Below are 54,359 nucleotides of genomic sequence, written 5' to 3'. Positions count from 1 at the left end.
CTCGATCGCGTACTCGGCGCTCTCGACGAGCGCTCGCAGCTCTTCGCGATACTTCCGGGCCCGAAACGAGACGTTCCCTTGTTCGAGTTCGAGGATCTCGCCCAGGTTGTTGATCGCCCGGTAGATCGTCGCGGGATGTTTCCCCAGCTGGTCGGCGAGGTCGTCGACGGTCGCACCGCCGTCGGTCGCGATCGTCTCGGTGACGTCGCGAGCGGTCTCACCCATGTCCCGCAACGTCGTCATCAACAGGTGGTCCGTCTTCGCCTCGAGGCGCGGCGTCGGATCGTCGTACAGTTCGACCGGCTCCTCTCGGGCCACCGCATCGAAGTGATCGTCCGCGACGTACACACCGTTCCCATCCGGGGCCAGCGGAATGTCTTCCCAGTGCAGCGCGTTCAGCAGCGTCTCGTCGATCTCCTCGGTCACCTCGTGCCGATCGGCCCACGCCCACGCCTGACCGCCGTTCATCTTCTTGTTGACCAGCACCTCCACCTTCGGATGGTACGACGGGTGGTCCTTCGAGACCGCGTCGGGATCCTTCAGCTGGTAGATCTCGAACTTCCGCCCGTAGGTGTGGCCCGGCAGCAGTTCGGTCACCGACGACGGCTCGAGGAAGAGCCGGTTCTGGTGGTTCATCACCTCCGTGTTGTCGATGTGCAACTCGGCCTTGACTCCCTCCAGGTCGGACAGATACAGCGCCACTTTCTGGAGAACTCCCGCCGACGAGAGCTTTCGAGCCCATTCACGCCGGATACGGACGTACCGCTCGTACGCCCACATCGTACTGGACGGGTGCGGGTCGGTCCGAAAGTACTCCGGGTGAACGCGTTCCTCCGCCTCCTCGAAGATTGCGGCGAAGAACTCCGGCAGCAACTCGAGGCCGCGATCGGCTTCGATGTTGCTCGTGTGGTACTCGACGTCGACGCCTTCCGTTTCGCCGACCTGATTCTCCCACGGGAGCTGAAGCCGATCGCCAGTTTCCCAGTGGCGCATGTTCGGAAACCGCGGGGAGATATTGAACGAGGCCTTCTTTTCGTTCCGCCCACGGCCCACGATGTCCCACTCGTACAGCCGTTCGGCGTTGATCCCGTCGGACAGTCGCGGCGCGAAACCGGACTTGCTGTATCTCACTTCGATCCACCACGGCTCGCCGTCGACTTCGGTACTCAGTTCGAGATGTCCCTCGAACGGCGGCCCCAGCATCACCGACGAGAGTGCATCGTACGGGCCGCGGTCCCAATCGGGCCACTTCCAGCGGCCCTCGATCTCGTGCGGTGTCGTCTCGACTTGGACCACCGCTACTCACCCCGCTCACTCTCGAGGAGACCGGTCAACACCGCCACCGGGTTCCACCACGTTGCGCTCCCGCACGGGTGACAGACGTGCTTGAACGACGTGCAGTCCGACGCCTCGAGGTCGATCGCGTCGACGTTGTTCTCCTGGCCGATCTCAGTAGGATCGGCCCGTTTAACCCGGACTCGCCCACAGCCCACGCAAATCGCATCGACGGGGATGCCGACGTGACCCGCTCCCGCGCTCACGAGTTCCGCCTCGAGGTCGCGATCGTCGATGTCGGCGCGATCGGGACGGGGGTGATCGATGTCGGAACTCACGGTCGACCACCGCCTTTGCGGTCAGTTTCCGCGAGAAGAGATCCTTCCCTATAGAAGCTCTCTTGACAGAGATATACACGGGATTTCTGGTGGGGGTTGATGGCACTGGATGGAGGGATATTTTTTGAGGGGACTACTTTGGGCGACCACAATCGAATCGTGGCCATCTGCGAACGCTGTGAAGCAGTATACGCAGCGAGAGAAGACCAGGATGGACGGATCCGCCCGATAGGTACTAAATCCTGTTCCTGTGGATCCCAGACGTTTCGGCCACTCCATTGAATGGTACCGTATCCGACCAGTACAGGCACCCCCTTTCTTCGCGAACTATACTGAGGGGACCGGTGAGCAGTTCCGTCGATGGAACGATCGCCGATCGTCACAGACGATCACCCACGGTTATCGAAGGATCGACACCAGCCGGATCGATCACGTGCGACCACGCGAGTTTCGCGACTTCCTCTTCCGATCGCTCACCGCCGACGTCGTACCACCGACCGGCCAGGAGTTCGTCGACGATCGTCGCGGGCACGATCGCACGGGCGATCTGCGGGAGTCCCGGCCGCGGCAGGTAGACCACGAGCAGGTACATCCCCGCGGCCTCGAGCAACTGCTCGTGTGCCGCCCGCTTGACGTAGAACCGACCGTGAGTCGATCGATCGCCGTTGCCGGTTTCGATCTGACAGCCCTTGATCTCGATCGGGACGTCCGGTTCGACCAGAACGATCCCGAAGAACGGGAGCGATCGACGCGGCTCCAGGAGCGTCGACGTCCGCGCGTCGTGCCAGGTGGCCGTCCGGTCACCGACGTACTCGAGCTCGGCGACCTCCTGGACGACCTCGGCCTCGAGGAAGTCCCCGCTGGCCTTCGGACTCTCGAGCTCCGACGTCCGCGAACTCATAGCGGACCCTCCCGCGCATCGCGGACGTCGCGCGTACAGTCAGCACACAGTCGGCGGAACGCGTCGACGCGATCGCCGCAGCGTTCGCACTCGTCGGATTCGACGAGACGGCTCATCGGGAATCACCGCCGTCGCGATCGGTGTCCGACCCGAACAGCTCGCAATCCGTGAGTCCGATCGCCGCAACACCGTGTTCGATGCTACAATTAGTGATTGTCGCGGCGAATTCCCGGCCGGAAATCGACACCGTGACGCGTTTGCACTGCCAGATGTTCGTGAACTCGAATCCCTCACGGACCGCAGTCGCGACGTCGATGGAGACGATCACGTCGCCGTCGATCCGATCGATCTGAACGACCGGGACTCGAGCACCGTCGATCGTTACTGAACGATCGTCGCGGCTCATCGCGAATCACCGCCTTCGCGATCGATAGTTACGTACGACAGCCGAGACCGCTCAAACCGCAGTACCGCGATCCTTACCTTCGTCGGAGTCCTCTCGACTACTCCGATGGAAGTTCCCTGCCCGGAGTGTCTGTTTTCTCCTTGCGATGAGAGTTGTCGAGAGGTGATCGAAGAGGGATTACAGCGAACGTTCGAGTGTAGCGACTGCGGCCACGTCTGGAAGGTCGTCTTCTGAACACCCGTTTTCTCGAGGCAACTCCCATTGATCACGCCGCCTCACCTCGGCTTTCGATCGCACGACGAACCTGCTCGTCGGTCGCTTGATGGGCCGGATGGGCTATGGGCGTCCGAGTTTCGACGTCGTACAGCCGACTCGCCGGCACGAACGACCCGTCACGCATCGGCCTCACCTCCGTGACGACCGGGACTCGTCTCCGGGTCCGGGACCGCGACGTCGACGCCAGCGGCGGAGCCGCGGCTCAGTCGCGCGTAGGTATCACACTCGCCACAGCGGTGAGCACGATCGCGATCGTCACCGAAGACGCGCCGGAACCGATCGGTAACGTGGGCTCCGCAGTGGAGGCACGTCGACGGATCGGCCGGGGGCCACGGCGCGATCGTCACGCCGACCACCCCCTATTCAGAATGTATCGAGGACCCGAGAGAAGTCGCTTCTCGGTTTTTATTTCAGATGGGGTCGGAGGGATTTGAACCCCCGATCGACTGATATCTCCGGTGCGCCTCGGAACTCCAGAGGGTCATCACACGAGCACTGATCAGGTGCCCGATCAGTATATCAGTCTGGAGTGTCGTCCCGGGCGCGGTGCCTCTGGAGTCAGTCGCCATGCCTGGCTTGGCCACGACCCCTCGGATTTCTCTTGGGGGATCCGCCCTAAAGTGGTTTCGATTCGGGTTACAGCCACGGGGCCCGACCCTCGGTGTCGGTCGAGTCGTCGCCGGGGTACGTGCTGTCGTCCGCGTCGTCGGCGTCCGCGGCCGCACTGTCGTCGCCCGATCGCTCGTCCGCGTCCCGATCGGTGCCCCCCGAGCCGCCATCCGGCAGTGGGCCGGTCCCGACCGCGGGTGCGGTCCCCATCGTCTGGATCGGCATCCCGGTGGCGTCGGCCGTCGAGGAGCCATCGGCGACGATGCTGGCCGCGCCCGTGTCGTCCTCGCCACTCCGATCGAGCTGGATGTCGATCGCGAAGACGGCCGCGACGAGCAGGGCGGCAAGCGGGGCCTGTCCGAAGGCCATGCCGAGCAGTGACAGCGGGAGCAGGCCCAGCGCCACCGCGCTCCCGAAGCGGAACCGATCGATGTCCATGTACTCCCGCAGGTACGGGCCGGCCAGTGCGATCGTCAGCGCGAAGATGACGCCGACGACCGCGGCGAGCGTCGCGTTGGCGACGAGGGCCGGGTCGTCCATGACGACGACCTGCGCACCGTTCGGATCGAGACTGGCGACCAGCCCCAGTGCGATGATCACGCCGGGGTTCGGGAGGTACTCGCCGATCGTGGCGCTGGCGGTCTTGGCCGCGATCGCGGCGATCACGAGCGCGGCGAACCGCTCGAAGATGACGATGTCGAGGACGCTCTCGATCGCCGGTGCGAGGGCGGCCTGGACGGCCGCGAGCAGTATCAGCGGGATGCCGACGAGCAGGACGACCGCCGCCTGCTCGCGGGGCGTTCCGGTCATCTCGGCGAGGATGACGGCGACGGTGGCGCTCCCGCCGAATATCAACAGCCCGACCTGGATCGCGCCCAGGGGGTCGTCGACGGCACCGGCGAGGATCAGCGCCGGGAAGACGCCGTCGATCAGCGGCAGCATCATCACCAGCGCCAGCAGTCTGGCGTTTCCACCGACTATCCGCTCGAGACGGAGTGCGACCGGGTGTTGAGACGTACTCATCGCTCAGGGTCGATGGCCGTGACCCGAGGCCAGTGGGTAATAGGGTGGACAGTCCCGGACTGACTCGGTACCGGAGAGCCAGTTCGTCGCCCAGTTGTGGCCTCGCGCTGTGAGTTTGAGTGTAAATTTCCCGAAATTGATGCCGGTGACAGAGTCGACACTCGTCAGGCCATCGAACCGGGAATCACTGCAACTCACAGCGTGCATACCCGAACGGAGGACCGGATTGTCAATAAACGTTGTGTGGGACGCCGTTGCATAACTCGTCGATGTTCCGCCAATGGGGCGCAAATCCAGACGAAAGTGAACGAATCTGGCGTTGCGGTAGACGGACGCCAACCCGACGGGCGATCGAGTGAGGGCGACGGTCCGACGGGCAGCGGACCTGGCCGGTCTCCGTCGATCGGGGGACGTCGCGTCGAGCGGACGAACTACGCCCCGTCCGTGGCCGGGGCGGCGAGTTCCCATCGAATGCACCGTCGGCGGCCCCGTCCGCCGTGCGGCGGCGATGCTATCTCGCAACGCTTTTTGCCGACGGGTCCGGACGGTTGACATGGCGAACGACGTTCCTGAGCACGAGCCCTATTCCTCGAAACTCCAGGTGCCGGAAGCACTGACGTTCGACGACGTCCTTCTTCGGCCAAAGGAGAGCCGTGTCGAACCGGACGACGCCGACCTCACCTCGCACGTCTCGAAAGGCGTCGAGGTCTCGGTCCCGATCCTCTCGGCCGCGATGGACACCGTCACCGAGAGCCAGATGGCGATCGCGATGGCCCGCCACGGCGGCCTCGGCGTCCTCCATCGCAACATGAACGTCGACGAGATGGTCGAGGAGATCGGGCGCGTCAAGAGCGCCGACGAACTCATCATCCCGCTCGACTCGGTCGTCACCGCCGACCCCGAGATGACCGTTCGCGAGGTCGACGAACTGATGGCCCGCGAGGGCGTCGGCGGCGCGCCGGTCGTCAACACGCGCGGCGAAGTGCTCGGCATCATCTCGAGCACCGACATCCGGCCACACCTCGAAGTCAACGAGGACGACCCCGTCACGGAAGCGATGACCGACGAGGTCATCACGGCCCCCGAGGAGATCGATCCGCGCGACGCGTTCGACCTGATGTACGAGCACAAGATCGAGCGCGTCCCGGTCGTCGACGACGAGAACCTCCTCGTGGGACTCGTCACGATGCAGGGCATCCTCCAGCGCCGCGAGTACCAGCAGGCCGTTCGCGACGAGGAGGGCCGCCTCCGCTGTGGCGTCGCCGTCAGCCCGTTCGAACACGATCGGGCGACCGCCGCCGACGAGGCCGGTGCGGACGTGCTGTTCATCGACACCGCACACGCCCACAACATGAACGTCATCGACGGCGCTCGCGACATCAAGGACAGCGTCGAGGCCGACGTCGTCGTGGGTAACGTCGGCACCCGCGAGGCGGCAGAAGATCTGGTCGACTTCGCCGACGGCATCAAGGTCGGGATCGGCCCCGGTTCGATCTGTACGACCCGCATCGTCTCCGGCGCGGGGATGCCCCAGATCACGGCCGTCGCGCAGGTCGCCGACGTCGCGAGCGAACACGACATCCCGGTGATCGCCGACGGCGGCATCCGCTACTCCGGCGACGCGATCAAGGCGATCGCCGCCGGCGCGGACGCGGTCATGCTCGGTTCGTACTTCGCCGGCACCGACGAGGCCCCCGGCCGCGTCGTCACGATGAACGGCAAGAAGTACAAGCAGTACCGCGGTATGGGGAGCGTCGGTGCGATGAAATCGGGCGACGGCGATCGGTACCTCAAGGACGAACCCGAGGAGGAAGACGAGTACGTCCCCGAGGGCGTCGAGGCCGCCACCCCGTACAAGGGGACGCTCAAGTCCGAACTACACCAGCTCGCCGGCGGCATGCAGTCCGGCATGGGCTACGTCGGCGCGCCGACGATCCCCGAGTTCAAGGAGCGATCGGAGTTCGTCCGCGTCTCCTCGGCGGGCCAGGCCGAGAGCCACGCCCACGACGTCGTCATCACGGACGAGGCACCGAACTACTCGCCCGACGGCGAGTGATCCGACGGCGCGATCGGCCGTCGATCAGCCCATCGTGAACGAGTTCCCGCACTCGTTGCACGTCAGTCGGAACGACCCCTCGTCGGTGAGCGCGAGGCTGTGTCCGAGTTCGTCCTCACAGTCCTGGCAGTAGACCAGCGACTCGAGGTCCTCCCAGTCGTGCTGGGCACCGGGTGCGCCGAACGCGAAGCCGACGACCCGCTCGTCGCCGTCGTTGTACCCCTTCTGGAAGTCGCCCGGCGCGAAGCGAACGACCTCACCCGCGTCGACGCTGACCGCGCCGTTCTCGGTGTCGAACGTCGCCGTCCCCTCCTGGACGTAGAAGACCTCTTCCTGGTCGTGGTGGGTGTGCATTCCGCCCGAGAAGGACTCGCCGGGTTCGAGTTCGAAGTAGTTCATCGCGAAGTCCGTGAAGCCGAGCGCCTTCGAGATCGGGCGACGGACCGAGTGGACCTTCATCGGATTCGGTTCGATCTCCACGTCGTCGATCGCGACTTTCTCCATACGCGATCATTCGCATATCGTGGTAAAAACCCACGTGATACGGAACCTCAAACTCGGGCAAACGGACGAGAAGTTGTATCGATCGGGCGAGAAAGACAACGCCTACGTGCGTTCGGGCCCGAGTCCCGCGCGTGAATCGCCGTACGGTACTCCAGTCCGCCGGCGTCGGTGCGCTGGCGGGACTGGCAGGCTGTCTCGACGGGATCCAGAGCCAGTTCCAGGGTCGCGTTCAGGGGCGCATTCCGATCGAGATCACCAACGAGAGCGATCGGCCACAGAACATCCGACTCGAAGCCTACGAGACGGGCACGGATCGGCAGACCTACGACGAGAACTACTCCGTTCGATCGGGCGAACTCGTCCATCCGCCACACCTCGACGAACTCGAACAGCGGTTCCGCGTGATCCGGTTCGAGGGCGAGGAGTCGAGTTCCGTCGCCACCGCCCGGATCTCCCCCGACGCACAACTCGTGTTTATCACCGTCTACGCCGACGACGTCGAACTCGAAGTCGTCTACGACGAGGACGAAGCCGAGAACGTGTCGACGGAGGACGACGAGAACGCGACAGCAGGAGCGGGCGACGAGAACGCGTCGTAAGTCCGATCGATCCGGCACCCGGTCGAGCCTCAGGGGTAGGGGTGGAACGGCCGATCGAGTCGCGGTTCGAACCCGAGGTCGTCCGGGACCGACTGGGCCCGCTCGCCGAAGAACGGCTCATCGGTGAACAGCGGCTGTGCGCCCGGCACGACGACCCGGACCGCCTCGAAGCCGAGCGTTTCGACGTCGCGCGTGGTGAGCCGCGCCGCGTACGGCGTCAGCCCGTTCTCGGTCGTCCGCGAGACGAGCGTCTCGAGCGCGTCACGCCCCGTCGGCACCGGGTCGGGGCCGACGCTCGCCGCGGGAACCGTGCGATCGGTCTCGACGAACGCTTGCGCCGGGTCGGGGAAGGCGGCGTACTCGCCGATCGCACCGGAGGCGTCCCCCGCGTCGTCGGGTCCGAGGCTCCTGAGTTCCATCCAGTTCTGTAGCGCTTCCGCGAGCGCCGACGTCGCGGCCGCGGTCGCGTCGAGCCCCGCCGCGGAGCCGACCGCGAACGCGGGCCAGGCGTCCGACGCGCCGGGGTCGTCCACCTCGTCGGTCCGGTGGACGGCGACTGCCACGACGGGGACGTCGACGTCCTGCGTGACCAGCAGCGGCGTCACGGACAGCCCCTCGCTCGCGGCTCGTCGCTCGAGCGCGGCGAAGCGCTCGTCCTCGACGGTGAGTTCGAACGGCTCGAAGGTCGAGTACCACGCGAGCATCGTCGCGTCCCGCTCGATGACCTCCGTCAGTCCCGACAGGATGGCGTCGACCGTCGAGGAGCCGAGACCGAGGCCGGTCGTGATCGCCGGCACCAGTCGATCGCCGGGCTGTGGGAACTGGACCGCCGCTGCGGGCAGGTGTACCCGCTCGCCGGTCTCGAGGGCTTCGCCCTCGACCCACCGGTGCTCGTCGCTCGACCCGTACTCCGGCGCGTCGTCCGGCCGGGCGAGCGCGGTGGGAGGGACCGCGTTCTCCAGGTCGGCCTCGCTCGCGTGCACGAAGTCGTCGTCGCGGTAGACGCCGGCACAGTACCGTTCCAGGGCCTCGCCGACGGCTTTCATCAGCGCGGCGTTCCAGTCCTCGTCGACGCCGGCCGCCTGGCTCGCCGCGCTCGCGTCGCTGAAGCCGCTCGTCTCGGCCGTCGTCGCGAGGTAGTACGGCGCGGGGAACGATTCGACCTCGCCGATCGAGGTGACGACGCCGACCCGATCGTCGATTGCGGCCTCGGCGTGCTCGACGGCGGTCTCGAGGGTCAGCGAATCCGCATCGTCGAGGTCGAGCGATCGCACCCGCTCGCCGGGCCCGCAGTCACAGCCCGGAACCGGGAGGAAGCGGCGACGCTCGTGGGGAAGTTCGATCGTGTGGCCGACGATCGATCGGCCCTCACCGGCGAAGACGCGGACGCACTCCCGGCCCGCGACGGCCCCGGCGAGTCGCGCCGTGCTCCGATCGGCCGTCGGAGTTTCGGCGGGTTCGTCGACGGTCGAGGCGATGCGCGCCGAGAGACACTCGAAACAGCCAGTCGCGGGAGCGAACCCGGAGACTGCGGCGTCGACGGCGTCGATCGGGATCCCCCCGACGCCGCCGATTTCGACGGCGATCCAGGGCGTCGAGCCCGATCGGGCGGCCGCGTTCGCGCGATCGAAGGTCGTCGCGCCGGCGACGTCGCTGACGATCGCGAACCGGGCGTCTGCGAGATCGGTCGGGCTGGCGTCTCGAACGGTGACGTCGACGTCTTCGAGGGCGGCGACGACCTCCTCGCGCACCGGGTCGTCACCGACGACGTGGACTTCCATACACTCAGGATTACGGGCGGAGGGCAAAAGGCCCCCGCTCGTGCGGGCGGGTCGCCGACGTCGGAACCGCTGATTGGAGACCGGATCGGATCGAACCCCGTTCGTACGGATTGCTGTACGTCAGCTCCGGCACAACCGCAGGCCAGGGTCGCGGTCGTGCCGGTACATCGGTACAGCAGTCCGTATCAGTCGTCGGTGCTGACCTCGACGTCCTCACCGAACTGGGGCGTCGCCTCGTCGCCCGTCACGTCCACGTTTCGCCAGGTTCCCCTGCGGTACCAGCCGTACGCGAGGACGGCACCGATAACGTTCGAGGCGGCGAAAGCGATCCAGATCCCGCGGTAGTCGATCGTCTGCGAGAGCACCGCGGCGACGGGGAGTCGGACGACGGCATAGGTCACGAGGACGATCGCCGCGGCGGTCAGCGTCTTCCCGGTCCCGCGGAAACTGCCGTTGTACGAGCGCATGACGCCGATGAAGCCGAACGACGGCGCGACGTACCGGAGGAAACTCACGCCGATGTCGACGACTTCCGGGTCGGTGGTGAACACGGCGACGATCGGTCGCGCGCCGAGCCACGCGACGACGCCGAGCGCGCCGAGGACGACGAACATGACGCGGGACGCGAAGTCGGCGGCGGCCTGGGCCCGATCCGGTTTCCCGGCCCCGACGTTCTGCCCGGTCATCGTCTCGACGCCGCGAGCGATCGCGATCGCGGGCAGGAAGATGACCGAGAACACGCGCGTCCCGATCCCGTATGCGGCCACGACGGTCGTCGGGAACAGGCCGACGATGACCAGCAACAGGTTGATCGACAGCGCCCGGCCCATCCCCTCGACCGAGGCCGGGACGCCGATCCCGACGAGTTTCCGGGCGTACGAGAGATCCGGGCGCATCTGTCGGAGTCGGATCCGGACGCCCCTGGTCCCCCGGAGCATGATCGCGAGGCCGACCGCGAGCGCGAGCGCCCGCGAGAAGACCGTCGCGACCGCCGCTCCCTGGATTCCGAGTTCGGGGAACGGTCCCCAGCCGAAGATCAGGAACGGGTCGAGCACGACGTTGAGCAGGACCGAGCCGAACATCACGAGCATCGGGGTGATCGTGTCCCCGTAGCCGCGCATGAGCGCGATGAAGACGAAGAAGCCGAACATGAACGCGAGGCCGAGCGAAATGACCTGCATGTAGGCCGTGGCGAGGGGCAACACCTCCGGCGAGGCACCGAACACCGAGAGCAGGTCCTCGACGAACACGTAGCCCACGATCCCCATGACGAACGCCAGCAGCAACGACAGCGCTACCGTCTGGGAGGCGGCGTACTCCGCCTCGGCCTCCTCGTCCGCGCCGACGTGCTGGGCGACGAGGACGCTCCCCGCGACCGACAGTCCCATCCCGACCGAGATGAGCAGGAACACCATCGGGAACGCGAAACTGATGGCCGCGAGCGCGTTCGTGCTGTACTGACCGAGCCAGAACGTGTCGATGAGGTTGTAGGCCGTCTGCAACAGGTTCGTCACGACGATCGGCAGGGAAAGGTAGAATAGCGGCCACGCGATGCTCCCCGAGGTCAGATCGAACTCATCGCGGCTCTTGAAGAGGCCGGAGAGCCGATCCGCGAGGCTCATTCGTCCGCTCCCCGCTGCCCGTCGTCGCCACCCTCACCGACCGCCGCGTCCGATCGCAACACCGCGTCGATGTACTCGTGGACGGACGCCTTCGTCCGATCGAGCGGGCGATCGACCGCCGCCGCCCGGGTCTGCCCGCCGTGAAAGACGGTGACGAGAAACTCCGCCGTCTCGTCGGGGTCGACGCTCGACCGGAACTGGCCGGCCTCGATCCCCGCCGCGACGAGATCCGCGATCCGGTCGTGCAACGCGCGATCGAACTCCTGGAGTCGCTCGCGGTAGGCCTCGTTGTACGGCGACTGGGCCTTGATCTCGAGCACCGCCGTTCGAAACTCCGCGGCGGCTTCCTCGTCCGTCGGCGTCAGCAGTTCGTCGAAGAGCGCGTGGAGTCGATCGGCCGGCGTCTCGCCGGGAACGGACTCGGTTCGCTCCTCGAACCGATCGAGCAGATACGCCAGAAACGACTCGAGAAGGTCCGCCTTGCCGTCGAAGTGGTAGTGAAGCGTCCCCTTGCTCTTGTCCGATTCCGCCGCGATATCCTGCATCGTCAGGTCCGCATAGCCGTGTTTGCAGAGCGCGCGATACGTCGCATCCATGAGATCGTCGATCGTCTCGTCCGACATCGGGTAGGTACGACACGAACTTACTGACTGGTCAGTCAAATGCGTTCCGGACCGCGTGTCGATCGATCCGGAACTCGAACGGACGGCAGGAAGTTGCGATCGCCGAACGAACGCGATCTGATCGTGACCGGCGACCCGATCCCGGCGGGCGTCAGTCCTCGTCTCGAAGGCGCTCGAGGACTTCCTCGGCGTTCTCGACCGCCTGTTCTTTCTTGGCGGGGTAGGCCTCGACTTTCGCGCGGAAGGTGATCCCGTCGCCGAGTCGGACCGTCCCCTCGAACGCGGCCTGCTTGTCCAGTCGCAAGAAGAGTTCCGTGTTCTCGGTCACCCGATCGTCGAGTTCGTCGATCAACCGCTCGAACTCCTCGAGGTCGGCCAGTCGCGAGAGAACGTGGCGCACGTCGTCGGCGTTCTCGACCCGCGCCGAAAGGACGAGGATCCGATCGCCGTAGTGGCCCTCGCTCTCGGCCCGTTCGATCTCGAAGGGCTCGTCGTCCTCGTCGCTGTCGGGCAGGAAGGTTCGAAGCGCCTCCTCGACGCGCTTCTCGTCCTCCGTGGCGTAGCAGAACGTGCGTAAATCGACGTAGTGAAGCGGGATCTGTGGCATCAGTGTCCTCCGATCGCGGGTCGAGTATCTGGCCGGTGGCCAGCGACTCCGTTACTCTTCGTCGGCGTCCTCGTCCTCGGCCGCCTCGAGGGCGTCCTCGGGGACGCCGGCCTCCTGGCCGTCCTCGAAGCTGATCGTGTAGGTGACGTCGCCGAACATCGATTCCATCGTCTGGGTGATCGTCCCCGTCTCGCCGTCGAACTCGCTGTGCTCGTCGTGCAGGACGACGCGATCGTCTTCCTCGAAACTCATAGCCGATCCTTCCCCGGCATCGCGTAAAAAGGGACTGATTCGCGGTAACGCGACGGGACCGGATCGGGCGACTTTCGCGGGATCCGTCTTGCCCCGCCGACGCACCGCCACCGCGTCAACCCATCGTCACCGACCGCCGCGCGAACCGCCGCCCGGCCGATCGCGCCACCACTCGTACCCGACGCCGACGACGCTCGCGATCCCGTAGGTCCCGACGAGAAACGGGACCCAGTAGATCCAGAACTCGAACCGCGGCGCGAGGGCGTTGCCGATCGCCGTCCCGATCCCGTAGAGCAGGTAGCCCGGGAGCGCGAGCGGCGAGAACAATCGCGCGTCGATCCAGCCCAGCGCGAAGGGGACGACCAGGAGGGCGTAGGTACCGATCGTCGCGGGGCTGGTCGCGATCCGTCGCACCGCGTCCGGCGTCGCCCTCATTCGCTCACCTCCGCGTCGAGCAGGTCGTGCATCGCGAGGACGTGGGCCGTCGCCAGTCGCGTCATCTCGACTCTCGTCGATCGATCGAGCAGGAACTCGGTGGTCTCGAAGAGGTACGTGCTGGCGCCGAGGTCGCGGGCAGCCTTCTGGAAGAGCAACGATCCCGAGCGGGAACTCTCGCGGGCCGTAAACCGGTGGAACGGCAGGTACCACGGGACGGCGACCTCGTCGAGCGCGTCGGCGAGCGCCTCACCGCGGGCCTCCGGCGAGTGAAAGACCGCCTGGCCGACGAACTCCCGGTGGAGCCCGTAGATCCCGAGCGATCGGTGGAGGTCGAGAACCACGTCGGGGTCGTAGCGCTCGACGGCGTCCCAGACACCGCGTGCGAGTTCGCTCGTCGGTTCGCCGTCGGGCGGGAAGTGACGGTTCAGGTCGCCGTCGGGGCCCTCCCGTTCGTCGTTTTCGACGGCGATTCGGTTGGTCTCGGGGACGACGACGAGCCGTCCCGCATCGGGCTGCCACTCGGTGACCTCGCGGGCGGTCTCGATACCGCTTCGCTCGTCGCCGTGGACTCCCCCGAAGATCATCGCCGTCGGGCCGTCACTCGGCGCGTCGATCGCGAACAAGGGCGTCTCGTGGTCCGTCCCCTGAAGGATCGATTCCTCGGTTCTGCTAGCCGCACCCGCCTCACCGGGTTCCCGGGCCGCCGACAGCAGTCGATCGTCGGGAGACGATCGACTCGCAATGCCAGCGGTGACCGTCCCCGCGAGGACGCCGCCGCTCGCAAGGATCGTCCGACGTTTCATCGAATCGGGCAACGACGTGCACCCTAAAGCGACTTCCCATCGACGAAGTCAGTGTCTGCTGACTGGAACGTTTCGGATGGCGTCGGCCGATCGAGCGGTCGCGACGGAGCAACCGGTTCAGGTCCGGTGTCCCCACCGCTCGCCGGCCTCGTCGTAGCGGGCGTCGACGATCCGATCGAACTGGTCGTCGGACAGCGAGACGTCGATCGCGCCGACGTTCTCCTCGAGTTGCTCGACCGTGCGAGCGCCGACGATCGGCACGCAGGTGAACTCCGGTTGCTCGATCAGCCAGCGCAGGGCGACCTGTGCCGGCGTGGCGTCGAGTTCGTCAGCGATCGTACGAATCTCGTCCAGGACGTGCCAGCCGCGCTCGGAGAGGTAGAAGTCCTCGAACCGATCGGAGAGCGAACCGCGCGCGCCTTCGGGGCCTTCGAATCGCGTCGGGTCGTCCTCGTCGACGCGCTCGTACTTGCCGGTCAGGAAGCCGCCCGCGAGCGGCGAGTACGGACAGACCGCGAGGTCCTGGTCTGCACAGACGTCGAGATAGTCCGTGATGTCGTCCCGGTAGCCCGCGTGGAACAATGGTTGCGTGACCGCGAAGCGCTCGTCGTCCTCGACGTCGCTCGTGAAGAGGGCCTTCGTGAGTTGCCAGGCGGCCATCGTGCTCGCGCCGAGGTAGTGAACCGTTCCCTCTCGGACGAGGTCGGTCAGCGTCGAGAGGGTCTCCTCGATCGGCGTGTTCTCGTCCCAGCGGTGGATGTAGTAGAGGTCGAGATAGTCCGTGTCGAGTCGGTCGAGCGTGCCCTCGATCTGGGCGCGGATGTGCTTCCGTCCGAGTCCCGAATCGTTCGGCCCGGGTTCGCCCCGGCCGTCGAACGGGAAGTAGACCTTCGACGCGATGACGAAATCTTCCCGATCGTGGTCCGCGAGCCAGTCGCCGACGAACTCCTCGCTGGTGCCGTGGGGCGTCCCGTAGACGTTCGCCGTGTCGATGAAGTTGATGCCGCGATCCCACGCCGCGTCGAGCAGGGCGTGGGCCCGTTCCTGATCGGTCTCGACGACGCCGCCCGTCTCGCGACCGAACCGCCACGTGCCGAAACACAGTCGCGAAACCGTCGTTCCGGTCGCCCCGAGGCGCGTGTATTCCATAGGTGAGCCACCCCTGGCAACACCTAAACTCTGGCGTACTCAGCGATCCAGGCGGGATGGAACCCCTGTGTGGTCGAAAAGCCGATCACCGGGGACTGAACCGGTTGGTCCGGTGGTCGTCACCGCTGGACCGATCATCACCGCCACCGCCGTCGGAGCGATCGTGGTCCGTGTCGAGATCCTCGGCGTCGTCGTAGATATCGATGTGGTGGACGGCGGCCGGCGAGAGGAGTCGCTGCCCCTCGAGTTCGAGCCAGCCGTTCGGATGGACGACGATCGGTCCCTCGTAGAGCGGGTCGTCCGCGTCCGTGTCGTCGTAGATGACGACGTCCCGATACGCCTGCGTGAAGGGCTTCAGCTCGTCGGAGACGATCGATCGGTTCGAGAACGGTGGCGGGAACATCGGTACTGTACGGTGATACGATCTCGAAAACGAAGTCGATTGCGCTCGACAGCGGCGAGAGTTCGATCGGTTCTGTACTCCTTCGGGGAGCGGTGGACGGCCCGTTCGTTAGACGCCGAGTTCGTCGAGGAGCGTTTCCGCGGCGGCGCGCGAGGACCCGGGCCCGCGACCCGTGACGAGGTCGCCGTCGACGGTGACGCTCGTGTCCTGGTCGAGTTCGGCGTCCCAGTTCGCGCCTGCGGTTTTCACCTCGTCTTCGACCCAGTAGGGCAGTTTGCGCCCGTCGGGCATACAGTCGTTCTCGTCGACGATCCCCTCCTCCCACTCGTTGGGGAAGCCGGTGACGTCCCGATCGCGGACGAGGAACGCGGCGTCGCTGTCGCGGGTGAACGCGAGGATGCCGACCGCGTGACAGACGACCATCGCTTTCCCGTCGCCCTCGATCGTGTCCCGGAGGATCTCGCGGGCGTGGCTGTCCTGGTTGACGTCCCACTCGGTCCCGTGGCCGCCGGGGAAGACAACGGCGTCGTAGGCCTCGGCGTCCGCCCGGGCGGTCGGGATCGGATCGTTCAGTCGGTCGTCGGTCTCGTGGACCTCCCGGACGCGTTCGGCGGTCTCCTCGCCGACCTCGTCGGGGTCGATCGATCGCTCGTCGATCTGCGGCGGGCCACCCGAGGGCGTTGCGACCGTGATCTCGACTCCCGCGTTCGAGAGCGTCTCGAGCGGTTCGACGCACTCCTCGCCCCAGTAGCCCTCTTCGCTGACGATAAACAGTGCTGACGTCATAGCAGTCCGTACGCCCGGGAGCGGTAAAACGTCCAGCCCTCCCCTCGGTTCTGCCGCAACTCGAACGGGGACCCGGTTCCGCCCGACTCCGATCGGGACCTGTTCGGCGAACTGACCGTCACCGCCGTCGCAGATGGTCTTTTTCGCAGTCGGCGACCTACAGAGCCAGGTGAACACATGGCAGACAGACCGAACCCGTTCGAGGGAATCGAAGCGTTGCTCGACAGATTGAACCAGCAGTTCGAGACCGCCACCCGGACGTGGGAATCGGGGCTCGAGGACCGATCGCAACTCGAGTTCTCGACCGACGCCGGGACGAGTCTCGACCTCGCGGACGAGGGGGACGAGTTCGTGGTCGTCGTCGACGTCCCCGGCTACGAGACCGACGACGTCGATCTTCGTCTCTCCGGCGATCGGCTCTCGATCACCGGCGAGCGCGAAGAGGCGGTCGAAGAAGGTGACGAGCAGTTCATCCGACACGAACGGAAGCAACAGTCGTTCAGCCGACGGCTTCGGCTCCCGGAGCTGGTCGTGGCCGACGACGTGGAGGCGAGTCTCAACAACGGCGTCCTGACGGTTCGACTCCCGAAACGGGAGCCTGAATCCGAGTCACAGTCGATCGACATCGAGTAGTCGGCCGATCGACGTCGCGTGGGTCACTCGTCGAGTCCGAGAGCGTCGAAGAACCGGCGAGTCATCGGTTCGTCGACCTCCTCCAGGGCCTCCTCGGGTGTATCCGCGTCGACGACGCTGTCGAACCGATCGAGTTCGATGCGGCCGCCGGCCATGTCGTGGTGGCCGCCGACGGAGCCGAGTTCGTCGAACCCGGTCTGTAGCGCGGTCCCAATGTGAATTCTCGGGTCGATCGAGCGCGCACTGAGTCGAACCGCATCGCCGACGACGCCGTATGCCAGCACCGTGTCCACGCCTTCGAGGTTGAGCAGGTAGTCCGCCGCCTGCGGAAGTGCGTCGGTCTCGCTCGTGTCGCCGACGTTCGCGATCATCGACGAGCCCCGCCGCTCCCGACTCGCGATCGCCTGCCCGATGGCGTCGATCGTGGCCGCCGAGAACGCGCTCCCGTACAGCTGCTCGAGCGTCGGGAGATCGGCATCCGGGAAGACGGCGAGGGCGGCCTCGTACTCGCGCCGAGTCGGGTTCCGGAGGAAGTCCAGTCGTTCGCGATGGAGGGCGAAGAGCAGCGCCGACGCGAGCCGGGTGGTCAGGTCGACGTCGAGATCCATCAGGTACTCGATGAAGATCGTCGCCGTCGAACCGTACTCGGTCCGGATATCGGCGAACGCCGCCTCGACCGCGGGGCCGGGGTGATGATCGACGACGATGTCCGGTTCGACGTCCTCGAGTTCGGTGTTGACGCCGGGGCGAGCGTGATCGACGAACGCAACTCGGTCGTCGGCCGTGATCTCCGTCCGAGCGAGCGTCTGGAGGTCGATGTCGAACATGCGGACGAACGCGCGGTTTTGCTGGTGGGAGATCTCCCCGCCGTAGGCGGTCCGCACGCTGGCGACGTCCCGCTCGTTCGCGATCGTCTCCAGCGCGAGGGCGCTGGCGAGACAGTCGGGATCCGGGTTGTCGTGGCAGACGATGACAAGCGAGTCGGTGCCCGCGAGTACGGAACCCAACTCGGCTGCGCGGGACATGATTCGTCGTACGGGCCGGAGCGATTTGAACCTCGGCACCGATAGTGATGGCTAGAGGTACTCAAGGCGCGGTTGACCGAGAGTAACAATCCCGTACCCGATCGCGTCGACGGTGCCACGGGGACCATCCGAGTCGAGGGGATCCCGTCCGGACCGGTCCTGCCTGCGGATCGATCGAGAGGGTCTCGGCCACGGCCATTTGTGCGAAAGCACGCTTCACTTTCCTGGGAGTCCTGTAGCGGCCCCACTGCATCCAATGACCGAGCGCCAGCCCGTGGACGTTCTGCTGGAGTTCGAACTGCCCACCATCAGCGGATCGGACGTGCTCGCGGAACTCAACGACCACCCGGAACTCGCCGGGACGCCCGCGATCGTACTGACTCACTCTGACGAGGCCGACGTCGTCGCAACGTGTTACGAACTGCACGCGAACGCCCACGTCCAGAAACCCGGCGATCCGGACGAGTTCGCCGACGTCGTCCGCTCACTCGAGAACTTCTGGCTCCAGTTCATCTGGTTACCGGACGCCGGCGAGGACGAAACCGACCGGCGATAACGACGCGATCGATGTCGGTCGTCGGTACGCGTTCCGAGCCATCGACGACGCTCCAGTCGGCGGACCGATCGAATGGGACGTTCTCCCACAGGATCGGAGCCGACTGCGAGGAGGTCACGTCCACGAGACCCCCGATCGATAGTATCGAGCCCAGTATTTCAGAGGATAGGTGCGGGAAAATACGATCGATACGGGTTCAAACACAAAACTGTCCAACAATTGGCGCACGTTCGATCGTGTACTTATTTGAGTATCGGAGGAAGATGCTCCAGTATGCAAGACGCGTACCTGGTGGGAGCGGGGCAATCCGACTACGGGGCGTTTCCCGAAGAGAGCTATCGTTCGCTGTTCCGGACGGCGTTCGAAGCCGCCGTCGAGAGCGTTCCGAAGGGAATCGACGCGGCGGACGTCGACGAGGCGTTCGTGGGCAATCTCGGCGTCGGCGGTCGCCAACTCGGCCTCTCCGGGCCGGCGGTGACCGAACACGTCGGGCTCGACGGCGTCCCCTGCACGCGGGTCGAGAACGCCTGCGCGGCGAGCGGGTTCGCGGTCCGGCAGGCCGTCCAGGCCGTCAAATCGGGGATGGCCGACGTGGTCCTCGCGGGCGGGTTCGAGGTCATGTCCGACACGAGTTCGGACGCGACGAAGTACTGGCTCGGCGTCTCCGGGGAGACCGAGTGGGAGCGGCTCTCGGGAACGACCTTTTCGGGCGTCTACGCCCAGATGGCCTCGGTCCACATGGAGCGCTACGGCACCACCCGCGAACAGCTCTCGCGGGTCGCCGTCAAGAACCACGCGAACGGCGCGAAGAACCCCCACGCACAGCTCGGCTTCGAGTGCTCGCTCGAGGACGCCCAGTCGGCACCGGTCGTCGCCGACCCGCTGAACCTCTATCACTGCTGTCCGACCTCCGACGGCGCGGCCTGCGCGCTGATCGTCAGCGAGGACGTCGTCGACGAGTACACGGACGACCCGATCCGGGTCGCGGGCGTCGGCGCCGGCAGCGACAGCGTCGGGCTCTTCCAACGGGACTCCTACACCGGCGTTCCCGCGAGCCAGCGCGCCGCCGAATCGGCCTACGAGATGGCCGGCATCGATCCCGACGACCTGGACTTCGCGGAGGTCCACGACTGCTTCGCGATCGCGGAACTGCTGGCCTACGAGGATCTGGGCTTCTGTGAACGCGGCGAGGCCGGCCAGTTGATCGAGTCCGGCGCGACGGAACTCGGGGGCGAGTTGCCGGTCAACACCTCCGGCGGCCTCAAGTCGAAGGGGCACCCGATCGGCGCGACGGGCGCGGGACAGGTCGTCGAGGCGTTCAAACAGCTCTCCGGCGAGGCGGGCGATCGGCAGGTCGAGAGTCCGACCCGCGGGCTGACGCACAACGTCGGCGGAAGCGGGGGTGCTGCGGTCGTACACGTATTCGAGCGCGAGGAGCCACGCTCCTCGACGACGTCGAGCGGACATCGTCCGCGAGAGCGCGAGGAGGGGGCGGGAGCATGAGCGGGACTGCGATCGCCGCCGTCGGCGCGTACGCGCCCCGGTTCCGGATCAGCGCCGAGGCGTTCGAGGAGGCGTGGGGCCAGTTCCAGGCCGCCGGCGTGAGCGAGAAGGCCGTCCCCGCCGCCGACGAGGACGCCCTGACCATGGGGTACGAGGCCGCCACGCGGGCACTCGCGGCCGCCGATCTCGCGGGGACCGAGATTTCGTGGCTCGGCTTCGCGACCTCGACGCCGCCGCTCGAAGAGGAGGACCTGGCCGTCCGACTCGGCGCGATGCTCGCACTCTCCGAGGACGCGACGCGACAGGTCTTCACCGGGAGCACCCGCGCCGGCACCCGCGCACTCTGGGCCGGCATGGACGCCGTCGCGTCCGCCGGCGGGAACGGACTGGTCGTCGCGGCCGACGCGCCGCGGGGCGAACCCGACGACGCGATCGACCACGCCGCCGGCGCCGGCGCCGCCGCGTTCGTCCTCGCACGCGACGGGCCAGGGAAGATCGTCGATCGCGCCGAGTACGCGGCGCCGTATCCGGGAACTCGGTTCCGGGGCCACGGAGACGAGACGACCGATGGACTCGGGATTACGGGGTACGATCGGCAGGCGTTCACCGAGACGATCGGCGGCGCGGTCGACGGCCTCGAGACGGCTCCCGACCCCGACGTCGCGGCGATTCAGGCGCCCGACGGCAAACTCCCGTACCGCGCCGCCGGCGCGGCGGGGGTCGGAACCGACGAGATCCAGGCCTGCGCGACCATCCACGACCTCGGTGATCTCGGGGCCGCGAGCGTCCCGGTGAGCCTCGCCCGTGCGCTCGCGGACGGCGTCGACTCGATCCTCGCCGTTTCCAACGGGAGCGGTGCCGGAGCCGACGCGTTCGTCGTCGACGCGGCCGACGACGTCCCAGCGGCGATCGCGCTCGACGGCGGCGACGCGCTCTCGTACGCCGAGTACCTCCGACAGCGCGGGGTCGTCACGTCCGGGCCGCCGTCGGGCGGCGGGGCCTACGTCAGCGTGCCGACGTGGCGGCGATCGATCCCACAGCGATACCGACTCGTCGCCGGGCGATGCCACGAGTGTGACGCGCTCGCGTTCCCGCCCGAAGGGGCCTGTTCCGAGTGTGGCACGCTCGCCGGCTACGAGACCGTCGAACTCCCGGGCGACGGGACGATCGAGGCCGTCACGACCATCTCGCAGGGCGGCGCACCGCCGGAGTTCGCCGAAGGGCAGGCCCAGTCGGGAGACTACGCGGCCGCGATCGTCGCGCTCGACGCCGACGATGCGAGCGAGGCGGTCAGCATCCCCGCGATGGGAACCGACGCCGATCCCGGGGCGTTCGCGGTCGGCGATCGAATCGAGACGACGATCCGGCGGATCTACACGCAGGAGGGCGTCACCCGGTACGGGTTCAAGGTTCGCCCCGCGGCTGACTGATACGGTTCACTGTAAGTCATTTCCGGCGTAACCGCCGCCCGGATCGCGGGCCGGTACATCGGTACAGCAATCCGTATGAGGGCGCGCCGTCCGGCCGGATCGATCGACACGGCAGTGCAGTAGGTCGGACGCAAACGTTGAAGAAATGTCGAGTGGTAACATACAACGTGGTCAGCCATGTCTCTCGAGAACGAACCCACCCTGGAACCGCCGACGTGTTCGCTCTGTGGCGTCGAGATGGAGTTCAGAGCCGGGGGTACCGAGAAAACGATCCCGCTTATCGGCAGTGAGGTCGAGTTCCAGCGATTCGGCTGTCCCGAGTGTGGACAGGGCGCTCGATACGAACGGGGCGGCCCGGACGAGGAGTGGTCGCGTGCCGGCGTTTAGGGGCCGGCGATCGACCGCGTACGGGACCGGGACTGATCGTCACCCGGTGAGCGCCTCGCTGGCCGATGCAAAGGAAATCGTCGTGCCTCGCCCCGCCTCGCGTGCGCGCTCGTAGAGCATGTACGCGGCCGCGACGGTCTCGATGCCGGTTCCGCCGCTGTCGAAGACGGTGATTTCGTCCTCGCTCGTTCTCCCCGGTTCGGTCCCGGCCACGACCTCGCCCAGTTCCGCGTGGACGTGGTCCTCCGTGACGACGCCCGCGTCGAGCGCGGCGAGGAACGACCCCGCGTCGACCGTCGCGCGCTCTCGGAGGTCCGGCACGTAGGTCGCCCGTTCGATCGTCGTCGTATCGAGTTCGCGCGCGTCCCGACTGTACTGGCCCATCGCGGTCACGTGCGTGCCGGGGTCGAGCGCGTCGCCGTCGAACACCGGGTCGCTCGCGGTCGTCGCGGTGACCACCACGTCGGCCCCACTCACAGCGGCCTCGCTCGAGTCGACCGCACGGACGGTCGCGTCGAGGGTTTCGTCGAACTCGGCCGCGAAGTCCTCGCGACTCTCGGCCGTCGGCGAGTAGACTCGCACGTCGGTGAACTCGCGGACGGTCGCCGTCGTCTTCAGTTGCCCTCGGGCCTGCGGGCCGGTGCCGATGATCCCGACCGTTTCGGCGTCGTCCCGGGCGAGTTCGTCGACGGCCACGGCACCGGCCGCACCCGTCTTGAAGGGGTTCATGCTGGCCCCGTCGAGCAACGCGAGCGGTTCGCCGCTGTCGGCGTCGAACAGGGGCGTCATGAACCAGGCGTCCGTCGCACCGAACCCGGCGGAGTACATGTACCCGCCCATCGCCCCCGTCTCCGGGAGGATGGCCGCGTAGCTGGTGAACATTCCCTCCGGGTCCGAACGGAGGAACTTCGATCGGGGCTGGGCCGGCGCACCGTGTCCCCGCTCTCGATATCCATCGCGGACCGCGTCGACGTACGCGTCGGGGGTCGCGAGGTCACTGACGGCAGCGCTCGTGAGAAACAGCGTGTCGGTCATAGCCGACCAGACGGAACGAAACGGGAAAAAGAACGTGAACGGACTGGATTCAGTCAGCGTGTGGCGGCCGCGTCGACTGAGGTTCGTCGGGGACGTCGGCAGGCGTATTTACGAACATTGCGTGGCCGATGATCCCCATCGCGACCAGCGAACCGATCGGAACGGCAGCGGTCAACGAGATCCCCACGAGCATCAACGCCGTGGTGATTCCGACCAGTGCGACTGGGATGAGGCCAAGAACAATGTCGTAATATCCAGTCATAATCTAACGTATAGTATGAGAAATAGGCATATAAGTGTTTCCCATAATCGCTCTATACCGGATCGGCCTCATATCTGTATACAAGGGGTTGGATTCTCATAAGTTATAGGTGATTCATCCGTCGGATGGTGTTTCGAGAGACGACACTTCGTCGCCTATGTCACGTTCGCTGTCGGTATCGCGTTGCGACCGAGAGAGGCGATCTCGCGGTAGAAAACGGTTCTCGCCCGACGACGGATCGATCGATCGAGATCGATTCGACTGTGGGCTGGTAACAGCCGTCACTAATTCAAAGGCAGAGGTTCTCAGAATCTCGATACGTCAGCGGAAACGGGCGGTGATCGCCCCGCCTCGAACGCCGATTACACCTGGTCCCGATCAGGAGGCGGAACCATCGACCGCGGCGTAGGCGACTCGCCAGCCGACGAGGGCCAGCAGACCGAACCCGGTCATGACGAGGGTAAACGGCCAGACTGCGCTCCCGTCGAACAGCGGCGACGCTCGAAGGATCAGGCCGACGTTCGCAGCCGCGATCCAGGCGACGGCCGTCACGCGCGCCACGCGAGCGATCGACGTCGACCGGGTTCCGTAGACCCCCGCGAGGGGTGCGATCGCGAGCCAGCCGAGGACGAACGGGGCGATCGTCTCGAGCGCGGCGATCGGTTCCGCGATCGGATTGGTTCCGTGACTCAGCAGTCCGACGGTCACGAACGCGACGACGACGCAGACGTCGACCGCACCGAGGAGGAGCGTCTCGCGGTCGACGCGACCGTCACGGGTCGTCGTCCGAGATGCCGTGTCCATACCCTCACGTCCGGGGCGCTGGCGTATTGCAGTCCCGGTTTCGATCGGGTCTCGAAAAACCTGACAGGAGAGGAGGAACCCGGTGACGGTTCGTCCCCGGGTACCGTCCAACGGACAGGGCGTCTCCGTGCGAGGGGTGACCTCGCACGTCGTCGCTGAGGGGTCGATCGTACTTTGTTATCGACGACTTTCAGGCCGATCCGGTTTCCGACGGAGACGATCGGCTCGAGTAAGCACGTCCTACGGCCCCACGACGAGCACAGCGAGAATTGTTCCAGGATGGACAGGACTGATATAGGAAGACTACCAATCAGTGAGATGATGGCTGTAGCCGGGGAACGTCAGGCTGGCTGTGACGGGTGTGGCCGGACGGTGCCGCTCGAGGAACTGACGACCGTGACGATGCCGGACGGCGAGACGGTCGTCTGCTGTCCCGCATGCGCCCCGCACGCACGCGCCGCCGCCGAGAAGTCCGCCTCGCTCGACCAGCGCCGCGAGACCTGCGACGGCTGTGCCGGCGAGTTCCTCGAAACGGAACTCGAGGCGGTGACGCTACCGGACGATACGACGATCGACTGCTGTCCCTCCTGCCTCGACACCGCGCCCCAGCAAGACGAGGACGCCGACGAGACGACGTCCGACGGCGGCGCGGACGACGAGTCCCTCTGTCGACAGTGCAACGAGTGGGTCCGCGAGGAACTGTTCCGGGTAACCACGATCGACGGCCGCAACGAACGGCTGTGTCCGTCCTGCAAAGAACAGGCCGAGGAGGACGGAATCGTCAGGGACGTCGAGTTACGGAAGTCCCGCGCCCGAGAGATCCTCGGCGTCGAGAAAGGGGCCAGCGACGAGGCGATCCGCGAGGCCTATCACGAACACGTCAAGCGGGCCCACCCGGACCAGAAGAGCGGCAGCAAATCGGCGTTTCAACTCGTCAAGGGCGCTTACGACCGACTCCTGGAGTCCGATCGCTGAACGCCGGCCTCCCGCCGGACGAACCCGATCGTCGCCGGATCGAAGTAGTACGTCGACTCACAGACGTCACAGGAGGTCGTCAGCAGCTGGCCGTGTTTGTGGAGTTTCCAGAGCTTCGTCTGTCCCTGCTCCAGTTCCAGCGTCACCGGGTGGTCACAGCCGGGGACCGTACAGGGAAACCGGATGTACCAGTTCGGTACCGAGAGCGCCCCGAGCGGCGCAAGTTCGCTCCGGAGCCGACAGAGCAGATTGAAGATGGTAAACGAGAGGTTTTGGCGATCGATCGTCACGCCCTCGACGTCGCTGATGAATCCGCCTCGCTGGCTCTCGTCGGTGTACAGCGGGAGAACCGGGATCCCCTTCGCCAGCGCGTAGCCGATCTCCTGGTTGATCCACTGGCTCCGTGCCGATCGCTCCGTCAGCACGGCGACGACGACGTCGCTGTTGGCGAGTCGCCCCTCCAGCCGTTTCCGCGAGCGGCCGGATTCGATCTCCTCCAGGGCGATGTGGACGCCGAACGGGAAGTTCTTGACCGTCGAAAACAGGTCCTGCACGAGGTCGAGGTCGGCAGGGGCGTGTGAAACGAAGACCTGTTCGCCGGTCATACCGTGATCTACGCAACAAAAGCGAACGAGACATTATTAAACTATCTAGTTTTCATTCGAACGATTGCTCCTCGTATTCAGGACGCGCCGGGAGAACTCGATCTCGGTGAGACCGGTTCCGACCCCCTCGAACCACGCTCGTTCGACGTGCCAGCGGCCCCGCAACTCCCCGTCGGTCGTCCGCGAGGTTACTTCGAGTCGGCCGGGCGTCCACTCGCGTTCCTCCGCGATCGACAGCAGCGTCCGGACCACGGCGCTCACTTCGTCGGTCGTGACGGCCGCTCCCTCGGCGACGGTTTCGTACTCGAGCGAGAGGCCGATCCCGTCCGGCGGTCTCGATTCGTCGGGATCGCCGTCCTCGTCCCACGTGACGTCCGTGACGTAGATGCCGTTGCTCATCAGGCGGTTCTCGAGCGTGACCGGGACGGGATGCTCGCGGCTCATGGTCGTGGGTTTGCGGGGGAGACCGAAAAGCGATCGGTCGATCGGACGCCGACGGCACGGACGGTCCGCCGGCACCGTGTACCGGCGGTATCCGTACGGCGGTTCGTAGGTGCGACAGAAACGACTCACAGGTGTCCGTCTCAGAGCGGGTCGACGAGATCCTCGAGCGCTGCCTGCGGGTCGTCGGCTTTCGCGACGCCGCTGGCGAGCAGGACCCCCTCGGCACCGAGGTCGCCGGCCGAGACGACGTCCTCGCCCGTACTGATCCCGGCTCCGCAGAGCACCGACACGTCGTCGTCGACGCGCTCTGCGGCCGCGACGGCGTCCTCGACGATATCGGGATCGGCCTGACTGACCGGCGTTCCCGTCCCGATGAGTTCCGGCGGTTCGACGGCGACGGCGTCCGGGCCGAGCGCCGCCGCGGCACCGATCTGGGCCGGGTTGTTGGCACAGACGATCGTCTCCAGGTCGGCACGTCGAGCGGCCCGGACGGCCCCATCCACGTCGGCGAGTTTCAGACGCCGCTCGGAGTGGTTGAGCAACGTCCCCTCCGCACCCGCCTCGGCGACGGACTCCGCGAGGGTGTGTCCCGTGTTGCTTCCGTAGTCGATCGGATCGACGTGCTGGGCCCACGTCTCGGCGCCCGTCTCGGCGACGCGTTCGATGTGGGCCGCCTGCGGGGCGACGGCCAGCCGGGCGTCTGTCCGGTCGTTGACGTCCCGGACGGCTTCGGCGACGGCAACCGGGTCGCACGGATACGTCTTCAGGTTGACGAGGACGAACATACTGTGTACGCGAATCCGAGTACCAAAATAGCTTGCGTGTCGCAGTGGATCGATATCGACCGGTCTGGCCGGTCAGCACCCGGACGTGTGGGTGGCGCAACGAGCGGCGGTCGGGCCGCGGGTCGCTCCGGGAGCCGGTCGGCGGCGGCGGGTTCCGACCGTCAGTCCTTCCGCTTGACGACGTCGCCCAGCGTGTAACTGCCCGTCGAGGAGCCGCCCGACCACTCGGAATCCCCGCCGGAGGCCCCCTCGGCGCTCAGGTCGATGTCGAGGAACCGCTCGAGTTTCGACTGGACCCGATCGCTCGGGAGCGTATCGCTCCGTTCGATCTTGCGGATGAGACTCGCCTTCTCGTTGAGTTCGTTCGCGAGTTCGGACTGGCTGAGCCCCTTCGCTTCGCGGGCGTCGCGGACACGCTCGTCGTAATCCGTCGCGAGTTCCTCCATGTCGTCGAACATGTCCTGCCGGCGCGAGCCACCCGAACTCGAAGAGCCGGTCGCGGTACCCCCCGACGATCCGGTACCCCCGCTCGAACTCGAGGACGACGAGCTCGATCCGGTCGAGTACTTCGTCGACGTACTCGAGGACGAGGGCTGTTTCACCTCGGTGCCGAAGTCGGTGCAGTTCGAGCATACGTCCAGCTCGGCACCTTCGACTTTGATGGTCTTCGGGGACGACGTCTCGGCGCCACACATCTCGCACTGAACCATGCACGAGTCTTTATCGCGGCGAGTCATAAACCATGCGGCGCGTTCCGGATCGATCGACTGGACCCACAGTCAGTCCAGCGCCGCCCAGGCGTAGGCGAACCGCTGGAGGGCGGTCAGGTGACCGACGACTGCGAGGAAGACCAGCAGCCAGCCGACCAGCGTGAGTCCGCCGTACTCGCCGCCGACCGGATACGCGAGGAAACCGACGATCCCGATGATTGCCAGCCGATCGGCCCGCCCCACGAGCCCGCCGTACACCCGGTCGAGGCCGACGGCCTGGGCCTGGGTGCCCAGGTACGAGGTCATCACGACGCCGGTGACGGCCAGAAAGCCGAGCAGGTAGTCCTCGATGCCCGCCGCCAGCCCACCGATGACGACGATGTCCGCGTACCGGTCCAGAACGTGATCGAGCAAGTCGCCACCCGCGGAGGCGACCTCCTGTTCCCGCGCGAGCGCGCCGTCGACGATGTCGAGCCAGCCGTTCAGGAAGACCAGCGTCGCGGCGACGACGTACCAGACCGGGGCCGCGCGACCCCCGAGGAGGAACGCCACCGCGGCCAGCACCGCCATCCCGAAAGCGAGCAGGCTCACGCTGTCTGGGGTCATTCCGACCCGATCGAACCCCTTCACGAACGGGTCCAGGAACCGCGAGACGTACGGTCGGAACTTGTCGAGCGTCATTCGAGATACCCCACGAAGTCGACCGTCCCGGCGCTCGGTTCGCGATCGCCTGCGACGACCGCCGCGAGTTCGTCGGCGACGGTCTCCGGGTCGCGATCGGTCGTATCGATCTCGTAGACAGACTCGAGGCCGTGCTCCTCGACGGCCTCGGCGAGAATTACGTCCAGGGCCTCGCTTTCGGCGTTCTCGCGGGCCTTGGCCCCGCTCTCGCCGCGATCTCGCAAGCGCTCCTCGAGCACGTCGGGGCGACAGCGCAGGACGACGACCCGATCGGCCGCGAAGTGATGGGCGAGGTGGGAGTCGATCACCGCGTCGTCGCGCCCGTCGAGCCAGTCGGCGAGCGCGTCGAGGTCGGCGACCTTGCTGTCGCGATCGGCGTCGATCTCGGTGTAGAGCCCCTCGCGATCGAGGACCTCGTTGAGGTGGATCACCTCGAGGTCCGGGAGCGCGTCGTCGTCATCGAGTCGGGACGCGAGCAGGTCCGTCGCGGTCGTCTTCCCCGTTCCGGGGGTGCCGGTGACGGCGACTCTCACGTGTCTGGCACCTCCGGGTTCGCGTCGCCGGTTCCATCGTACTCGACGGTCGTCCCGGAATCAGCGGCGAGATCCGCGAGGGTCGCGTTGAGCGTCTCGACGGCGCGATCGGTCTCCTCGTCGGTCCCGCAGGTGATCCGGATACAGCCCGGCAGGCCGAAACTCGTACAGTCCCGGACGATGACGCCGCGCGCTTGCATCTCCTCGGCGACGGCCGACGCGTCGCCGACGTCGACGAGGACGAAGTTGCCCTCGCTCTCCCAGACGTGGGCCTCGACGTGGTCGCGCATGTACTCGCGGGCGGCCAGCGTCGTCTCGACGGTCCGATCGACGTGTTCGTCGTCGTCGATCGCGGCGAGGCCGGCGCGGCACGCGAGTTCGCTCGCGGCAAAGGGTGTGTTCACGCGGGCGTACGCGTCGCTCCACGCGTCGGGAACGATCGCGTAGCCGAGGCGGACGCCCGCCAGCCCGTAGGCCTTCGAGAACGTGCGCAGGACGGCGACGTCGTCGCGGGCGGCGAACCCGTTCCGGCCCTCGATCAGCGACACGGCGCTGTCGACGTCGGCGAACTCGCCGTAGGCCTCGTCGACGACGATCAGCGTTTCGTCGGCGGTTTCGTCGGCCAGTCGGTCGATCTCCTCGAGATCGATCGTCGATCCCGTCGGGTTGTGCGGGCTGGTGAGCCAGACGACGCGCTCGCCGTCGTAGCTCTCGAGAACCGTTCCGGCGTCCTGTGTGAACTCGTCGTTCTTCGAGAGGCTGTACTCGCGGACGCCGCCGTGGTGGAATCGGGCGCTCATCCCGTAGTAGGCAAAGCCCGGTTCGGGGACGAGCACGTCGTCGCCCGGATCGAGGGTCGCCCGGTGGAGGTAGTCGATCGCGCCGTCGCCGCCGTTGGCCAGCCAGACCTGGGCGTCGGCGACGCCCCAGCGATCGGCGACGGCGGCGGTAAGGTCGGCGTGGGCGGCCTTCGGGTACGAGTTTACCGTCCCGGCGGCGTCGCTGATCGCCACTGCGGCCGCCGGCGAGGGGCCGTGTGGGTTCTCGTTCGAGGCGAGTTTGACGAATTCGGAGGGGTCCCGGTCGAGTTCGCGGGCGACCTCCTCGATGCCGCGTCCCGCCTCGTAGGCGACGTGATCGGACAGGTCGCGCGGTTGCATACGAAGATCCTGTTTCCCGTGGCTCTTAAGGGTGCTTACATGTGGTCGGTGGGCTCGCCCGATCGGCGTCGAGCACGGTCCGACCCGCGCGAGGTCCGACCCACGACTGACGGCTCGCACGCGCACTCGGTGACCGTCGGTCGTCGCCTGCACGGCAGTCAGTGACCGGAACTTCTGCACGGGATGCCTACATGCACCCCGCTCTCGTAGCGCAACGCGCCGAAATCGAGTTGAAATCCAATGCACCAGTCCAAAGAAGACCTCACAGTCGTCATGGAAACGCCGGACGCGGTGGTCCAGCACCAGACCGGGTTCGGTTCGACGACCGAATACGGCGAGTTGGCCGCCGAACACTTCCAGGTGAGCGCGGGAACTGACCTTACGCCCCTGCTGGAGGGCCTTCACGAAGATTCGTGTCAGTGCCCACACTGGGGGTACGTGATCGAAGGGTCGATCACCGTCCAGTACGCCGACGGAACACGGGAAGTAGACGAGGGCGGCGATCTCGTCTACTGGCCGCCGGGGCACACGCTCTGGGTCGACGACGACGCGGAATTCGTCCTGTTCAGTCCGCACGAGGAACACGTGGCCGTCTTCGAACACATGGCCGCCAAGATGGAGGAGTGACCGCGGCGCTCGGCGTTCCGGTGTCTGTGGTGCCCGCCGATCGCGGAACCGCCGTTGCAGTGCCGCCGATCGCTACTCCCGGAGGCGTTCGAGGCGATCGATCGTCTCCGCGTCTTCGGGATCCTTGTCGTGGCGCACCCCCAGGAAGCGCGGGAACCGGAGAGCATAGCTCGACGAGTAGGTCGGCGAGGACTGGATCTCCTCGTAGCCCACCTCGAAGACGATCGCGGGTTCGAGGTCGACGTCCTGCCCGTCCTCGGCGGCGATGTGGGGTTCGAGCAGGGCCGTCAGTTCGTCCAGTTTCTCGTCGGTGATGCCGGTCGCGACCTTGCCGATCGTCTCCAGGTCGTCACCGTTCCACACCGAAAGTTCGAACGTTCCGAGGAAGGTGGCCCGTCGCCCTTCGCCCCACTCCGCGCCGGTGACGACGCAGTCGAGCGTCTCGACGTCGGGCTTGCGCTTGCGCCAGTTCTTCCCGCGCCGGCCCGGCGAGTACGTCGAGTCGGGATTCTTGAGCATGATCCCCTCGTGACCCGCCTCGAGCGCGTCGGCGTCGATCGACTCGATCGCGTCGGGGTCGTCGGTGCGCCAGAGAAGGGAGAGTCCGGGCACCGCTTCGGGATCCTGATCCGGGTCGTCGGCGAGGACGCGTTCGAGTCGCTCGTGGCGCGTCGTCAGCGGTTTGTCGAGCATGTCGTCTCCGCCCGTGTGCAGGCAGTCGAAGAACACCGGCCGGACGGACACCTCCTCGCGGGCCTTCGCGACGTCGTGTTTGCGCCGGAACCGCTTGAGCACCTCCTGGAACGGCAGCGGGGACCCCCCGTCGTCGACGGCGACGACCTCGCCGTCGAGGATGACGGGGCGATCGAGGTGGTCGGCCGCGAACTCGACGACCTCGGGGAGCGCGTCGGTGACCTCCTCCATGTTCCGCGAGAAGACGCGCGTTTCGACGGCCGAGTCCATGCTCCCGGTTTCCTCCCCGCCGGGATCGTGATGCAATTGTATTCGAGCGCCGTCGTACTTCCACTCGACCGCGGCTTCCCCCCAGTCTTCGAGTGCGTCGGTCACCGTGCCGGCCTGGGCGAGCATCGCCTGGACGGGGCGGCCGATCGCGAGGTCCATCGCGTCGAGGCCCGATACCCCCTCGTCGCGGGCGGTCCGGGCGACCTCGCCGTAGTCGTTCGAGACCTGCAGGGCGCGTTCGACCCGATCGACCGGGACGTCGAACGCGGCGGCGATCGCGTCCCGGACCGATCCCTCGCCGACGCCGATGCGCATCTCCGAGAGGACGAGTCGGGCGAGATAGCGCGCCTCTTCGCTCGAACAGCGGTTGAACAGCCCGAAGAGGAGGTCGACCTTCCGATCCTGACTGCCGTCCCCCTCGGCGGCGGCGAGGTCGGTGAGCGTCTCGTGGACCTCCCGGACCGTGAGGTCGCCGCCGGCCCCGTTCGCTCCGGCCCCTCCGCCGCCGGTGAACGCACCCAGCCCCTGCTGGCCGCCGAACTCGTAACTCGCCGCCACGTCGCCGATCTCGCCCAGGTCCGCGAGGCGATCCTCGACGTCGTCGGCGTCCACGTTCGTCCCGGCCGCGCGCGCGATCGCCTCGTAACACGTGTTCGGGCCGATGTCGAGCGTCGTCGACTCCCACGCCGGGACCACCCGTCCCTGGACGAAGCGGGCGACGATCTCCAGGTCGTCGGTCGCGTCCGCGAGCAACGCGGTCACGTGGTCGACGATCTCGAGGTCGGCGGCTTCGGCTTCGATCGCGGCGGCCCGGTCGGCGAACGTGGCGAACTCCATCGGGGGAGTGTATCGCCGGCGGGAGTAAAACCGTTCTGTGATTCACCGTCCGGACGCCCTGATCGAGGACGGGGTGCTTTAAAGACGGTCGAACACGCAGTCGGGGATATGTCAGGAGACGACCTCGCGTCGCGGGTCGCAGACGTGCTCGCGGTCGACGCCGACGAGTTCCGCGAGTCTGCCCACGAGGACGCCGACGTGATCAGGGACGCCATCGAGGACGGGGTGTTCGACAACCCGCAGGCGATCGTCGGCCTCGAGTACGAGTTCTACGCCGTCAAGTCCGACGACTGTGCGCTCCGGCGGGTCCCGCGACGGCTGCTCGAACTCATCGGGTTCGAGAAGGAACTCGGTCTCCACAACGCGGAGATGACGACCAGTCCCCAGCCGCTGAACGCCCACGGACTGGCCGCACAGGAGTCGGAGGTGAAAGCGCGGCTGCAGACGGCGCTCGACGTGACGAGTTCCGAGCGAATGCGACTGGTCAGCGACGGACTGTGGACGATCCCGCCCGAGGGGGAGGACGCGACGACCTACCTCACCGACAGCGTCGAACGGACCACGATCGCCGCGGACGGCACCGAGCGATCGATCCGCGTCGCGACCAACATGAGCGGGTCGGCGCGGTACCACGCGATGGCCAACACCGATCGGGCCGAGGCGGCGGGGATGCGCATCGAGGCCCCCCACGTTTCGCTCGAGGCCGACACCGTCATGCCCGAAAGTCTGATCACGTCGATCCAGCCCCACTACCAGGTGCCCCACGCGACCGACCTGCCGGACTACTTCAACTACGCCCTGCGGATCGCGGGTCCCCTGCTCGCGCTCGGGGTCAACTCCCCGTTCTTCCCGCCGGACTGCTACGACGCGGACGCGACGGCCGAGGACGTCCTCCGGGACGGGTGGTCGGAACACCGCATCAGCGTCTTCGAGACGGTGCTCAACGACCCCACCACGGGGGAGGGAAAGGTGCGGTTCCCGCACGACCTCGGGAGCGTCGACGACGCGCTCGATCGGATCGCGACCGACGACACGATCGTCCCGATGCCCGTCGAGGCCGGCGAGCGCTTCGACGATCGGTTTCCACACTTCCGGCGCAAGCACGGCACCTACTGGCGGTGGGTCCGGCCCGTCTTCGGCGGCCCGACCCGATCGGCCGCGAACGCCCGCATCGAGTTCCGCCCGATCCCCGCCCAGCCGACCGTCCGGGACAGCGTCGCCTTCCTCGCGGCCTTCGCGGGCCTCGTGGAAAGTCTCACCCGCCTCGAGCACCCGGTCCTCGAACTCGACTGGCAGATCGCCCGCGAGAACTTCTACGCCGCGATGCGGGACGGACTGGACGCCGACATCGACTGGATCACCAACGACGGGAAGGAGACGACAGATCGACTCGCGCTCTACGAGGACCTCCTGGCCCACGCCGAGGACGGCCTGACCAACCGCGGGCTGAGCGAGGAAGAGGCCGCGAAGTACCTCTATCCCCTGCGACGGCGGGTCCGCCAGAACGTGACCCCCGCGTCGTGGAAGCGCGAGCAGGTGCGCGAGGCGATCGACGACGGGGCCGACCTCGCCGACGCGATCACGACGATGCAGCGCCGGTACGTCGAAACGCAGTCGACGACGCTGCTCGACGGGAGTTTCGCCGACTGGATCGGCGATCGGCAGTGATCGGCGGACCGGGACGCGTCGCTCGCCAGCGGAATCGCGCCCCGGTCCCGTTTTGCCGCTTCCCACACCGGGGAGGACGGCGGGTACGAAGGACCACCGATGACCGCGACGGAGCTTCCACAGCCGGGGTTCGGCACGTCCGGCCACGAGGGCGAGTCCTGCACCGAGGCCGTCCACACGGCGCTCGAAACCGGCTACCGACACGTCGACACGGCCCAGATGTACGACAACGAACGCGCGGTCGGCCGCGCGATCGATCGCGCCGACGTCGATCGCGAGGAAGTCTTCCTCGCGACGAAAGTTCACCCGTCGAATCTCGCACCGGAGGACGTGATCGAGTCGACCGCGGCGAGCCTCGATCGGCTCGGCGTCGACGTCGTCGACCTGCTGTACGTGCACTGGCCGACGGGAGCGTACGACCCCGAGGAAACCCTGCCGGCGTTCGACGAGGTTCGCGACCGCGGGTGGACCCGCCACGTCGGGGTGAGCAACTTCACGATCGAGTTGCTCGAGGAGGCGATGGAGATCCTCGAGTCGCCGATACTCGCCAACCAGGTCGAACTCCACCCGCGGCTCCAGCAGGACGACCTCGTCTCGTTCTCGCAGGACCGCGACGTTCAGACGGTCGCGTACTGTCCGATCGCGAGGGGCGACGTGGCCGAGATCGACGTGCTCCAGGAGATCGCGGCGACCCACGACGCGACGCCGGTCCAGGTCGCGCTGGCGTGGCACTACGGTCGCGACGGCGTCGTCCCGATTCCGAAGGGGTCCGGCGAGCACGTTCGCGAGAACTACGACGCGCTCGAAATCGACCTGACCGACGCGGAGCGAGCGCGGATCGCGGCGCTCGATCGCGGCGAGCGGCTGATCGATCCCGACGAGGCCCCCTGGAACCGGTAGTTCGGTCAGGTACGCGGCCCGCCGTGGCCGACGGCGCGGAGCGACTGGCCAGTGGCCGCAAGTGATTAAGTACCCACGTGCGAGAGTGTGAGATATGGTTACCTTCCTCTCCGGGGGCACCGGGACGCCGAAGCTGCTGGACGGTGCTGCAGCCGCGTTCTCGCCGGAGGAGACCACCGTCGTCGCCAACACGGGCGACGACATCGAACTCGGCGGCCTCTTCGTATCGCCGGACGTCGACACGCTGCTCTTCCAGGGCGGTGGCATCCTCGATCGCGAGACCTGGTGGGGAATCGCGGGCGACACCCACCGGACCAACTCGGCGCTGATGGACATCGCGTCCGCGATGGACCTTCCGGACGGCCCCCAGTATCTCCCCGAGGACGAACAGACTGCGAGCCGGGACCTCGCCAACTGGCGGCGGTTTTCGGGGATCGCCGAATTCATGACGATCGGCGACCGCGATCGAGCGGTCCACATCACCCGGACGAGCCTCCTCGACCAGGGGCACACGCTGAGCGAGGCCACCCAGCGACTCGCCGACGGGTTCGGGCTGACGATCGACCTGCTCCCGATGAGCGACGACCCCGTCGCCAGCCTGGTCCACACGGATCGGGGCATGATGCACTTCCAGGAGTACTGGGTCGGCCACGGGGGCGAGCCGGCCGTCGAGAACGTCGAGTTCCGCGGCTCGTCGAACGCCGAGCCCGCACCCGGCGTGCTCGACGCGCTGGACGAGACGGTCGTCATCGGCCCGTCGAACCCAGTCACGAGCATCGGCCCGATGCTCTCGCTTCCGGGCGTCGCCGACGCCCTGAGCCAGACGACGGTCGTCGCCGTCTCGCCGTTCCTCGGCGACGAGGCCTTCTCGGGGCCGGCCGGCGACCTCATGGAGGCCGTCAACGCGGAGCCGAGCACGGCGGGGCTGGCGACCGCCTACCCCTTCGCCGACGCGTTCATCGTGGACGAGAACGACGACGTCGCGTTCGATCGGCCGACGATCCGGACCGACATCCGGATCGATTCCCGCGAGGACGCCGCACGGGTCGTCAGGGCGATCGACCAGGCGATCGAAATAGTACGCTGATGTTCTCGCCACCGCTCGCCCTCGCGAGTCTCAGCGGGGAGGCCGACGCCGACTGGGCGCGCGCGGGGGCCGACTACGCCGGTGCCGCGTTCCTCGGCGGCATCGCCCTCGACGCGGACGCGAGAGCGGCGGCGCGGGAGCTCGTCGCCCGCGATCGAACCGAGTTCCTGCCGCCCGATCCGCTCGCGTTTATCGATCGCCAGCTCGCCGCCCTCGCGGACGTCCCGATCCAGCCGGCGTTCAACGTCCGGAGTACGACCCCCGGCCCCGTGGTCGAGGCCGCGAGGGTCTGTCGCGATCGCGACGCCCTCCTCGAGATCAACGCCCACTGCCGACAGGACGAACTCTGTGCCGTCGGCTGTGGGGAGAGCCTCTTGCGGGACGCCGATCGGCTCCGGCGCTACGTCGAGCGGGCGAGCGACACCGGCGCGACGGTCGGCGTCAAGGTCCGCGCGGAGGTCCCCGGTGTCGACCTGCCCGACCTCGCACGGACGATCGACTCTGCGGGAGCGTCGTTCGTCCACGTCGACGCGATGGACACCGAGTCGGTGATCGCCGACGTCGTCGACGCGAGCGATCTGTACGTGATCGCCAACAACGGCGTCCGCGACGACGAAACCGTCCGCGAGTACGTCGCGTACGGGGCCGACGCCGTCAGCGTCGGCCGGCCCAGCGACAACCCGGTCATGCTCGAGCGGGTCCACGAGGCGGTCGATCGACACCTCGAGACCGGACGCTCACAGGGAGCGCAGCCGCGGTGAGTCGCCGCGGGGGCGGCCCGCCGTGGAAACAGCCACGCCTATTGCCCGGGCGGACGCACTGGATCGCATGGACGACCCCGCCGACAACGCGGAACTCGCGCTCTTGCTCGAGGTCGCGGGCACCCCGAAACCCGGGAACGTCGATCGGCACCGGGACCTCGACGACCTCCGGTTCGAGCACTTCCTGGCCGGAGCGGTCGGCGCTCGCGAGGGACTCGACCTCGCCGCGAACGGCGCGGCCGTCGGGCCGGCATTCGAGCGCGCGATCGAGGGAATGGCCACGCACGGAGAGAACAGCCAGTTCGGGGCACTGCTCCTGGTTATCCCGCTGGTCCGGGCCGCTCGCGACGACCTGTCCCAGCCAGTCGCAGAGTCCGTCGTCGAGGGGACGACCGTCGCCGACGCCGCCGCCTTCTACCGCGCGTTCGAACACGTCGACGTCTTCGTTGGCGACCCGCCAGAGGACATGGAACCGCTCGACGTCCGCCGCGGCGCGGACGCTATCCCTGCGCTCGAGGATCGCGGCCTGACGCTGCTCGACGTGATGGATCGCAGCGTCCCCGGGGACGACGTCGCTCGCGAGTGGATCCGCGGCTTCGAGCGATCGTTCACCGCCGCGGAGCGCCTCGCCGCGGCCGACGGCCCGCCCACCGATCGGGCCGCGACCGTCTTCCTCTCCCTGCTCGCCGAGCGTCCCGACACCCTCGTCGTCAAACGCCACGGCGAGGCGGTCGCGGCCGAGGTGACCGAGCGGGCCGCAGAACTGGTCGATCGAGACGCCCTCGAGACCGATCGCGCGGCCGTCGAAACCTTCGCCGACGAACTCGTCGACCGGGGCGTCAACCCTGGCACGACCGCGGACCTGACCGCGGCCGGGCTTTTCATCGCCCTCGAGCACGAAGCCGTCGAGATATGAGCGACGACGCTGTGGCTGGCGATCGGACCGATTTCGACGACGACCCCGACGGCGGGACCGACAGCATCGCGTGGCCCGTCACGCTCACCGGCGTCACCGAGACCGTCGTGACGACGCTCGGGCCGAACGGACTGTGGAACGCCGCCGCGCTCGGACTGTTCGCCGGCGATCCCGTCACCGCCCGGACGTGGGGCAACACCCGGACGCGCCGGAACCTCCACCGGCAGGGCGAAGCCTACGTGCAGTTTACCCGCGATCCCGTCGACTTCGCCGACGCCGCGCTCTCGATCTACGAACTCGAGGAGCCGATCCTCGATTCCGCGGGCGCGTGGGTCCGCGTCCGGGTCGAACAGGTCGATTCGGGCACCGAGGGCGAGACGGAGTGGGAGGAGTGGTCACTCGACCCCGTGGAGAGCGCGATCGAGACCGAGACGGTGCCGACGATCGATCGGGGTCTGGGCGCGGTCGTCGAAGCCACCGTCGCCGCGTCGCGACTCGGGGTCGCGGAGTACGACGAGGATCGGCTGCGAGATCGACTCGATCACTGTGCATCGATCGTCGAGCGCGCGGGCGGGCCGCGGGAGCGCGAAGCGATCGAGCGCGTACGGGGCCACTCGACCTGGTGACGCTCCCCGATCGGCGGTGCCCGTGGCAACGCTTGCGATCTACGACGCCGTGATCTCGGGGGCGTCGCCGGGTTTTTCCTGCTCCTCGGCGAGCGGTTCGTCGTTCTCGGCCTTCTCGACGACCTCGTCGAACCGATCGGAGCGGTCCGCGATCCACTCCTCGGTCTCCTCGTCCGCGAACTCGTCGCGCTGTTCGATGAGGAACGTCGTGATCACGACGGTCTTGACCCACGGTTTGACGAGTCCGGTGTGGACCACGGCGACGATACCGCCGACCAGTACCCACGACATCGCCTCGAACGCGGTCGGGAGGAAGTCGAGCACGACCGCGACCGGGGCCAGCAGGGACAGGAGAACGAACGACGTGACGTACATCCCGACGACGATCAGCAGGGTCGATCCGAGCACCATCTTCCAGGTCTTCGCGTAGAGGACGAGTCCCTCGCGGGCCGACTGCCAGCGGTTCTCGTTCCGGTCGACGAACATGTACGCGATGATCGCGTTGTCGAGGTACCGGACTGCCAACACGACCGACTTCTGGAGGATCTCGAGCAGGCGCTCCAGGTTCGACGGAATGGGGACCGGGATCATCCGTTTCAGTCGCGCGACCGCGCGGTTGAACTGCTTGAGCACCGCGTCGATCACCTCGCTAACCCCCCACAGCGCACTCGCGGAGACGAAGTACTCCTTGACCTGTTCGACCCCGTACGTGATCTGGTTGTCCGGTGGCTCACCCTCCTCGACGACGTGGGCGATGACGGCGACGTGGCCCGTCTTGACGAGATACAGGAAGTACCTGTGTATCAGCCGCCAGATTCCCGCGAACGTGACGAGACCGATTAGCATCACGAGCGCGACGACGAGCAGACTGGCTCCACCGTTGCCCGCGAGGAACCTGAGCCCCAGCCACAGGACGAGGCTGAGGTAGATCACGCCGATCAGTGCGAACGCCACGCCGATCGCGAACTGGAGGAAGACGAACGGTAACGTCTTCCGGTACACACGAGTTGCTTCTCTGAAATGTAGTGCCATCGGTACGGACTCCTCGCTATTGTATTTTAAAACTAACGGCAATTGATTAATCTAATAAGTCGAATGGTTTAATATCCCTGTTCCAGAGCTATCGCCGACTGCTACCGTTTCTCGATCGCTCTACTGTACGACCCGACGCCGCTACTGTTCCGCGACGGGACGAGGGTTTTGTCGACGGATGTGGTACACCGGCGCATGTCGGTCCCGAACTCCGGCCAGCCTCGACGGGTCGTCGATTTCTCCAGCAAGTATCACGTCGTGAGTCGCGACGGCGGAGGTCGGTGAACCGGTGTCCATTCACGTCGACCTCGACCTCGTCGCGCTCGTCGCGGCCGTCGTCGGACTCGGCGTCGGCGCACAGTTTCTCGCCGCGAAGTATCGCGTCCCCAGCGTGCTGTTTCTCATCGCGGCTGGCGTCACGGTCGGCCCCGAGGGACTCGGGATCATCACTACCGACACCTTCGGGGCGGCGCTCTCGACCATCGTCGGCGTGAGCGTCGCCATCATCGTCTTCGAGGGGTCGTTCCGACTCGACTTCGAGACCGTCAGCGACGCGCCGCGGGCAGTCTGGTGGTTGATAACCGTCGGTGCGGCCACGACGTTCGTCGGAACCGCCCTGACCGTTCGATTCCTCCTCGGACCCAGCTGGGACATTTCGCTTCTCGTCGCCGCGCTCCTCGTCGCGACCGGTCCGACGGTGATCACGCCGATCCTCGCGGTCGTTCCCGTCCGCGAGGCGGTCGCGACGACCCTCGAGACGGAGGGGATCGTCAACGACGTCACCGCCGCGATCCTCGCGATCGTCCTCTTCAAGGCGATGACGGCCCGCGAACTCGCGCCGCGGGGATACGTCGTCCTGTTCGCGGAACGGCTCGGGATGGGAATCGCCACCGGCCTCGTGATCGCGGCCGTCGTCTGGGTGCTCCTCACGCGGGTCGACCTTCCGGCAGAAGCGTCGCCGCAGACGGCACGGCTCCTGACGCTGGCTGCCGCCGTCGTCGCGTTCGCCATCGCGGATTCGGTGTTCTCGGAAGCCGGCATCGCGGCCGCCGCCACTGCGGGATTCGTGCTCGGGAACCTCGATCTCCCCCACCGGGAGAGTATCCTGCAATTCAAACGGGACGTGACCCTGCTCGTCCTCTCGTTCGTGTTCATCGCGCTCGCGGCGTTGCTCGAGTTCTCGGAACTGGTCGCGCTCGGCGTTTCCGGCCTCGCGGTCGTCGCCGTGTTGACGATCGTGCTCCGCCCGCTGGTCGTCTTCGCCTCTACGGCCGGCGGCGGATTCTCGAGCCGCGAACGGCTGTTCCTCAGTTTCGTCGGGCCCCGTGGAATCATCCCCGCGTCGGTCGCGACTCTGTTCGCCATCCGTCTCCGGACGGGTTCACCTCCGACGGATCCGGCCGGCGCGGACGTCCTGCTCGGCACGGTCTTTCTCGTCATCCTCGTCACGGTCGTCGTCGAGGCGGGCTTTGCGGGACAGATTGCAGCCGCGCTCGGCGTGACTCGATCGGACGATCGAGAGTAATCCGCCGCCAACCATCAGCCGAAATGGTGCGTTATAAGAGTCTCTAGACGGAACCTCCGGTATGGCCATCAAACCGGCATACGTCAAGAAGACCGGGAACCTCCTCCTGGAGCGGTACCCGGACGCGTTCACGACCGACTTCGAGCAGAACAAAGACAGCGTCGAGAAACTCACCAACGTCGAGTCCAAGGGCGTTCGAAACCGGATCGCGGGCTACGTTACGCGGAAGAAAGGCGTCGAAGCGACGGCGTAAGTCGGAATTTTCGTCCTCCAGATCGAGGCTCGCCAGCGCCAGCTATCTGCTGAGATCGATGCTGCGCGGTTACAGGAGAAACAGGAATCGAGCGCGTTACGGGTCGGTACCGGAGCCGCGCTACTTGTCGAAGCCGGGCTCCATGTAGACCGCCGCGACCCACGCGATGACGGCGATGCCGGCACAGATCGTCGCGCCGACAGTCCCCGTCAGTAGCGACAGTTGCGGCCCGGCGAACAGGAGATTCCCTCCCTGGAACCCGGCCCAGAAGAACGCGAGCGCGAGCAGGAGCGACACGGCGGTGAGGATCGTCGCCCCGATGTTGAACGGCGTCGCGAACAGGTCGAGGTCGTTCGAGTCCGCGGCCGATCCCGTATCCGTCATCGGGACCACTCCGTGCGATCGGTGGTCGGTTGCTCGACGGTGCCTGTCGCCTCGCGCGCGGCCGACCCGGGCCGGGCCAGCCCGACGTCCGCGAGTCGGTCCTGCTGGTGGTACATCGGTCGATACCAACCGCTCCGGTTTCTTAATAGCTTCTATGCGGGCCCACGCTTGCGCACGACACCGCGGGCGCGGCCGACCGATCGAACCTGTCAGCCGATCGCAAATGGGGTGCGAGACCGAAACCCAAACGGTTTTGCGGACACGCACCTGATGGACGGAAAATGGCAGTACGAGTAGGCGTACTCGGTGCAACCGGTGCCGTCGGACAGCGACTGATTCAGCTTCTCGATCCCCATCCGGAGTTCGAGGTCGCTGCCCTGACCGCGAGCGAGTCGAGTGCCGGCAAGACGTATCGGCAAGCGGCCAAGTGGCGCGTCGACAGCCCGATCCCCGCGGACGTCGCGGAGATGACCGTCTCCGCGACCGATCCCGACGAGGTCCCCGACGACGTCGACCTGCTGTTCTCGTCGCTCCCCTCGAGCGTCGGCGCGGACGTCGAACCGGCGTTCTGTGAGGCGGGCTACGTCATGTCGTCGAACTCCTCGAACGCGCGCATGGCCGACGACGTCCCCCTCGTGATCCCGGAGGTCAACGCCGAACACATCGATCTGCTCGAGGTCCAGCGCGACGAGCGCGGCTGGGACGGTGCGATGGTCAAGAACCCCAACTGCTCGACGATTACCTTCGTCCCCACCCTCGCGGCCCTCGCGGAGTACGGCCTCGAGAAGGTCCACGTCGCGACCCTGCAGGCCGTCTCCGGCGCCGGCTACGACGGCGTCACCTCGATGGAGATCATCGACAACGCCCTCCCCCACATCGGCGGCGAGGAGGACAAACTCGAGACCGAGTCGCGAAAACTGCTCGGCGAGTTCGACGGCGCCTCGCTGACCCACGACGGCGTCGAGGTCGCCGCCTCCTGTAACCGCATCCCGACGATCGACGGCCACCTCGAGAACGTCTGGGTCGAGACCGCAGAGGCCCTCACGGCAGACGCGGCCGCCGACGCGATGCGGGAGTACCCGTCGCTCGACCTTCCCTCCTCGCCCGACCCGCTCATCCACGTCTTCGACGAACCCGATCGGCCCCAGCCCCGGATGGACCGCACGCTCGGCGACGGCATGGCCATCGCCGCCGGCGGCCTGCGAGAGTCCACGTTCGGCCTCCAGTACAACTGCCTCGCCCACAACACGATCCGCGGCGCTGCGGGGGCGAGCGTGCTGAACGGCGAACTCCTGCTGGAGAACGGCTACCTCTAGAGCCGAGCGGACCCTGTACGATTTGGCGGCGGGCCCATATACCGTCCGTTCCAACGACGGGTAATGATCCCACTCGTCTCCGACCCCGAATCCCTGTCGACCCCGTCTCTCCCGTCGTCCGACGAAACGGACGCGTCGTTCGACGCGCTCGCGGATCCGCGCCGCCGGGCCGTCCTTCGCGCGCTCGAAGGGACCGAGCGACCGGTTTCGCTCGACGAACTCGCGGATCGCGTGTCGCTCGCCGAGCGATCGGACGAGCGCGACCCGATCGCCGAGTGGGGCGACGCGCTCCTGGGGTCCCAGCGGCGCGTTCTCATCTCGCTCCGGCACGTCCACGTGCCGAAACTGGCGGACGTCGGCGCCGTCGACTTCGACGCCGACGCGAATACCGTCGCCATGCGCGACCCGGGCGCGGAACTGCTCGCCCGACTGGATCCGATCGAGGGAACCGGTGACGACACGTCACGGCCGGAGTCCGTCACCGGAGATTCCGTCCGGTAGGCCGACGCGTTCGACGGCAGCCGTCGGATCGATCACACGACGACCCGCGGACGACCCACCGTTCTTCCCACGCCGCTCGTGGCGACCAGCACGGGTCGCATTCAAGCAGCGCACTTATTCGGGCCCGGGTCGTCACAACAGGTGATCGACACGGTACTGACTCTTCGTCGACCCGGGCCTCATCGACGTCGCGGCGACGCCGGTATCGACTCGCCCAGGTCATCGACGGATCGAGTTCCCATGTCCAACGATAACCAGCCGACCACCGGTACAGAATCCGACCCCGTCGATTCCGACCCGGCAGACGACGAGACGATCGGACCGGAGTCAGTCGAACGATCGCGGGCCGATCGACTCGTCGAACTGCTAGACGGGACGGACTCGCTGGCGATCGTCTGCCACGACAACCCGGACCCGGACTGCCTCGCGAGCGCGCTGGCGCTGAAACGCGTCGCCGAGTACGCCAGCGTCTGGGACGTCGAGTTCTTCTACGGCGGCGAAGTGACCCACCCGCAGAACCGGGTGTTCGTGAACCTGCTCGACATCGACCTCCAGTACTGTAGCGACGCGGTCGCGGACTACGATCGCATCGCGCTCGTCGACTGTTCGATCCCCGGGCGAAACAACAGCCTCGATCCCGGAACAGACGTCGACATCGTGATCGACCACCATCCCGGCGACGAACCGCCGGCGGATTTCGTCGACGTGCGCGAGGAGTACAGCAGCACCACGACGATCATCGTCGAGTACCATCGGGCGCTCGACCTGCCGCTCGACGCCGACCTCGCGACGGCGTTGCTGTTCGCCATTCGCCGCGAGACCCTCGACTTCCTCCGGAACGTCACCGAAAAGGAGTACGAGGCGGCGCTGTACCTCCACCCGTTCGTCGACCTCAACCTCCTCAAGGAGATGAACGACCCGCCGCTCTCGGAGATCACCGTCGACGCGATCGCGAGCGCCATCCAGACACGCACCGTCCAATCGGCGTACCTCGTCGCCACCGTCGGCCGGAGCACCGAACGGGACACGCTCCCCCAGGCGGCCGACTACCTGCTGAACCTCGAGGGCGTCCAGACGGTCCTCGTCTTCGGCATCACCGGCAACGAGATCCACGCCAGCGCCCGATCGACGGACTCGCGGGTCGACCTCGCCGACCTCTTAGAGGAGGTGTTCGGCGACGTCGGCTCCGCCGGCGGCCACGAGGATATGGCGGCCGCACAGATCCCGCTCGGACTCTTCGCCGACGTCTCGGAGGAGGGCGACGACCTCATCGACATTGCCGCCAGGATCATCGAGCGGCGCTTCTTCCGGGCGGCCGGATACGAAGACAAGGACATTCCGAAGCGAAGCGAGTGACGGACGCCCGATCGATCGGACTGGACGCCAGGGCGATCGAATCGGGGAAGTAGCTACGGCAGCACCTGGTTCTCGAGGTCGGCGTCCGATCCCTCTTCCGTGAACCGCCGGGCGTTCGTGGCGACGATGTCGGCCAGTCGATCGTAGTACTTCGGCGTGTGACCCGCGTTGTGGGGCGTAATCTGGACGTTCCCGAAGTTCCACAGCGGGTGCTCTTCGGGGAGCGGTTCGGGATCGGTCACGTCGAGCGAGGCGCCGCGGATCCAGTTCGAGCGGAGCGCGTCGACGAGAGCGTCCGTCTCGACGACCGGCCCGCGGGCGATGTTGACGAGGACGGCGTTCGGATCGAGCGTCTGGAAGGCGGCCCGATCGATCAGCCCGCGGGTCGTCTCCGTGAGCGGGCAGGCGAGCACGAGGTAGTCGGTCCGGGCGAGCGCTGCGTGAAACGCCTCCTCGTCGAACCCGATCACGTCGTCCGTCGGCCCGCCTTTCTCTGGCGAGTAGCGCACGCCGATCGTGTCCACCCCGAACGGGTCGAGGCGATCGCAGACGGCCCGTCCGATCGCGCCGAGGCCGACGATCGTGACGGTCGACCCCTGCAACTCGTGGGCCTGGTAATGGCGCCACTCCCGGCGGCGCTGGCGGCGCTCGGCCACGTGGAACCGGCGGGTGAAGTGAAGGATCGCACCCAGGACGTGTTCCCCGATGTTCGGCCCGTGAACGCCCGAGGCGTTGGTAACTGCGACGCCGCGATCCGCGAGGCCGTCGAGCGGGAGGTGGCCCGTCCCCGCGTACGCACACGCGAAGACGTCCAGATTGTCGGCGGCCGCGAGCAGGTCCTCGTCGAGGGTCATCCCAGTGACGAACGACGCGGTCTCGATCGCCTCGCGTTCCTCGCCCGGCGTGCGCGCGAGGCCGACGGTCAGGTCAGGGAGGCGATCGCGCAACGCCTCGGCGTACCGTTCGACCGGCGTCCCGTGAGTCCCCTTCCGGAGGACGAGGACGTCTGCACTCCCCGGATCGATCGATTCGTCGCGTTCGCTCTCGTCGGCGGTCATGTTCGTGCTCTCGCACGGTGCGATCAAAAGCGTTCGTCCCGCGGCGACGATCGACGACACCCCCGGAGACGCTCGGGCCGTTGAGACAATTTAATAATGGCTCGTTGAGTCTCCACGGCGTATGGAACGCGTTGACGTCGCGATCGTCGGTGGCGGCCCCGCCGGGTCCTCCGCGGCCGAACGGGCCGCGGCACACGGTGCCGAGACGGTCCTGTTCGAGCAGGGCGTCCCCCGGGAGGACCGGGACGGACTCGGCCCCGACTCGACCGACGCCGCCGGCATGCTCGACTACTGGATCGACATCATGGACTTCGACTACCGGGAGATACCCGACGAGGTCGTCCACCAGGAACTCGAGGCGACGGAGTTCATCGGGCCGAACAGTGCCGTCGAAATGACAACCACGGGAATGGAGGCCAGCTATCCGAAGTTCGGCTACACCTTCCACCGCGCCCGGATGGACGACTGGCTCCACGAGCGGGCCGACGACGCCGGTGCCGACCTGCGGGTCGGAACGGGGGTCAAATCCCTCGAGACGGATCTCCGATCGTCGAACCCGAAGGGACCGACCCACACGCTGACGCTCTCGGACGGCGACCAGCTAGAGGCGCAGTACGTCGTCCTCGCCGACGGCCCACAGCGTCGGATCACGCTGGAGGCCCTCGACCAGTTCACGGGGCCCGGCCGGAGCGTCTCCGACCACCTCTCGCCGCCCGAGGCCAACCACATCGCCTACCAGGAGTACCGCGAGTTCCCGCCCGAACTGTTCGCGGAGTTCGAAGATCGGCTCACGTTCTGGTGGGGGTACATGCCCGGCGAGACCGCCTACCCGTGGATCTTCCCCAACGACGGCACCGTCGCCCGCGTCGGTCTGACGATGCCGATCGGGATGGAGCTCTCGGACGTCGACAACCCCGGCGGCTACAAACTCCTCCGGCCGAGCGACGATCAGCTCCCCTCTGGCTCCGAGTACATCAGGCGCCTGCTCGAGCAGGAGTACGGCGACGAGTACGACGTCGAGGAAGACATCCCGATCATCGAGGACCGCGGCAAGTCGAAGGGAACCGAGACGTACCCGATCTCGTCGACCCGGCCGATCGACTCGCCCGTCGGCGCGAACATCGCCGTCGCCGGCGGTGCGATGGGCACCACGTCGGCGTTCCACGAGGGCGGCTACCACGTCGCCGTCCGGTCGGGCAAGATCGCCGGTCGACTCGCCGCAACGGACTCGATCGAGAACTACAACGACGTCTGGAAGCACGCGATCGGGGACGAGATCCTGCGCAACGTCGCGTTCGCCGACATCGTCGCGGACTACGGCCCCGACGACTGGGACCGGGCGTTCGACGTCGTCTCCGACATGCAGGGCGACAGCGGCGAGAACGGACTGTTCGACAGGCGATACACCGCAGGGATCGGGGCCACGAAGATCCTCGCGGCGTACAAGAAGAAGAAGTACCAGTACCGCAACGGTGGGTACGTCCAGCTCTCGGAGGACGAGTACTTCTACTGATACTACCGGACAAAAGTCAGTGAATACTCGATCGCGTTTCGACGGCTGTCGTCAGCGACGACAGCGCCTCGAGTGCGATCGATGTATGAACCGTTTTGTCCGGCAGTATGAGCGGCGACGGCGAACGCCGTCGTTCCCGACGGCGTGACTGTCTCGCTCTCGTCACTCTCTCCGCGCGAGCGACGACGTTTTTTCGGCGGTGACGTGGTAGCGGCGGTATGAACGGTCGTTCCGACAGCGGCCCCGATCGCGATCCGACCACGCGACCGGACGGCTCCGGCCACGGTCGAGCCCGCGATCGATCGGGTCCATATCCAGCCGATTCGGGGCCCGACGCCGGTGATCCGGGAGGCGACCACGGTGGCCCTGCTGGCCCCGGGCCCGACCCCGGTGGCCACGGCCACGACGATCACGAGCACGAGCACCGGAGCCGGTGGCCGCTCGTCACCGGGATCGGTGCCGCCGGTCTCTACGGCGGCGTCGCGATCGCCCTCCTCGGCGCGACTACCGAGGTCTTCCCGCCGGTGATCGGCGTCGGCCTCGCCGTCCTCGGGACGATCGTCCTGCTGGCCGGCGTCGCCGGCTGGGTCGACGAGACGTTTCTCGCGCCCGCTCGCGAGGCCGAGACGAGCGGCAAATCCCGCGAATCGTACGTCTCGACGACGGCGCTCTTTCTCGCGACCGACGTCTCAACGTTCGGCGCGCTGTTCGTCTACTACTTTTTCGTCCGGGTCGGCGCGTGGCCACCGCAGGAGGTGCCGACGCTCCTGAGTTCGCTCGTGGCGATCAACACGCTGATCCTGGTCACGAGTAGCGTTACCTTCCACTACGCTCACGAGGCGCTGGACGAGGGCCACCGCCGGCGGTTTCTCGGTCTCCTCGGGACGACCCTGCTTCTCGGCGTCGTCTTCCTGGCCGGCCAGGCCTACGAGTACTACGAGTTCGTCGTTCACGAGGGCTTTACACTCGCGGACGGGGTCTTCGGCAGCGCGTTCTACGGGCTGACCGGCCTGCACGGACTCCACGTCACGCTGGGCGTCGGCGGACTGGCCGTCCTCTGCTGGCGCGGACTGCGGGGCCACTACGGCCCCGATCGGGACACGTCGGTCGCGACCGTCGGTCTGTACTGGCACTTCGTCGACGCAGTCTGGCTGTTTCTGGTGGCTGTCGTCTACCTCGGAACGGCGCTCTGAGCAGTCAAAACGTGATATCGCCGTCGAGAACGCGGATATCCTCGTCCTCGCAGCGACAGAGGTCGGTCTGTCCGAGCGGTTGGATCGACCCGTCCGGCCAGACCTGGACGATCCCGATCGCGCCACAGTTGGCGCATCTCGCCGCGGATCGTTTTTTCGTACCGTTTTCGTCCACGCGAATCACTCCGATGGGGTCGGGCTACGACGGTCAGTGATGAAAAACCCCTCGTCGTCTGCAGTCCCGCGAGTATCGCCGGGACTTACTCGAGGGGGTCGATATCGACGGCGACGATGCGCCGATAGACGAAAAGCGGGGCGGTCGATCGACGACCCGATCACACCAGACAGCACCGCTACCTGCGCCGATCCCGTTGCATCCGCTCCTCGAAACCAGCCAGTCTGCGGTAGATCGGCGGGGTCAACACGCCGACGATCCCGACGAGGATCGCGACGCTGCCGATCGGGAACAGCAGCGGCTGGGCCTCGAGACAGGAGTTCAGCGACGCGAGTTGCACGTAGTAGCGTTCGCCGTCGATCGCGACGATCACGCCGTCGAGCAGGGCCTCCTCGTTTTCCAGTCGATCGCCGTCGACCGTGGCTTCGTCGAGCGGGCTGTCGATCGCCTCCCGGACGGCCCGCTGTTCGGCGTCCGAGAGGTTCTCGTAGGGGAGGGTCTCGACGGTCTCAGCGGGGCGTTCGTCCTCGCCGAGCGCCCGGACCTCGATGTCGGGGTCGCCACAGAGCCCGAAGCTATCCTGCACGACGACGTACCCTCCGACGATCGCGAGGGGGATCCCGGCGGCGATCAGGAGGACGCCGAGGAACGGGGCGACGTAGGTGAGGACGCGCGATTCGCCGGGTTCGGTTGGCTCACCCGTCACCCGCTCCTCGTCACTGCTCATACTCCTGGTCCTCCGGTGGCGACGAGAGCCGTCCGCCGAGGAACGCGATCGTCCCGGCGAGGCCGAGTCCGTAGATCCAGTGGGCGAGCAGGACGAACACGAGGTAAGCGACGAGTTCGAGGCCGGCCTGGTCGGTGTGGAACCCGATCGCGAACCCGGAGGCGATGACGGTCGCGTACCACAGCCCCGTGACGAGGGTGAGTTCGCCGGGCAGGTACTCCCCGAGGGCGAGAAAGAGCAAGGGCCAGGTCGTCATCCCGCCGAGGAGGAAGATGACGTAGCCGAGGCCGGGGTTCGCGGGCAGACCGACGAGCGTCGCGAGACCGGCGAAGGCCTCGAGGTCGAACGCGCCGAGGACGACGGCGACGGCGAGCACCCCCGACATGAGTATCGTGCCGACGAAGCCGCCGATCGCGGCCGTGCCGGCGTCGCTCACGACCGTCCGTGCAACCGGCACGATGCGGCCGTACAACGATGGCGGGCGCTCCTCCTGGGCCGGAACGTACGATCGGCGGACCGACTCCGGTTCGGCGGGCGGAATCCCGCGTTCGCGTTCGAGTTTCTCCTCGAACCACTGCCACTCGGGCGTGAACTGGTTGGTCGCCTTGAGGTTCCACGGGTCGGCCGACTCGACCGGGTCGCCGTGGAAGTACGACCAGAGCATATTGTAGAGCCACAGCAGGACGCTGAGCCCGATGAGGTAGGATCCGATCGTGGCGACGATCTGTAACCCGTTGAACGATGGGGGGTACGTCGCGTACCGGCGGGGCAGTTCGAGGTAGCCGATGATCATCAGCGTCCCGAACGTGAGCGCGGCACCGGCGACGAGCAGGGTCGACTGGAAAAGCGCGAGCCGTCGATCGTACAACCGTCCGGTGATGATCGGGTACCAGTAGTAGCTGGCGGCGAACATCATGAGGGGGATGATCCCCATCAGGATGAGGTGGAAGTGCCCGACGACGTAGTAGGTGTCGTGATAGACGATGTCGACCGGGATTACCGCGAGAAAGATGCCGGTGATGCCGCCGTAGATGAACATCGCGATGCCGCCGACACAGAGGATGAGCGGCGACGCCAGTTTGACGTTCCCGTTCCAGATGGTGGTGATCCAGTTGAAGATCTTGATCGCGCTCGGTACCGCGATCGCGATCGACGTCGCCATGAAACTCGCCCGAATGCGGGGATCGATCCCGGTCGTGAACATGTGGTGGGCCCAGACGCCGAAGGAAAGGACGCCGATCGCGATCGTCGAGTAGACAATGAACTTGAACCCGAACAGCTTCCGTCCGACGAACTTCGGGAGGATGAGGCTCATCAGCCCCGTCGCGGGGAGGAAGATGATGTACACCTCGGGATGACCCCAGAACCAGAACAGGTGCTGCCAGAGGATCGGCCCGCCGCCCTCGGTCGCGAAGAACGTCGTCCCGAAGTTCCGGTCGAACAGCAACATCAGCAGTGCAGTCCCCAGGAGCGGAAAGGCGAAGATGACGATCGCACTCGTGACGAGCATGTTCCACGAGAAGATGTCGAGGTTGGCCCACCCGATCGACTTATCACGCTCGTAGACGATCGTCGTGACGAAGTTGATCGCGGCGATCGTGGTCGCGATACCACTCAGGTGGAGCCCCAGCAACAGGAAGTTGATCTGGGGATCCGGCGTCGTCGTCGACAGCGGCGGGTACAGGGTCCAGCCGATCGCCGGTTCGCGGAGGGCAAACAGCACCGAGATCCAGTCCTCGGGAACGACCAGCGCGAGCGTCTTCCCGGTCACCTCGGCGACGATCCCCAGCCGCGAGAGCAAGAGGGCGGGTGGGAGCATCCAGAACCCCACGGCGTTCAACCGGGGAAACGCCATGTCGTCGGCCCCGATCAACAGTGGCAGAAAGTAGTTGCCGATGCCAAAAAAGACCGGCGCGACGAAGAAGATCAGCATCGTCAGCCCGTGCATCGTGAACAGTTCGTTGTACGTCTGCTCCGTCCAGATGTCCGCCCCGGGCGTCAGCAGGTGCGTTCGGAGCATCATCGCGTCGACCCCGCCCCAGATCGCCGCGACGGTCCCGAGCGCGATGTAGAGCAATCCGATTTCGCGGTGGTTCGTCGTCGTCGTCCATCTGATCGCGGCGGCCTTTGCCGCCCCCCAGGTCAGTCCTTCCCGACCGATCGTCGCGTACCCGCCGTCGGGAGATGGCTCCGCCTGGAGCCGCTTGGCTACGAGGACCGTACACAGACAGCCGAGGACGATCGCGGCGAACAGCGCGACCTCGACGATCGCCCGGTCCATCGTCAGGTCAACCCTCCGACCGGATGCGAACCTGTCCGTACTCGTCGCGACCCGCCGCCCTCGTTCATAACCGTGGCCTCACCATCGACGTCAATAAGCCCAATTGACGATGGAGTGAAAGTCACCGTCGCTGATCACTGTCTCCGGTCCGATCGACCGGGGGCGATCGATCAACGCTCGTGAGAGTACACCGATCGATGAAGACCGTATATGAGGCTCGTCGTGGAAGCCCCTCCAATGAGTCGTCGGGTCACCGTCGCCACTGCAGTACTCGGGTTACTGTGTGCCCTGACCGGTCGGGTCGCGGCACAGTCGGAAAATCGCGACCTCATCGAAGGACTCGAGTTCCAGTTGCTCTACGTCGCGTTACCCCTCTCGCTGTTCGTCCTGATGATTCTCGTCTACGCGACGGTCAAGTTCCACGACAACGACGACCCACAGCCAACCGCGGAAGATCCCGCACTCGAGATCACCTGGACCGCCGCGACGGCGATCATCCTGCTGTTCGTCGGCATCGCCGGCTACAGCGTCCTCGTCAGTCCATACGTCTCCCCGTCCCAGGCGACCGACGTCGCCGGCGGCGAACAAGGCGCGGTCGAATCGATCGACGATCTCCCCGAAACCGACGACGAGGAACTGGTCGTCCGGGCCTACCAGTGGGGCTGGGAGGTGACCTACCCCGAGCACAACGTGACGACCGAGGACGAAATCGTCATTCCCGCCGACGAGGACGTGACGATCTGGTTGACCAGCGACGACGTCGTCCACTCGCTGTTCGTCTCGGACCTGGGCGTCAAACAGGACGCCTTCCCCCAGGAGTACACCCGTCTCCGGACCAACGTCTACGAGACCGGCCAGTACGACGCCGACTGCACCGAGTTCTGTGGTGCCGGCCACTCGCGGATGGACGCGGACGTGATCGTCGTCGAACCCGACGCGTACGAGTCGTGGCTCGAGGACAACGAGGGCAGCCAGGCGACGGCACCCGACGGATGAGCGCGATCGACGGTGACTGGAACACTTAACCGTCCCGACGGTCTAGTCCGGGTGCGTGTCCCAAGTCCCCGTCCGAGCGAACCCATACGGGTGCGATGACAGCACGGCGAACCCGGGCACGTGACACTCGTACGGTGGGTCACCCCACCACGAGACGGGACGACCCGTCTCCTCAGGCGTTCCCGACGGAACGCCACTCGGGGACTGCATACGAGGTCCCCCGCCCGGCACGAGGGTTAGCCAGCCGACGCGGCACGCCGCCACGGGATGAGGCTGGACGTTAGTGTCCCGGGCGACAGTTTCGACCACGACTCCCGGACAGCGACTGCTCTCGAGCCGTCCGAGACAATACTTTAGCGATACCGCCGAATATGTCCGGTAGGCGTCCCATCTCTCGAGAACCGGGTTCGGTCTTCATTCTTCACGGCACGACACGTTCGGCTGAAGCCAATGACCACGTTCGACCACGATCGACGATCAGTACTGAAACTGTCCGGTGCGACGATCGCCACTGCACTGGCCGCCGGCTGTCTCGGCGACGACGAAAACGAACGGAGCGACGACACCGAGACCGGTGGCGGAAGCGACGGTCCCTACGAGATCGAACCGGGTGAACGAATTACGTTCAGGGGGGAGGTCGGCGGCTGGATCGGCCTCGAACCTGTAGCGATCGAAGACGTAACGAACCCGACGCTCGTCCTCGAGGCGGACGGCGACTACGAGATCGGCTGGACCGAAGGCGACAACACTCCCCACAACTTCCTGCTCTGGGACGAGAACGAGGACGTCGTCGAAGACTACGAGACCGAACAGGTCGCCGAACCCGACGACGACCAGATCCTCGAGATCACCGCCACCGACGAGATGGCCTACTACCGGTGCGAGCCACACCAGAACATGCAAGGTGAAATCCAGGTCGAGTAGCGATCCCGATCGGATCCCCTGCTCGTGATTCTCTCCTTCTCGCGGCCGGCGCGTTCCGAACGCGCCTCGCTGAGCCACCCCGACACGCGCACCGGTCCCATCGCCGTCGCTCCGCTATTGCTCCTCGCCTCCGGACTGTAACGGCTCACTGTAGAGGAACGACTCGTCCGACTCGTCGATCACGACGGCGTCGTCGAACACGTACGCCCGTTCGACGGCCGCCCAGAGGTCGTCGAACCCCTCGACGGCCACGATATCACCACTCCGCTCGTCGTACTCGATCACGCCGTGGGACTCGAGTTTGGGCAACTGACTGTGCACCAGCGAGACGACGACGTCTTTCCGATCGGCCTCGCTGACGGCCGTTACCGGTTCGTCGTTCTCCCAGGCCGCTAACTGCAGGGAGAGCCCTTCGATGTTCGCCCGATCGTTGTCGAGCAGGTAATACAAGATATACCGACGCTGCGACGCTGCCAGGAGCCCGTAAATAGTGTCCAGACTCGATGGATCAGCCATATCGTCGTGGTACCGTACACACTCGTGTAAGCCTCTCTCCAAACTACTTTGGTACTATATTCTATTGTGCCTAGATTGATGCTACCACGACGGCAAGCACTCTGTGCTGCCGACATACATGCAAAAAGCCCCACACAGCTGTCGCTGTGCGAGGCTCGAAATGAGAGTATGAGTGGTGGCGGCGAATCGAGTTTCCCAGAGGGTCTCCCACTCCAGTACTCACCGAAACGCAGGCGGGCTTATCT

At 66.6% G+C, this 54,359-nt stretch carries 59 protein-coding genes and 1 tRNA gene (1 of these 60 running past the window's edge); 24 read left to right on the top strand and 36 right to left on the bottom strand.

Annotated elements, in window-relative coordinates; genetic code table 11:
• The 7 genes from MUN73_RS15520 to MUN73_RS15490 form a co-directional block, all read right to left on the bottom strand.
• Positions 1-1,296, bottom strand: partial view of a DUF7845 domain-containing protein gene (locus tag MUN73_RS15520; RefSeq protein ID WP_250141417.1) — the 5' portion only. Its footprint begins 324 nt before the window's first position; 1,296 of the gene's 1,620 nt are visible here — the first part of the coding sequence; its start codon is at positions 1,294-1,296; its stop codon lies off the left edge, out of view.
• A 2-nt stretch (positions 1,297-1,298) separates the two neighbouring features.
• Positions 1,299-1,613 (bottom strand): hypothetical protein, encoded by a 315-nt coding sequence (locus tag MUN73_RS15515; protein ID WP_250141416.1) that lies wholly within the window; start codon positions 1,611-1,613, stop codon positions 1,299-1,301.
• Between the two features lie 379 nt (positions 1,614-1,992).
• Positions 1,993-2,514, bottom strand: a complete 522-nt coding sequence (locus MUN73_RS15510; RefSeq protein ID WP_250141415.1) for a PD-(D/E)XK family putative nuclease — start codon at positions 2,512-2,514, stop codon at positions 1,993-1,995.
• 112 nt (positions 2,515-2,626) lie between these two features.
• Positions 2,627-2,920, bottom strand: coding sequence for a hypothetical protein (locus tag MUN73_RS15505; protein ID WP_250141414.1), 294 nt, complete (start codon positions 2,918-2,920; stop codon positions 2,627-2,629).
• A gap of 392 nt (positions 2,921-3,312) precedes the next feature.
• A complete protein-coding gene (locus tag MUN73_RS15500) occupies positions 3,313-3,552 on the bottom strand; it encodes a DUF7563 family protein (protein ID WP_250141413.1) in 240 nt (79 codons plus the stop codon).
• A gap of 59 nt (positions 3,553-3,611) precedes the next feature.
• A tRNA-Trp gene (locus tag MUN73_RS15495) sits at positions 3,612-3,786 on the bottom strand.
• A 46-nt stretch (positions 3,787-3,832) separates the two neighbouring features.
• Positions 3,833-4,828, bottom strand: a complete 996-nt coding sequence (locus MUN73_RS15490) for a DUF5794 domain-containing protein (RefSeq protein ID WP_250141412.1) — start codon at positions 4,826-4,828, stop codon at positions 3,833-3,835.
• Positions 4,829-5,381: 553 nt separating this feature from the next.
• On the opposite strand from MUN73_RS15490, the gene guaB reads away from it, so the two are divergent.
• Positions 5,382-6,884: an IMP dehydrogenase gene (gene guaB / locus MUN73_RS15485; RefSeq protein ID WP_250141411.1), complete on the top strand. Its 1,503-nt coding sequence runs from the start codon at positions 5,382-5,384 to the stop codon at positions 6,882-6,884.
• Positions 6,885-6,908: 24 nt separating this feature from the next.
• Here the strand turns inward: guaB and MUN73_RS15480 are convergent, their stop codons facing one another.
• The gene (locus MUN73_RS15480) at positions 6,909-7,388 is read right to left on the bottom strand and encodes a cupin domain-containing protein (RefSeq protein WP_250141410.1); all 480 of its coding nucleotides are present in this window, start codon (positions 7,386-7,388) and stop codon (positions 6,909-6,911) included.
• A 131-nt stretch (positions 7,389-7,519) separates the two neighbouring features.
• On the opposite strand from MUN73_RS15480, the gene MUN73_RS15475 reads away from it, so the two are divergent.
• Positions 7,520-7,987: a hypothetical protein gene (locus MUN73_RS15475; RefSeq protein ID WP_250141409.1), complete on the top strand. Its 468-nt coding sequence runs from the start codon at positions 7,520-7,522 to the stop codon at positions 7,985-7,987.
• A gap of 29 nt (positions 7,988-8,016) precedes the next feature.
• Here MUN73_RS15475 and MUN73_RS15470 read toward each other — a convergent pair whose 3' ends face one another.
• The 10 genes from MUN73_RS15470 to MUN73_RS15425 form a co-directional block, all read right to left on the bottom strand.
• Complete coding sequence (locus tag MUN73_RS15470) at positions 8,017-9,768, bottom strand: YcaO-like family protein (protein WP_250141408.1); 1,752 nt, start codon at positions 9,766-9,768, stop codon at positions 8,017-8,019.
• A 185-nt stretch (positions 9,769-9,953) separates the two neighbouring features.
• The gene (locus MUN73_RS15465; RefSeq protein ID WP_250141407.1) at positions 9,954-11,390 is read right to left on the bottom strand and encodes an MATE family efflux transporter; all 1,437 of its coding nucleotides are present in this window, start codon (positions 11,388-11,390) and stop codon (positions 9,954-9,956) included.
• Complete coding sequence (locus tag MUN73_RS15460; RefSeq protein WP_250141406.1) at positions 11,387-12,013, bottom strand: TetR/AcrR family transcriptional regulator; 627 nt, start codon at positions 12,011-12,013, stop codon at positions 11,387-11,389. Before MUN73_RS15460 ends, MUN73_RS15465 begins: the two co-directional genes overlap by 4 nt.
• A gap of 151 nt (positions 12,014-12,164) precedes the next feature.
• Positions 12,165-12,620 carry an RNA-binding protein gene (locus MUN73_RS15455; protein WP_250141405.1) on the bottom strand — a complete coding sequence of 152 codons (456 nt, stop codon included), beginning with the start codon at positions 12,618-12,620 and terminating at the stop codon, positions 12,165-12,167.
• Positions 12,621-12,671: 51 nt separating this feature from the next.
• Positions 12,672-12,872, bottom strand: coding sequence for a DUF1918 domain-containing protein (locus MUN73_RS15450; RefSeq protein ID WP_250141404.1), 201 nt, complete (start codon positions 12,870-12,872; stop codon positions 12,672-12,674).
• A gap of 126 nt (positions 12,873-12,998) precedes the next feature.
• The gene (locus MUN73_RS15445; protein ID WP_250141403.1) at positions 12,999-13,307 is read right to left on the bottom strand and encodes a hypothetical protein; all 309 of its coding nucleotides are present in this window, start codon (positions 13,305-13,307) and stop codon (positions 12,999-13,001) included.
• On the bottom strand, positions 13,304-14,113 hold the full coding sequence (locus MUN73_RS15440; RefSeq protein ID WP_250141402.1) for a succinylglutamate desuccinylase/aspartoacylase family protein: 810 nt from the start codon (positions 14,111-14,113) through the stop codon (positions 13,304-13,306). Before MUN73_RS15440 ends, MUN73_RS15445 begins: the two co-directional genes overlap by 4 nt.
• Positions 14,114-14,230: 117 nt before the next feature.
• On the bottom strand, positions 14,231-15,262 hold the full coding sequence (locus MUN73_RS15435) for an aldo/keto reductase (protein ID WP_250141401.1): 1,032 nt from the start codon (positions 15,260-15,262) through the stop codon (positions 14,231-14,233).
• An 85-nt stretch (positions 15,263-15,347) separates the two neighbouring features.
• A complete protein-coding gene (locus MUN73_RS15430) occupies positions 15,348-15,665 on the bottom strand; it encodes a hypothetical protein (RefSeq protein ID WP_250141400.1) in 318 nt (105 codons plus the stop codon).
• A gap of 108 nt (positions 15,666-15,773) precedes the next feature.
• On the bottom strand, positions 15,774-16,451 hold the full coding sequence (locus tag MUN73_RS15425) for a type 1 glutamine amidotransferase domain-containing protein (RefSeq protein WP_250141399.1): 678 nt from the start codon (positions 16,449-16,451) through the stop codon (positions 15,774-15,776).
• A 177-nt stretch (positions 16,452-16,628) separates the two neighbouring features.
• On the opposite strand from MUN73_RS15425, the gene MUN73_RS15420 reads away from it, so the two are divergent.
• A complete protein-coding gene (locus MUN73_RS15420; RefSeq protein ID WP_250141398.1) occupies positions 16,629-17,084 on the top strand; it encodes an Hsp20/alpha crystallin family protein in 456 nt (151 codons plus the stop codon).
• A 23-nt stretch (positions 17,085-17,107) separates the two neighbouring features.
• Here the strand turns inward: MUN73_RS15420 and MUN73_RS15415 are convergent, their stop codons facing one another.
• Positions 17,108-18,109: a DHH family phosphoesterase gene (locus tag MUN73_RS15415; protein WP_250141397.1), complete on the bottom strand. Its 1,002-nt coding sequence runs from the start codon at positions 18,107-18,109 to the stop codon at positions 17,108-17,110.
• A 256-nt stretch (positions 18,110-18,365) separates the two neighbouring features.
• On the opposite strand from MUN73_RS15415, the gene MUN73_RS15410 reads away from it, so the two are divergent.
• From MUN73_RS15410 to MUN73_RS15395, 4 genes are all read left to right on the top strand, one after another.
• Entirely contained in the window at positions 18,366-18,665 is a 300-nt protein-coding gene (locus MUN73_RS15410; protein WP_250141396.1) for a response regulator, read from the top strand.
• 273 nt (positions 18,666-18,938) lie between these two features.
• The gene (locus MUN73_RS15405) at positions 18,939-20,168 is read left to right on the top strand and encodes a thiolase domain-containing protein (protein ID WP_250141395.1); all 1,230 of its coding nucleotides are present in this window, start codon (positions 18,939-18,941) and stop codon (positions 20,166-20,168) included.
• The gene (locus MUN73_RS15400) at positions 20,165-21,598 is read left to right on the top strand and encodes a zinc ribbon domain-containing protein (protein ID WP_250141394.1); all 1,434 of its coding nucleotides are present in this window, start codon (positions 20,165-20,167) and stop codon (positions 21,596-21,598) included. Before MUN73_RS15405 ends, MUN73_RS15400 begins: the two co-directional genes overlap by 4 nt.
• A gap of 177 nt (positions 21,599-21,775) precedes the next feature.
• Positions 21,776-21,985 carry a hypothetical protein gene (locus MUN73_RS15395; protein WP_250141393.1) on the top strand — a complete coding sequence of 70 codons (210 nt, stop codon included), beginning with the start codon at positions 21,776-21,778 and terminating at the stop codon, positions 21,983-21,985.
• A gap of 39 nt (positions 21,986-22,024) precedes the next feature.
• On the opposite strand, the gene MUN73_RS15390 is transcribed toward MUN73_RS15395, so the two are convergent.
• The 3 genes from MUN73_RS15390 to MUN73_RS15380 all read right to left on the bottom strand — a co-directional run bounded on the left by MUN73_RS15390 (position 22,025) and on the right by MUN73_RS15380 (position 24,086).
• Entirely contained in the window at positions 22,025-23,020 is a 996-nt protein-coding gene (locus tag MUN73_RS15390; RefSeq protein WP_250141392.1) for an ornithine cyclodeaminase family protein, read from the bottom strand.
• A gap of 49 nt (positions 23,021-23,069) precedes the next feature.
• Positions 23,070-23,282: a DUF8015 family protein gene (locus tag MUN73_RS15385; protein WP_250141391.1), complete on the bottom strand. Its 213-nt coding sequence runs from the start codon at positions 23,280-23,282 to the stop codon at positions 23,070-23,072.
• A gap of 378 nt (positions 23,283-23,660) precedes the next feature.
• A complete protein-coding gene (locus MUN73_RS15380; protein WP_250141390.1) occupies positions 23,661-24,086 on the bottom strand; it encodes a DUF3054 domain-containing protein in 426 nt (141 codons plus the stop codon).
• A 321-nt stretch (positions 24,087-24,407) separates the two neighbouring features.
• On the opposite strand from MUN73_RS15380, the gene MUN73_RS15375 reads away from it, so the two are divergent.
• Entirely contained in the window at positions 24,408-25,061 is a 654-nt protein-coding gene (locus MUN73_RS15375; RefSeq protein WP_250141389.1) for a J domain-containing protein, read from the top strand.
• Here MUN73_RS15375 and MUN73_RS15370 read toward each other — a convergent pair.
• The 7 genes from MUN73_RS15370 to hisC all read right to left on the bottom strand — a co-directional run bounded on the left by MUN73_RS15370 (position 25,031) and on the right by hisC (position 29,979).
• A complete protein-coding gene (locus MUN73_RS15370) occupies positions 25,031-25,666 on the bottom strand; it encodes a toll/interleukin-1 receptor domain-containing protein (RefSeq protein ID WP_250141388.1) in 636 nt (211 codons plus the stop codon). The two genes, MUN73_RS15375 and MUN73_RS15370, sit on opposite strands and share 31 nt — an antisense overlap.
• A 45-nt stretch (positions 25,667-25,711) precedes the next feature.
• Positions 25,712-26,110, bottom strand: a complete 399-nt coding sequence (locus MUN73_RS15365) for a DUF8159 domain-containing protein (protein ID WP_250141387.1) — start codon at positions 26,108-26,110, stop codon at positions 25,712-25,714.
• Between the two features lie 140 nt (positions 26,111-26,250).
• Positions 26,251-26,895, bottom strand: a complete 645-nt coding sequence (gene tpiA / locus MUN73_RS15360) for a triose-phosphate isomerase (RefSeq protein WP_250141386.1) — start codon at positions 26,893-26,895, stop codon at positions 26,251-26,253.
• A gap of 161 nt (positions 26,896-27,056) precedes the next feature.
• Positions 27,057-27,605: a multiprotein bridging factor aMBF1 gene (locus tag MUN73_RS15355; RefSeq protein WP_321575768.1), complete on the bottom strand. Its 549-nt coding sequence runs from the start codon at positions 27,603-27,605 to the stop codon at positions 27,057-27,059.
• 69 nt (positions 27,606-27,674) lie between these two features.
• On the bottom strand, positions 27,675-28,286 hold the full coding sequence (locus MUN73_RS15350; protein ID WP_250141385.1) for a CDP-alcohol phosphatidyltransferase family protein: 612 nt from the start codon (positions 28,284-28,286) through the stop codon (positions 27,675-27,677).
• Positions 28,283-28,819 (bottom strand): adenylate kinase family protein, encoded by a 537-nt coding sequence (locus tag MUN73_RS15345; protein ID WP_250141384.1) that lies wholly within the window; start codon positions 28,817-28,819, stop codon positions 28,283-28,285. Before MUN73_RS15345 ends, MUN73_RS15350 begins: the two co-directional genes overlap by 4 nt.
• Entirely contained in the window at positions 28,816-29,979 is a 1,164-nt protein-coding gene (gene hisC, locus MUN73_RS15340) for a histidinol-phosphate transaminase (protein WP_250141383.1), read from the bottom strand. Before hisC ends, MUN73_RS15345 begins: the two co-directional genes overlap by 4 nt.
• 240 nt (positions 29,980-30,219) lie before the next feature.
• On the opposite strand from hisC, the gene MUN73_RS15335 reads away from it, so the two are divergent.
• Entirely contained in the window at positions 30,220-30,606 is a 387-nt protein-coding gene (locus MUN73_RS15335; protein ID WP_250141382.1) for a cupin domain-containing protein, read from the top strand.
• Positions 30,607-30,678: 72 nt separating this feature from the next.
• Here MUN73_RS15335 and ligA read toward each other — a convergent pair whose 3' ends face one another.
• A complete protein-coding gene (gene ligA / locus MUN73_RS15330; RefSeq protein WP_250141381.1) occupies positions 30,679-32,406 on the bottom strand; it encodes an ATP-dependent DNA ligase LigA in 1,728 nt (575 codons plus the stop codon).
• Between the two features lie 108 nt (positions 32,407-32,514).
• On the opposite strand from ligA, the gene MUN73_RS15325 reads away from it, so the two are divergent.
• The 6 genes from MUN73_RS15325 to MUN73_RS15300 all read left to right on the top strand — a co-directional run bounded on the left by MUN73_RS15325 (position 32,515) and on the right by MUN73_RS15300 (position 38,364).
• Positions 32,515-34,074, top strand: a complete 1,560-nt coding sequence (locus tag MUN73_RS15325) for a glutamate-cysteine ligase family protein (RefSeq protein WP_250141380.1) — start codon at positions 32,515-32,517, stop codon at positions 34,072-34,074.
• Between the two features lie 99 nt (positions 34,075-34,173).
• Positions 34,174-34,974 carry an aldo/keto reductase gene (locus tag MUN73_RS15320; RefSeq protein ID WP_250141379.1) on the top strand — a complete coding sequence of 267 codons (801 nt, stop codon included), beginning with the start codon at positions 34,174-34,176 and terminating at the stop codon, positions 34,972-34,974.
• Between the two features lie 94 nt (positions 34,975-35,068).
• Positions 35,069-36,061: a 2-phospho-L-lactate transferase gene (gene cofD / locus MUN73_RS15315; RefSeq protein ID WP_250141378.1), complete on the top strand. Its 993-nt coding sequence runs from the start codon at positions 35,069-35,071 to the stop codon at positions 36,059-36,061.
• The gene (locus MUN73_RS15310; RefSeq protein WP_250141377.1) at positions 36,061-36,822 is read left to right on the top strand and encodes a tRNA-dihydrouridine synthase; all 762 of its coding nucleotides are present in this window, start codon (positions 36,061-36,063) and stop codon (positions 36,820-36,822) included. Before cofD ends, MUN73_RS15310 begins: the two co-directional genes overlap by 1 nt.
• Positions 36,823-36,889: 67 nt before the next feature.
• On the top strand, positions 36,890-37,738 hold the full coding sequence (locus MUN73_RS15305) for a triphosphoribosyl-dephospho-CoA synthase (RefSeq protein ID WP_250141376.1): 849 nt from the start codon (positions 36,890-36,892) through the stop codon (positions 37,736-37,738).
• Positions 37,735-38,364, top strand: coding sequence for a DUF447 domain-containing protein (locus tag MUN73_RS15300; RefSeq protein WP_250141375.1), 630 nt, complete (start codon positions 37,735-37,737; stop codon positions 38,362-38,364). The genes MUN73_RS15305 and MUN73_RS15300 overlap by 4 nt, the downstream gene beginning before the upstream one ends.
• Before the next feature lie 39 nt (positions 38,365-38,403).
• Here MUN73_RS15300 and MUN73_RS15295 read toward each other — a convergent pair whose 3' ends face one another.
• Complete coding sequence (locus MUN73_RS15295; RefSeq protein ID WP_250141374.1) at positions 38,404-39,396, bottom strand: hypothetical protein; 993 nt, start codon at positions 39,394-39,396, stop codon at positions 38,404-38,406.
• 289 nt (positions 39,397-39,685) lie between these two features.
• Here MUN73_RS15295 and MUN73_RS15290 point away from each other — a divergent pair, with 289 nt between their 5' ends.
• Positions 39,686-40,921, top strand: coding sequence for a cation:proton antiporter (locus MUN73_RS15290; RefSeq protein WP_382181912.1), 1,236 nt, complete (start codon positions 39,686-39,688; stop codon positions 40,919-40,921).
• A 61-nt stretch (positions 40,922-40,982) separates the two neighbouring features.
• Positions 40,983-41,174, top strand: a complete 192-nt coding sequence (locus tag MUN73_RS15285; protein WP_250141373.1) for a 30S ribosomal protein S17e — start codon at positions 40,983-40,985, stop codon at positions 41,172-41,174.
• Positions 41,175-41,294: 120 nt separating this feature from the next.
• Here MUN73_RS15285 and MUN73_RS15280 read toward each other — a convergent pair whose 3' ends face one another.
• Positions 41,295-41,558, bottom strand: a complete 264-nt coding sequence (locus tag MUN73_RS15280) for a hypothetical protein (RefSeq protein WP_250141372.1) — start codon at positions 41,556-41,558, stop codon at positions 41,295-41,297.
• Positions 41,559-41,839: 281 nt separating this feature from the next.
• On the opposite strand from MUN73_RS15280, the gene asd reads away from it, so the two are divergent.
• The 3 genes from asd (at position 41,840) to MUN73_RS15265 (ending at position 44,731) form a co-directional block, all read left to right on the top strand.
• Positions 41,840-42,874: an aspartate-semialdehyde dehydrogenase gene (gene asd, locus MUN73_RS15275; RefSeq protein WP_250141371.1), complete on the top strand. Its 1,035-nt coding sequence runs from the start codon at positions 41,840-41,842 to the stop codon at positions 42,872-42,874.
• Between the two features lie 63 nt (positions 42,875-42,937).
• The gene (locus MUN73_RS15270; RefSeq protein WP_250141370.1) at positions 42,938-43,375 is read left to right on the top strand and encodes a DUF7344 domain-containing protein; all 438 of its coding nucleotides are present in this window, start codon (positions 42,938-42,940) and stop codon (positions 43,373-43,375) included.
• A gap of 240 nt (positions 43,376-43,615) precedes the next feature.
• The gene (locus MUN73_RS15265; RefSeq protein WP_250141369.1) at positions 43,616-44,731 is read left to right on the top strand and encodes a DHH family phosphoesterase; all 1,116 of its coding nucleotides are present in this window, start codon (positions 43,616-43,618) and stop codon (positions 44,729-44,731) included.
• Between the two features lie 53 nt (positions 44,732-44,784).
• On the opposite strand, the gene MUN73_RS15260 is transcribed toward MUN73_RS15265, so the two are convergent.
• Positions 44,785-45,789, bottom strand: coding sequence for a D-2-hydroxyacid dehydrogenase (locus MUN73_RS15260; protein WP_250141368.1), 1,005 nt, complete (start codon positions 45,787-45,789; stop codon positions 44,785-44,787).
• A 121-nt stretch (positions 45,790-45,910) separates the two neighbouring features.
• On the opposite strand from MUN73_RS15260, the gene MUN73_RS15255 reads away from it, so the two are divergent.
• Together MUN73_RS15255 and MUN73_RS15250 are read left to right on the top strand one after the other, a co-directional pair.
• Positions 45,911-47,302 carry an NAD(P)/FAD-dependent oxidoreductase gene (locus MUN73_RS15255; protein ID WP_250141367.1) on the top strand — a complete coding sequence of 464 codons (1,392 nt, stop codon included), beginning with the start codon at positions 45,911-45,913 and terminating at the stop codon, positions 47,300-47,302.
• A 218-nt stretch (positions 47,303-47,520) separates the two neighbouring features.
• Complete coding sequence (locus MUN73_RS15250) at positions 47,521-48,495, top strand: cytochrome c oxidase subunit 3 (RefSeq protein WP_250141366.1); 975 nt, start codon at positions 47,521-47,523, stop codon at positions 48,493-48,495.
• 353 nt (positions 48,496-48,848) lie between these two features.
• On the opposite strand, the gene MUN73_RS15245 is transcribed toward MUN73_RS15250, so the two are convergent.
• Both MUN73_RS15245 and MUN73_RS15240 read right to left on the bottom strand, forming a co-directional pair.
• The gene (locus MUN73_RS15245; protein ID WP_250141365.1) at positions 48,849-49,397 is read right to left on the bottom strand and encodes a DUF7979 domain-containing protein; all 549 of its coding nucleotides are present in this window, start codon (positions 49,395-49,397) and stop codon (positions 48,849-48,851) included.
• Entirely contained in the window at positions 49,387-51,678 is a 2,292-nt protein-coding gene (locus MUN73_RS15240; RefSeq protein WP_250141364.1) for a DUF6789 family protein, read from the bottom strand. Before MUN73_RS15240 ends, MUN73_RS15245 begins: the two co-directional genes overlap by 11 nt.
• 237 nt (positions 51,679-51,915) lie before the next feature.
• On the opposite strand from MUN73_RS15240, the gene coxB reads away from it, so the two are divergent.
• Entirely contained in the window at positions 51,916-52,674 is a 759-nt protein-coding gene (gene coxB, locus MUN73_RS15235; RefSeq protein WP_250141363.1) for a cytochrome c oxidase subunit II, read from the top strand.
• A 450-nt stretch (positions 52,675-53,124) separates the two neighbouring features.
• The gene (locus MUN73_RS15230) at positions 53,125-53,598 is read left to right on the top strand and encodes a twin-arginine translocation signal domain-containing protein (RefSeq protein WP_250141362.1); all 474 of its coding nucleotides are present in this window, start codon (positions 53,125-53,127) and stop codon (positions 53,596-53,598) included.
• Positions 53,599-53,712: 114 nt separating this feature from the next.
• Here MUN73_RS15230 and MUN73_RS15225 read toward each other — a convergent pair whose 3' ends face one another.
• Positions 53,713-54,114 carry a DUF7344 domain-containing protein gene (locus MUN73_RS15225; RefSeq protein ID WP_250141361.1) on the bottom strand — a complete coding sequence of 134 codons (402 nt, stop codon included), beginning with the start codon at positions 54,112-54,114 and terminating at the stop codon, positions 53,713-53,715.
• Positions 54,115-54,359 lie beyond the last annotated feature (245 nt).

Source organism: Halosolutus amylolyticus, from assembly GCF_023566055.1.
Taxonomy (GTDB): Archaea; Halobacteriota; Halobacteria; order Halobacteriales; family Natrialbaceae; genus Halosolutus; species Halosolutus amylolyticus.
Note: the sequence above shows the minus strand (reverse complement) of the source record. Positions and strands in the feature narration are given on the sequence as shown.

Excerpts from the sequence above, each read along its gene's own strand:
- MUN73_RS15510 (WP_250141415.1), bottom strand. The coding sequence starts at position 2,514 with ATGAGTTCGCGGACGTCGGAGCTCGAGAGTCCGAAGGCCAGCGGGGAC.
- MUN73_RS15505 (WP_250141414.1), bottom strand. The coding sequence starts at position 2,920 with ATGAGCCGCGACGATCGTTCAGTAACGATCGACGGTGCTCGAGTCCCG.
- MUN73_RS15490 (WP_250141412.1), bottom strand. The coding sequence starts at position 4,828 with ATGAGTACGTCTCAACACCCGGTCGCACTCCGTCTCGAGCGGATAGTC.
- guaB (WP_250141411.1), top strand. The coding sequence starts at position 5,382 with ATGGCGAACGACGTTCCTGAGCACGAGCCCTATTCCTCGAAACTCCAG.
- MUN73_RS15480 (WP_250141410.1), bottom strand. The coding sequence starts at position 7,388 with ATGGAGAAAGTCGCGATCGACGACGTGGAGATCGAACCGAATCCGATG.
- MUN73_RS15470 (WP_250141408.1), bottom strand. The coding sequence starts at position 9,768 with ATGGAAGTCCACGTCGTCGGTGACGACCCGGTGCGCGAGGAGGTCGTC.
- MUN73_RS15465 (WP_250141407.1), bottom strand. The coding sequence starts at position 11,390 with ATGAGCCTCGCGGATCGGCTCTCCGGCCTCTTCAAGAGCCGCGATGAG.
- MUN73_RS15460 (WP_250141406.1), bottom strand. The coding sequence starts at position 12,013 with ATGTCGGACGAGACGATCGACGATCTCATGGATGCGACGTATCGCGCG.
- MUN73_RS15455 (WP_250141405.1), bottom strand. The coding sequence starts at position 12,620 with ATGCCACAGATCCCGCTTCACTACGTCGATTTACGCACGTTCTGCTAC.
- MUN73_RS15450 (WP_250141404.1), bottom strand. The coding sequence starts at position 12,872 with ATGAGTTTCGAGGAAGACGATCGCGTCGTCCTGCACGACGAGCACAGC.
- MUN73_RS15445 (WP_250141403.1), bottom strand. The coding sequence starts at position 13,307 with ATGAGGGCGACGCCGGACGCGGTGCGACGGATCGCGACCAGCCCCGCG.
- MUN73_RS15440 (WP_250141402.1), bottom strand. The coding sequence starts at position 14,113 with ATGAAACGTCGGACGATCCTTGCGAGCGGCGGCGTCCTCGCGGGGACG.
- MUN73_RS15435 (WP_250141401.1), bottom strand. The coding sequence starts at position 15,262 with ATGGAATACACGCGCCTCGGGGCGACCGGAACGACGGTTTCGCGACTG.
- MUN73_RS15430 (WP_250141400.1), bottom strand. The coding sequence starts at position 15,665 with ATGTTCCCGCCACCGTTCTCGAACCGATCGATCGTCTCCGACGAGCTG.
- MUN73_RS15425 (WP_250141399.1), bottom strand. The coding sequence starts at position 16,451 with ATGACGTCAGCACTGTTTATCGTCAGCGAAGAGGGCTACTGGGGCGAG.
- MUN73_RS15420 (WP_250141398.1), top strand. The coding sequence starts at position 16,629 with ATGGCAGACAGACCGAACCCGTTCGAGGGAATCGAAGCGTTGCTCGAC.
- MUN73_RS15415 (WP_250141397.1), bottom strand. The coding sequence starts at position 18,109 with ATGTCCCGCGCAGCCGAGTTGGGTTCCGTACTCGCGGGCACCGACTCG.
- MUN73_RS15410 (WP_250141396.1), top strand. The coding sequence starts at position 18,366 with ATGACCGAGCGCCAGCCCGTGGACGTTCTGCTGGAGTTCGAACTGCCC.
- MUN73_RS15405 (WP_250141395.1), top strand. The coding sequence starts at position 18,939 with ATGCAAGACGCGTACCTGGTGGGAGCGGGGCAATCCGACTACGGGGCG.
- MUN73_RS15400 (WP_250141394.1), top strand. The coding sequence starts at position 20,165 with ATGAGCGGGACTGCGATCGCCGCCGTCGGCGCGTACGCGCCCCGGTTC.
- MUN73_RS15395 (WP_250141393.1), top strand. The coding sequence starts at position 21,776 with ATGTCTCTCGAGAACGAACCCACCCTGGAACCGCCGACGTGTTCGCTC.
- MUN73_RS15390 (WP_250141392.1), bottom strand. The coding sequence starts at position 23,020 with ATGACCGACACGCTGTTTCTCACGAGCGCTGCCGTCAGTGACCTCGCG.
- MUN73_RS15385 (WP_250141391.1), bottom strand. The coding sequence starts at position 23,282 with ATGACTGGATATTACGACATTGTTCTTGGCCTCATCCCAGTCGCACTG.
- MUN73_RS15380 (WP_250141390.1), bottom strand. The coding sequence starts at position 24,086 with ATGGACACGGCATCTCGGACGACGACCCGTGACGGTCGCGTCGACCGC.
- MUN73_RS15375 (WP_250141389.1), top strand. The coding sequence starts at position 24,408 with ATGGCTGTAGCCGGGGAACGTCAGGCTGGCTGTGACGGGTGTGGCCGG.
- MUN73_RS15370 (WP_250141388.1), bottom strand. The coding sequence starts at position 25,666 with ATGACCGGCGAACAGGTCTTCGTTTCACACGCCCCTGCCGACCTCGAC.
- MUN73_RS15365 (WP_250141387.1), bottom strand. The coding sequence starts at position 26,110 with ATGAGCCGCGAGCATCCCGTCCCGGTCACGCTCGAGAACCGCCTGATG.
- tpiA (WP_250141386.1), bottom strand. The coding sequence starts at position 26,895 with ATGTTCGTCCTCGTCAACCTGAAGACGTATCCGTGCGACCCGGTTGCC.
- MUN73_RS15355 (WP_321575768.1), bottom strand. The coding sequence starts at position 27,605 with ATGGTTCAGTGCGAGATGTGTGGCGCCGAGACGTCGTCCCCGAAGACC.
- MUN73_RS15350 (WP_250141385.1), bottom strand. The coding sequence starts at position 28,286 with ATGACGCTCGACAAGTTCCGACCGTACGTCTCGCGGTTCCTGGACCCG.
- hisC (WP_250141383.1), bottom strand. The coding sequence starts at position 29,979 with ATGCAACCGCGCGACCTGTCCGATCACGTCGCCTACGAGGCGGGACGC.
- MUN73_RS15335 (WP_250141382.1), top strand. The coding sequence starts at position 30,220 with ATGCACCAGTCCAAAGAAGACCTCACAGTCGTCATGGAAACGCCGGAC.
- ligA (WP_250141381.1), bottom strand. The coding sequence starts at position 32,406 with ATGGAGTTCGCCACGTTCGCCGACCGGGCCGCCGCGATCGAAGCCGAA.
- MUN73_RS15325 (WP_250141380.1), top strand. The coding sequence starts at position 32,515 with ATGTCAGGAGACGACCTCGCGTCGCGGGTCGCAGACGTGCTCGCGGTC.
- MUN73_RS15320 (WP_250141379.1), top strand. The coding sequence starts at position 34,174 with ATGACCGCGACGGAGCTTCCACAGCCGGGGTTCGGCACGTCCGGCCAC.
- cofD (WP_250141378.1), top strand. The coding sequence starts at position 35,069 with ATGGTTACCTTCCTCTCCGGGGGCACCGGGACGCCGAAGCTGCTGGAC.
- MUN73_RS15310 (WP_250141377.1), top strand. The coding sequence starts at position 36,061 with ATGTTCTCGCCACCGCTCGCCCTCGCGAGTCTCAGCGGGGAGGCCGAC.
- MUN73_RS15305 (WP_250141376.1), top strand. The coding sequence starts at position 36,890 with ATGGACGACCCCGCCGACAACGCGGAACTCGCGCTCTTGCTCGAGGTC.
- MUN73_RS15300 (WP_250141375.1), top strand. The coding sequence starts at position 37,735 with ATGAGCGACGACGCTGTGGCTGGCGATCGGACCGATTTCGACGACGAC.
- MUN73_RS15295 (WP_250141374.1), bottom strand. The coding sequence starts at position 39,396 with ATGGCACTACATTTCAGAGAAGCAACTCGTGTGTACCGGAAGACGTTA.
- MUN73_RS15285 (WP_250141373.1), top strand. The coding sequence starts at position 40,983 with ATGGCCATCAAACCGGCATACGTCAAGAAGACCGGGAACCTCCTCCTG.
- MUN73_RS15280 (WP_250141372.1), bottom strand. The coding sequence starts at position 41,558 with ATGACGGATACGGGATCGGCCGCGGACTCGAACGACCTCGACCTGTTC.
- asd (WP_250141371.1), top strand. The coding sequence starts at position 41,840 with ATGGCAGTACGAGTAGGCGTACTCGGTGCAACCGGTGCCGTCGGACAG.
- MUN73_RS15270 (WP_250141370.1), top strand. The coding sequence starts at position 42,938 with ATGATCCCACTCGTCTCCGACCCCGAATCCCTGTCGACCCCGTCTCTC.
- MUN73_RS15265 (WP_250141369.1), top strand. The coding sequence starts at position 43,616 with ATGTCCAACGATAACCAGCCGACCACCGGTACAGAATCCGACCCCGTC.
- MUN73_RS15260 (WP_250141368.1), bottom strand. The coding sequence starts at position 45,789 with ATGACCGCCGACGAGAGCGAACGCGACGAATCGATCGATCCGGGGAGT.
- MUN73_RS15255 (WP_250141367.1), top strand. The coding sequence starts at position 45,911 with ATGGAACGCGTTGACGTCGCGATCGTCGGTGGCGGCCCCGCCGGGTCC.
- MUN73_RS15250 (WP_250141366.1), top strand. The coding sequence starts at position 47,521 with ATGAACGGTCGTTCCGACAGCGGCCCCGATCGCGATCCGACCACGCGA.
- MUN73_RS15245 (WP_250141365.1), bottom strand. The coding sequence starts at position 49,397 with ATGAGCAGTGACGAGGAGCGGGTGACGGGTGAGCCAACCGAACCCGGC.
- MUN73_RS15240 (WP_250141364.1), bottom strand. The coding sequence starts at position 51,678 with ATGGACCGGGCGATCGTCGAGGTCGCGCTGTTCGCCGCGATCGTCCTC.
- coxB (WP_250141363.1), top strand. The coding sequence starts at position 51,916 with ATGAGTCGTCGGGTCACCGTCGCCACTGCAGTACTCGGGTTACTGTGT.
- MUN73_RS15230 (WP_250141362.1), top strand. The coding sequence starts at position 53,125 with ATGACCACGTTCGACCACGATCGACGATCAGTACTGAAACTGTCCGGT.
- MUN73_RS15225 (WP_250141361.1), bottom strand. The coding sequence starts at position 54,114 with ATGGCTGATCCATCGAGTCTGGACACTATTTACGGGCTCCTGGCAGCG.